This window comes from Corynebacterium kroppenstedtii, assembly GCF_016894245.1.
Lineage (GTDB): Bacteria > Actinomycetota > Actinomycetes > Mycobacteriales > Mycobacteriaceae > Corynebacterium.
In genome coordinates this window covers 2,364,534-2,422,204 of the sequence record NZ_CP069792.1, presented here as the reverse complement: position 1 = coordinate 2,422,204, position 57,671 = coordinate 2,364,534, and the positions used below count along the sequence as shown (strand labels likewise).

Annotated in this window: 50 protein-coding genes, 3 tRNA genes and 1 other RNA gene (1 of these 54 only partly in view); 31 read left to right on the top strand and 23 right to left on the bottom strand. The window is 56.2% G+C overall.

From position 1 onward, the window contains the following. Nucleotides 1-360 carry the end of a glycine--tRNA ligase gene (locus tag I6J23_RS10360; RefSeq protein ID WP_204583079.1) on the top strand. 1,023 nt of this gene lie to the left of the window's left edge, so 360 of the gene's 1,383 nt are visible here — the last part of the coding sequence; its start codon lies off the left edge, out of view; the stop codon is at nt 358-360. Then, the gene (locus I6J23_RS10355) at nt 361-1,056 is read left to right on the top strand and encodes a hypothetical protein (protein WP_204581992.1); all 696 of its coding nucleotides are present in this window, start codon (nt 361-363) and stop codon (nt 1,054-1,056) included. A 68-nt stretch (nt 1,057-1,124) separates the two neighbouring features. Here the strand turns inward: I6J23_RS10355 and I6J23_RS10350 are convergent, their stop codons facing one another. Next, on the bottom strand, nt 1,125-3,419 hold the full coding sequence (locus I6J23_RS10350; protein WP_204581991.1) for a TPM domain-containing protein: 2,295 nt from the start codon (nt 3,417-3,419) through the stop codon (nt 1,125-1,127). 98 nt (nt 3,420-3,517) lie between these two features. On the opposite strand from I6J23_RS10350, the gene I6J23_RS10345 reads away from it, so the two are divergent. Both I6J23_RS10345 and I6J23_RS10340 read left to right on the top strand, forming a co-directional pair. After that, a complete protein-coding gene (locus I6J23_RS10345; RefSeq protein WP_204581990.1) occupies nt 3,518-4,168 on the top strand; it encodes a YdcF family protein in 651 nt (216 codons plus the stop codon). A 60-nt stretch (nt 4,169-4,228) separates the two neighbouring features. Next, nucleotides 4,229-5,539: a deoxyguanosinetriphosphate triphosphohydrolase gene (locus I6J23_RS10340; protein ID WP_204583078.1), complete on the top strand. Its 1,311-nt coding sequence runs from the start codon at nt 4,229-4,231 to the stop codon at nt 5,537-5,539. A 7-nt stretch (nt 5,540-5,546) separates the two neighbouring features. On the opposite strand, the gene I6J23_RS10335 is transcribed toward I6J23_RS10340, so the two are convergent. After that, complete coding sequence (locus I6J23_RS10335) at nt 5,547-6,107, bottom strand: ribonuclease domain-containing protein (RefSeq protein ID WP_204581989.1); 561 nt, start codon at nt 6,105-6,107, stop codon at nt 5,547-5,549. A 75-nt stretch (nt 6,108-6,182) separates the two neighbouring features. Between I6J23_RS10335 and dnaG the strand changes: the two genes are divergently transcribed. Then, complete coding sequence (dnaG, locus tag I6J23_RS10330; RefSeq protein WP_204581988.1) at nt 6,183-8,120, top strand: DNA primase; 1,938 nt, start codon at nt 6,183-6,185, stop codon at nt 8,118-8,120. A gap of 82 nt (nt 8,121-8,202) precedes the next feature. On the opposite strand, the gene I6J23_RS10325 is transcribed toward dnaG, so the two are convergent. After that, on the bottom strand, nt 8,203-8,460 hold the full coding sequence (locus I6J23_RS10325) for a hypothetical protein (protein WP_204583077.1): 258 nt from the start codon (nt 8,458-8,460) through the stop codon (nt 8,203-8,205). Nucleotides 8,461-8,499: 39 nt separating this feature from the next. Then, nucleotides 8,500-9,372, bottom strand: a complete 873-nt coding sequence (locus I6J23_RS10320; protein ID WP_236881636.1) for an aldo/keto reductase — start codon at nt 9,370-9,372, stop codon at nt 8,500-8,502. A gap of 357 nt (nt 9,373-9,729) precedes the next feature. On the opposite strand from I6J23_RS10320, the gene I6J23_RS10315 reads away from it, so the two are divergent. Beyond that, nucleotides 9,730-12,186, top strand: a complete 2,457-nt coding sequence (locus I6J23_RS10315; RefSeq protein WP_239454916.1) for an MFS transporter — start codon at nt 9,730-9,732, stop codon at nt 12,184-12,186. A gap of 156 nt (nt 12,187-12,342) precedes the next feature. After that, on the top strand, nt 12,343-13,467 hold the full coding sequence (locus I6J23_RS10310) for a hypothetical protein (protein ID WP_204581987.1): 1,125 nt from the start codon (nt 12,343-12,345) through the stop codon (nt 13,465-13,467). Nucleotides 13,468-13,987: 520 nt separating this feature from the next. Here the strand turns inward: I6J23_RS10310 and I6J23_RS10305 are convergent. Both I6J23_RS10305 and I6J23_RS10300 read right to left on the bottom strand, forming a co-directional pair. After that, nucleotides 13,988-14,395, bottom strand: coding sequence for a hypothetical protein (locus tag I6J23_RS10305; protein ID WP_204581986.1), 408 nt, complete (start codon nt 14,393-14,395; stop codon nt 13,988-13,990). Between the two features lie 156 nt (nt 14,396-14,551). After that, nucleotides 14,552-15,259, bottom strand: a complete 708-nt coding sequence (locus I6J23_RS10300) for a hypothetical protein (RefSeq protein WP_204581985.1) — start codon at nt 15,257-15,259, stop codon at nt 14,552-14,554. A 210-nt stretch (nt 15,260-15,469) separates the two neighbouring features. On the opposite strand from I6J23_RS10300, the gene I6J23_RS10295 reads away from it, so the two are divergent. The 5 genes from I6J23_RS10295 (at nt 15,470) to I6J23_RS10275 (ending at nt 17,950) form a co-directional block, all read left to right on the top strand. After that, nucleotides 15,470-15,542, top strand: a tRNA-Asn gene (locus I6J23_RS10295). A gap of 148 nt (nt 15,543-15,690) precedes the next feature. Next, a tRNA-Ile gene (locus I6J23_RS10290) sits at nt 15,691-15,764 on the top strand. Nucleotides 15,765-15,834: 70 nt separating this feature from the next. Continuing rightward, nucleotides 15,835-16,593, top strand: coding sequence for a trimeric intracellular cation channel family protein (locus tag I6J23_RS10285; RefSeq protein ID WP_204581984.1), 759 nt, complete (start codon nt 15,835-15,837; stop codon nt 16,591-16,593). Further along, on the top strand, nt 16,517-17,311 hold the full coding sequence (locus I6J23_RS10280; protein WP_204581983.1) for a serine hydrolase domain-containing protein: 795 nt from the start codon (nt 16,517-16,519) through the stop codon (nt 17,309-17,311). The genes I6J23_RS10285 and I6J23_RS10280 overlap by 77 nt, the downstream gene beginning before the upstream one ends. A gap of 117 nt (nt 17,312-17,428) precedes the next feature. Further along, nucleotides 17,429-17,950: a DUF3145 family protein gene (locus I6J23_RS10275; protein WP_204581982.1), complete on the top strand. Its 522-nt coding sequence runs from the start codon at nt 17,429-17,431 to the stop codon at nt 17,948-17,950. A 45-nt stretch (nt 17,951-17,995) separates the two neighbouring features. On the opposite strand, the gene I6J23_RS10270 is transcribed toward I6J23_RS10275, so the two are convergent. Both I6J23_RS10270 and aceE read right to left on the bottom strand, forming a co-directional pair. Further along, on the bottom strand, nt 17,996-18,223 hold the full coding sequence (locus I6J23_RS10270; RefSeq protein WP_204581981.1) for a phosphopantetheine-binding protein: 228 nt from the start codon (nt 18,221-18,223) through the stop codon (nt 17,996-17,998). Between the two features lie 100 nt (nt 18,224-18,323). Next, on the bottom strand, nt 18,324-21,044 hold the full coding sequence (gene aceE, locus I6J23_RS10265) for a pyruvate dehydrogenase (acetyl-transferring), homodimeric type (protein WP_204581980.1): 2,721 nt from the start codon (nt 21,042-21,044) through the stop codon (nt 18,324-18,326). A 303-nt stretch (nt 21,045-21,347) separates the two neighbouring features. On the opposite strand from aceE, the gene I6J23_RS10260 reads away from it, so the two are divergent. The 5 genes from I6J23_RS10260 (at nt 21,348) to I6J23_RS10240 (ending at nt 25,243) form a co-directional block, all read left to right on the top strand. Further along, complete coding sequence (locus tag I6J23_RS10260) at nt 21,348-21,728, top strand: DUF3052 domain-containing protein (protein WP_239455069.1); 381 nt, start codon at nt 21,348-21,350, stop codon at nt 21,726-21,728. Between the two features lie 201 nt (nt 21,729-21,929). After that, a tRNA-Val gene (locus tag I6J23_RS10255) sits at nt 21,930-22,002 on the top strand. Between the two features lie 198 nt (nt 22,003-22,200). Next, nucleotides 22,201-23,199 (top strand): hypothetical protein, encoded by a 999-nt coding sequence (locus tag I6J23_RS10250; RefSeq protein WP_204581978.1) that lies wholly within the window; start codon nt 22,201-22,203, stop codon nt 23,197-23,199. A 32-nt stretch (nt 23,200-23,231) separates the two neighbouring features. After that, nucleotides 23,232-24,221: a hypothetical protein gene (locus I6J23_RS10245; protein ID WP_204581977.1), complete on the top strand. Its 990-nt coding sequence runs from the start codon at nt 23,232-23,234 to the stop codon at nt 24,219-24,221. 29 nt (nt 24,222-24,250) lie between these two features. Then, nucleotides 24,251-25,243 (top strand): CobD/CbiB family cobalamin biosynthesis protein, encoded by a 993-nt coding sequence (locus I6J23_RS10240; RefSeq protein ID WP_204581976.1) that lies wholly within the window; start codon nt 24,251-24,253, stop codon nt 25,241-25,243. Between the two features lie 39 nt (nt 25,244-25,282). Here the strand turns inward: I6J23_RS10240 and I6J23_RS10235 are convergent, their stop codons facing one another. Together I6J23_RS10235 and I6J23_RS10230 are read right to left on the bottom strand one after the other, a co-directional pair. After that, complete coding sequence (locus I6J23_RS10235; RefSeq protein ID WP_204581975.1) at nt 25,283-26,473, bottom strand: SURF1 family cytochrome oxidase biogenesis protein; 1,191 nt, start codon at nt 26,471-26,473, stop codon at nt 25,283-25,285. A gap of 2 nt (nt 26,474-26,475) precedes the next feature. Continuing rightward, nucleotides 26,476-26,973 (bottom strand): low molecular weight protein-tyrosine-phosphatase, encoded by a 498-nt coding sequence (locus I6J23_RS10230; protein WP_204581974.1) that lies wholly within the window; start codon nt 26,971-26,973, stop codon nt 26,476-26,478. Between the two features lie 171 nt (nt 26,974-27,144). Here I6J23_RS10230 and cobC point away from each other — a divergent pair, with 171 nt between their 5' ends. From cobC to rnpB, 5 genes are all read left to right on the top strand, one after another. Further along, on the top strand, nt 27,145-28,284 hold the full coding sequence (gene cobC / locus I6J23_RS10225; protein ID WP_204583074.1) for an Rv2231c family pyridoxal phosphate-dependent protein CobC: 1,140 nt from the start codon (nt 27,145-27,147) through the stop codon (nt 28,282-28,284). 106 nt (nt 28,285-28,390) lie between these two features. Then, nucleotides 28,391-29,509, top strand: a complete 1,119-nt coding sequence (locus I6J23_RS10220) for a Nif3-like dinuclear metal center hexameric protein (protein WP_204581973.1) — start codon at nt 28,391-28,393, stop codon at nt 29,507-29,509. A 186-nt stretch (nt 29,510-29,695) separates the two neighbouring features. Beyond that, a complete protein-coding gene (locus tag I6J23_RS10215) occupies nt 29,696-30,445 on the top strand; it encodes a zinc ribbon domain-containing protein (protein WP_204581972.1) in 750 nt (249 codons plus the stop codon). Further along, a complete protein-coding gene (locus I6J23_RS10210; protein WP_204581971.1) occupies nt 30,445-31,122 on the top strand; it encodes a histidine phosphatase family protein in 678 nt (225 codons plus the stop codon). Before I6J23_RS10215 ends, I6J23_RS10210 begins: the two co-directional genes overlap by 1 nt. A 127-nt stretch (nt 31,123-31,249) precedes the next feature. Continuing rightward, nucleotides 31,250-31,709, top strand: an RNA gene (gene rnpB, locus I6J23_RS10205) — RNase P RNA component class A. On the opposite strand, the gene I6J23_RS10200 is transcribed toward rnpB, so the two are convergent. After that, nucleotides 31,703-33,022 (bottom strand): hypothetical protein, encoded by a 1,320-nt coding sequence (locus I6J23_RS10200; protein ID WP_204581970.1) that lies wholly within the window; start codon nt 33,020-33,022, stop codon nt 31,703-31,705. The genes rnpB and I6J23_RS10200 overlap by 7 nt on opposite strands. Nucleotides 33,023-33,308: 286 nt before the next feature. Here I6J23_RS10200 and I6J23_RS10195 point away from each other — a divergent pair, with 286 nt between their 5' ends. Then, nucleotides 33,309-33,503 (top strand): hypothetical protein, encoded by a 195-nt coding sequence (locus I6J23_RS10195; protein ID WP_204581969.1) that lies wholly within the window; start codon nt 33,309-33,311, stop codon nt 33,501-33,503. Here the strand turns inward: I6J23_RS10195 and I6J23_RS10190 are convergent. Together I6J23_RS10190 and panB are read right to left on the bottom strand one after the other, a co-directional pair. Then, nucleotides 33,500-34,264, bottom strand: coding sequence for a CYTH domain-containing protein (locus tag I6J23_RS10190; RefSeq protein WP_204581968.1), 765 nt, complete (start codon nt 34,262-34,264; stop codon nt 33,500-33,502). The genes I6J23_RS10195 and I6J23_RS10190 overlap by 4 nt on opposite strands. A gap of 28 nt (nt 34,265-34,292) precedes the next feature. Next, nucleotides 34,293-35,150: a 3-methyl-2-oxobutanoate hydroxymethyltransferase gene (gene panB / locus I6J23_RS10185; protein ID WP_204581967.1), complete on the bottom strand. Its 858-nt coding sequence runs from the start codon at nt 35,148-35,150 to the stop codon at nt 34,293-34,295. A gap of 290 nt (nt 35,151-35,440) precedes the next feature. On the opposite strand from panB, the gene glnA (I6J23_RS10180) reads away from it, so the two are divergent. From glnA (I6J23_RS10180) to I6J23_RS10170, 3 genes are all read left to right on the top strand, one after another. Next, on the top strand, nt 35,441-36,778 hold the full coding sequence (gene glnA, locus I6J23_RS10180; protein ID WP_204581966.1) for a type I glutamate--ammonia ligase: 1,338 nt from the start codon (nt 35,441-35,443) through the stop codon (nt 36,776-36,778). Between the two features lie 36 nt (nt 36,779-36,814). Next, a complete protein-coding gene (locus tag I6J23_RS10175; protein WP_204581965.1) occupies nt 36,815-40,165 on the top strand; it encodes a bifunctional [glutamine synthetase] adenylyltransferase/[glutamine synthetase]-adenylyl-L-tyrosine phosphorylase in 3,351 nt (1,116 codons plus the stop codon). Nucleotides 40,166-40,311: 146 nt separating this feature from the next. Then, entirely contained in the window at nt 40,312-40,923 is a 612-nt protein-coding gene (locus I6J23_RS10170; RefSeq protein ID WP_204581964.1) for a GtrA family protein, read from the top strand. Here I6J23_RS10170 and I6J23_RS10165 read toward each other — a convergent pair. Beyond that, complete coding sequence (locus I6J23_RS10165) at nt 40,920-41,435, bottom strand: MarR family winged helix-turn-helix transcriptional regulator (RefSeq protein ID WP_204581963.1); 516 nt, start codon at nt 41,433-41,435, stop codon at nt 40,920-40,922. The genes I6J23_RS10170 and I6J23_RS10165 overlap by 4 nt on opposite strands. A gap of 349 nt (nt 41,436-41,784) precedes the next feature. Here I6J23_RS10165 and I6J23_RS10160 point away from each other — a divergent pair, with 349 nt between their 5' ends. Together I6J23_RS10160 and thrC are read left to right on the top strand one after the other, a co-directional pair. After that, nucleotides 41,785-43,542: a pyruvate dehydrogenase gene (locus tag I6J23_RS10160; RefSeq protein WP_204581962.1), complete on the top strand. Its 1,758-nt coding sequence runs from the start codon at nt 41,785-41,787 to the stop codon at nt 43,540-43,542. Nucleotides 43,543-43,629: 87 nt separating this feature from the next. Further along, entirely contained in the window at nt 43,630-45,078 is a 1,449-nt protein-coding gene (thrC, locus tag I6J23_RS10155) for a threonine synthase (RefSeq protein WP_204581961.1), read from the top strand. Nucleotides 45,079-45,314: 236 nt separating this feature from the next. Here the strand turns inward: thrC and glnA (I6J23_RS10150) are convergent, their stop codons facing one another. Next, nucleotides 45,315-46,751, bottom strand: a complete 1,437-nt coding sequence (gene glnA, locus I6J23_RS10150) for a type I glutamate--ammonia ligase (protein ID WP_204581960.1) — start codon at nt 46,749-46,751, stop codon at nt 45,315-45,317. Nucleotides 46,752-46,994: 243 nt separating this feature from the next. Between glnA (I6J23_RS10150) and I6J23_RS10145 the strand changes: the two genes are divergently transcribed. After that, entirely contained in the window at nt 46,995-47,540 is a 546-nt protein-coding gene (locus tag I6J23_RS10145; protein WP_204581959.1) for an RDD family protein, read from the top strand. Nucleotides 47,541-47,543: 3 nt separating this feature from the next. On the opposite strand, the gene I6J23_RS10140 is transcribed toward I6J23_RS10145, so the two are convergent. The 4 genes from I6J23_RS10140 to sucB form a co-directional block, all read right to left on the bottom strand. Further along, nucleotides 47,544-48,314 carry a DUF4191 domain-containing protein gene (locus I6J23_RS10140; protein ID WP_204581958.1) on the bottom strand — a complete coding sequence of 257 codons (771 nt, stop codon included), beginning with the start codon at nt 48,312-48,314 and terminating at the stop codon, nt 47,544-47,546. A gap of 47 nt (nt 48,315-48,361) precedes the next feature. Next, the gene (gene lipA / locus I6J23_RS10135) at nt 48,362-49,405 is read right to left on the bottom strand and encodes a lipoyl synthase (protein ID WP_204581957.1); all 1,044 of its coding nucleotides are present in this window, start codon (nt 49,403-49,405) and stop codon (nt 48,362-48,364) included. Nucleotides 49,406-49,444: 39 nt separating this feature from the next. Beyond that, a complete protein-coding gene (gene lipB, locus I6J23_RS10130) occupies nt 49,445-50,212 on the bottom strand; it encodes a lipoyl(octanoyl) transferase LipB (protein WP_204581956.1) in 768 nt (255 codons plus the stop codon). Nucleotides 50,213-50,333: 121 nt separating this feature from the next. Then, a complete protein-coding gene (gene sucB / locus I6J23_RS10125; RefSeq protein WP_204581955.1) occupies nt 50,334-52,136 on the bottom strand; it encodes a 2-oxoglutarate dehydrogenase, E2 component, dihydrolipoamide succinyltransferase in 1,803 nt (600 codons plus the stop codon). Nucleotides 52,137-52,339: 203 nt separating this feature from the next. Between sucB and I6J23_RS10120 the strand changes: the two genes are divergently transcribed. Beyond that, nucleotides 52,340-53,443 carry a branched-chain amino acid aminotransferase gene (locus I6J23_RS10120; protein WP_204581954.1) on the top strand — a complete coding sequence of 368 codons (1,104 nt, stop codon included), beginning with the start codon at nt 52,340-52,342 and terminating at the stop codon, nt 53,441-53,443. Between the two features lie 83 nt (nt 53,444-53,526). Here the strand turns inward: I6J23_RS10120 and I6J23_RS10115 are convergent, their stop codons facing one another. From I6J23_RS10115 to I6J23_RS10100, 4 genes are all read right to left on the bottom strand, one after another. Then, nucleotides 53,527-54,405, bottom strand: coding sequence for an adenosylcobinamide-GDP ribazoletransferase (locus I6J23_RS10115; protein WP_204581953.1), 879 nt, complete (start codon nt 54,403-54,405; stop codon nt 53,527-53,529). Continuing rightward, a complete protein-coding gene (gene cobT, locus I6J23_RS10110) occupies nt 54,405-55,484 on the bottom strand; it encodes a nicotinate-nucleotide--dimethylbenzimidazole phosphoribosyltransferase (RefSeq protein WP_204581952.1) in 1,080 nt (359 codons plus the stop codon). The genes I6J23_RS10115 and cobT overlap by 1 nt, the downstream gene beginning before the upstream one ends. Nucleotides 55,485-55,581: 97 nt before the next feature. Next, nucleotides 55,582-56,208: a bifunctional adenosylcobinamide kinase/adenosylcobinamide-phosphate guanylyltransferase gene (locus I6J23_RS10105; RefSeq protein WP_204581951.1), complete on the bottom strand. Its 627-nt coding sequence runs from the start codon at nt 56,206-56,208 to the stop codon at nt 55,582-55,584. Nucleotides 56,209-56,259: 51 nt separating this feature from the next. Further along, nucleotides 56,260-57,075 (bottom strand): DUF3043 domain-containing protein, encoded by an 816-nt coding sequence (locus I6J23_RS10100; protein WP_204583073.1) that lies wholly within the window; start codon nt 57,073-57,075, stop codon nt 56,260-56,262. Between the two features lie 220 nt (nt 57,076-57,295). Between I6J23_RS10100 and erpA the strand changes: the two genes are divergently transcribed. After that, a complete protein-coding gene (gene erpA / locus I6J23_RS10095; RefSeq protein ID WP_012731354.1) occupies nt 57,296-57,640 on the top strand; it encodes an iron-sulfur cluster insertion protein ErpA in 345 nt (114 codons plus the stop codon). The last annotated feature ends 31 nt before the right edge of the window (nt 57,641-57,671 follow it).

Genomic DNA, 57,671 nt, shown 5'->3' with positions numbered 1-57,671 from the left:
GAAGCTCCGAACGCCAAGGGCGGTGTGGATAAGCGCACGGTGCTGCGTCTGGATCGTCGCCTGGCCCCGGTGAAAGTGGCGGTTCTCCCGCTGTCGAAGAAAGACACGTTGACACCGACGGCGGAGAAAGTGGCGCAGGATCTGCGCGGTTTATGGAATGTTGATTATGACATTTCAGGTGCGATTGGCCGCCGCTATCGTCGCCAAGATGAGATCGGTACGCCGTTCTGCGTGACCGTCGATTTCGACACGCTGGATGATCACGCGGTGACCGTCCGCGAGCGCGACACGATGGAGCAGGAGCGCGTCAGCATTGATAAGTTGCAGGGTTACCTGGCTGAGCGGTTGGCAGGGTGCTAAATGAAACTATCCTGGGGTCCTCGTAAAGAAGACGGTGGCGTTGCCCATCTTGACCTTTTCCGTGACGACGAATTAATTGCGCAGTTTTCGCAGTCGAGGGAACTGACATCGGCGCGAGTGAAGCCATCCGGCGCTGTGGCGGGAGGAGCTCACCAGCCATCCCCTCAATCGAGTGCGAACCCAGAGTCGTGGCCCGAGTGGACATTTGTCCCACACACGAAGGGGAGATTATCCGCATCAGGACCAGATGGGCAGAATTTCCATGCTGATCCGCAATCACAGCGCGAAGGGAAAGAAGGGCAGATCGGGCGTGCGAAGCGCGTTGCTCTCGACATGGGCATCGCCGAGGCGTCATCGTCCGATCAGGCCTCGGCCAGTGCTGGCGTATCCGAATCTAGTAATACGTCGGAGGGCGTACCCGCGGTTAATATCGTCAACTGCGGCAAACTGGACTTCGTATTTGAGACGCCCGATGAGACCAAATTAGGGCAGTTCACCGGCGGTAATCGTGGTGTCCGGCACGTGGTTGTTGAGCTAGAGCCTGGTCAGGAGGCTGCCATGACAACCGAGCAGCAAGTATTTCTAGCGTGGGTTGCCAGGATGCAGTTGGAGTCACGGTTAGTTGCGAGCACCTGGATGTGGACGGTGCTGTTGATTGTGCTTTTGCCGTTTATGTTGTTGGTGTTCTTGCTATAGCAACATTCGGGCAGCTTTTGGTCGGGGTTAATCGGGGGAGCGGTGGCCACCGAGAATCGCCGGGCGCGTTAGAATGCTCCGTCGAATCCACTGCCTCCGTCGCTGAAGCCACCGTCGCCGAATCCGCCGAAGCCACCAAAGTCGTCGCCGAACCCATCGCCGAATCCGCCGCCGTAGTTTCCGTACCCTCCGTAGTGGCCACCGCCGTGGAAGAGGGATGAGATCAACATTCCGGCGATGAAGGCGCCACCGTTGCCGCCTCCGCCGAAGTAACTCTGATTGCGTCGGGTGAAGTCGTCGATGTCATTTCGGGCTGCTTGTTCGGCTCGCCTGCCTAATTCGCCAGCGTGGCGCGCCTCTGAGATCGCACGCCGCGTGTCAGTGGTCCGCAGAGACTGGGCGTGGCTTAATTGTCGTTGCGCGTCAGAGAGCAGAGTCCGTGCCTGTGAGCCGACAGCCTGACCGCGGGTCGAGATCAAGCTATCCGTTGCCTCAATTTGTGCGACGGCATCATCGCGGGTTCGGTCGAACACACGAAGTGCCCGGTTGCGGTCGCGATCGGAGTCACGCGCTTGTTCAAGCAGCGCGTCGAGTTTTTCATCCGCCTCCAGCAACCGTTTGTACATCGCCAGAGGGTCATCACCGGGACGTGTTAGCTCTTTGTCCTGAGCGCTGGTTGATCCGCTTTCGGTGTCATCCTTATCTGTCGTAGCGGGCGCCGTTGTCGACGCGCCCTGTAACGTCGATGACGTGCTCTTCGGCGCCTCGATAGCGCGCGCTTCTTCGACTGCATCCCACGCTTCGGTCGCAATGGCGTCCATCTCGTCGAAGTCGAACTGTGACCCTTGAGTGCTTGCCCGCGCGCGAAGTTTTCCAGCCTCGGTGAGTTCGTCAGTGATCTCGTCAATGAGGGAGCGAATATTGCTTCGGGCCTCGGCGATGCGCTCGTCGGCCTGCTCGATATCTGTGAGGAGGTCGTCGGCTTGGCCGGTGGTCATTTCTGCGGTGCGGATATACTCCACGAGCCCGCCCTGTTCACCAGCGGGCTGGTGGGTGAGGGCCCGGCCGTTATCGACGGCTCGCTCGGCGTTATCCAGGTGCTCGGTGGCAATATCGACATTGTCAGCGATGGATGCCAAGGCATCGGACGCGTACTTTGTGCGCAGCTCGCTCAGCGTTGATGACGCTTGGGGAAGCCGGGCACGAAGAGACACAATGCGTTGGGTAAGTTCGTCGAGCCGTCGGTCTGAATCGATGAGCAGTCCGCGAAGGCGAGCGAACTCGTCCGATTGCTTATCAAGGCCACGGTCAGCTTGCCCACATGAGCTCACGATATCTACAAGCATGGCCTTGCGCTCTTCTTCGGAACGCACCGTTCCTGAATCAATTTTGCTGCGCAGCTGGAACGCCCTTTCCAGGGTCCGCTTTGAGTGATCCATGGCTCGCATGAAGGGCCGTGCCCGGTCTTCTCCGAATTCCGCAATGGCCAGCCGGAGTTCATCATCGGCTGTTCGAATCGACGCGTCCGTACTCGTGAGTTCTTCCTGTGCGCGTTCTTCGAGCACGGAATACGGCAATTCGTTGAGCGACGTCGTGTCATCCGGATTAATGGTTTGAGCATCTTTGACCATCGTTTCCTGCTGCTTCTTGGTGCGCCGCCGGTTCATGTACCACACACCACCCCCTGCTGCGATGATGGCGATAGCACCACCACCCAGCCAAAAGAGCGCCGCCGAATTATCATTCGCGTCCTTCGCGGCGTCGATCTTGTCGGTGATGACGGTATTCCAGTCCGGATTATCCTCAGCGAGGGGTTCCTTGGCGGCCTCATACGTTTTCTTTGTCACAGAATTACCGACGTTGCGCCCCCCGTACACCCCTTGCGTGCGCTTAGTGACGTCAAAAGCCACGATAAGCACATTGGACTGCGGGTTTTCTTGGTAGCGGTCGTGCGCCCATTCTTTCCCAGACATAGTGCCGAAGCTGTTGACGATGTAGACAGTCATGGCGATGTCATCGTCGACTTGTAGCTTCTTGATTTTGTCGGTCAGGTCTTTCTTCTGGCTGTCGGTGAGAGCTCCGACGCTGTCATTGATGCGTTCGCGTGTGGCCACACTGGAACCGCTAGTGTCAGTGTTTGACCCTGTGGAGCCACTTTGGGCGACGACGCTGGTCTGCGCGGTATGTGCCGCCTGAGCTGAGGCTGCGGGCAGGGGTGCGCTGCTCAGGAGTACCCCTCCCGTGAGTGTGAGCGCAGCTGCAGTTGCAGTGAGCCGCACACCACGTCTGTGCGTGGCCTTCGCCGAATGGGCGCCTGGTGTGGTGTGCTCAGTGGTGTCGTGGTCGTTCCGGATGACTGCCATGATCTAAAGAATAGAGAAAACTGTGGAGTGTTTGCCTACACGCGTGTGTATGGGTGTAGGTTAGCGGGCTGTACCTGACGGTCGTGGATGGAGGACGTGTGGGGCGTTGGTTGGGCCGGACTCTCTGGCGTGTGGTGGTTGGTGCCGTATTGATCACCGCTGTGTTGGTCTGTGGCACAGCGTTGAGGATTTGGCAGTTTGCCCGTCATGATGACGACACTCCCTCTGATGTGATCGTGGTGATGGGGGCGGCACAGTATAACGGGACGCCGAGTGAATGGTTTGCTGCGCGCCTAGACAAAGCTGCCACCATGTATCAGGAGGGCACTGCTCCCGTGATCGCGACCTTGGGTGGTAAGCAGGAGGGGGACCAATACACCGAGGCTGAGGCTGGCAAGAAGTACCTAGAGGGGCTGGGTGTGCCGTCGTCGGCAATTGTTCCCATTAGCGATGGCTCGGATACGTTGACATCGGCGCGGGCACTTGCGGCCTATTCGCACAATGAGAATCGTCATTGGTCTTCGGCCGTGGTGGTGACCGATCCGTGGCACGCGTTGCGTGCGCGCACGATGGTTCGGGATCAAGGGTTTACGACGCATTCTGTGTCGACTCGTCACGGGCCGTCGGTGTGGTCGCGCGACGCGCAGTTTTCGGGGATTCTGCATGAGACCGGTGGTTTGATTTTTTATCAGGCGACGCATCGGTCCAATGTGATCTCGGAGCAGAATGTTGAGGATTTGTTGAGGTAGGCGCGCCTCTAATTTTTTGCGGCGTGTAGTGCGACAATAGCGGGTATGAGATTGCGGATGGTGTACCCGTATTCAGAGCAGGATCATGAGCGTCGTGTGGTGGAGGGGCCGAAGGGGGCCCAACTGGCGGGTTCGACGCCGGAAATGCGGGACGATTTCGATCGGGATCGTGCCCGGGTGCTGCATTCCGCTGCGTTGCGTCGGTTAGCGGATAAGACGCAGGTGGTCACTCCGCAGACGGGGGATACGCCGCGGACCCGTTTGACCCACAGTCTTGAGGTGGCTCAGATCAGTCGGGGTATTGCGGCCGGGCTGGGGGTGGATACTGATTTAGCCGAGTTAGCGGGGCTTAGTCATGACATTGGCCATCCGCCCTATGGTCACAACGGGGAGCGGGCTTTGGATGAGCTAGCGCAGGATTGTGGAGGGTTTGAGGGGAATGCTCAGACATTGCGTATTTTGAGCCGTCTGGAAGCGAAAGTATGCGATGTTCGCGACGGTCATCCGGTGAGTGTTGGGTTGAATTTGACGCGTGCGTCGTTGGATGCGACGTGTAAGTATCCGTGGACGGCATCGAGCCCTCAAGGGGTGGCGAGGAAGAAGTATTCGGCCTATGACGAGGATGCTCCATTGTTGGAGTGGATCCGTCGTGGTGCTCCCGAGGGCAGGAAGTGCCTGGAAGCCCAGATTATGGATGTCAGCGACGACATCGCGTACTCGGTACATGACGTGGAGGACGCCGTGTTGTCCGGCCGCGTCAGCCTCAACGTGTTGTGGGATTTGGTTGAGATTGCGGAGTTGGCGGATGAGGGTGCGGGGGTTTTTGGTGGCGATCCCGATGAGCTCGTCGATGCTGCTGATCGGTTGCGCCAGCTGCCGGTGATTGCCGAAGCTGCCGATTATGACGGAACATTGGCCGCGTCGGTGTCTTTGAAGGCGATGACATCGCAGCTGGTGGGCCGCTATATTTCTGCGACGGTCGCTGCTACTCGACGTGAGATAACGAACGGGAACGAGTCGGCGTGGACAGAGGAGATGGCGGCGGGGAGGTTTTCCAACGATTTGGTTGTGCCACCCGATATTGTGGCAGAAATCACGTTGTTGAAGTCGGTGGCGGTGCTCTATGTGATGGATCAGTCTTTGCATCAGAAGAATCAGGAGCGTCAGCGTGATCGGCTATTCCGTGTGAAGGATTACCTGTATGCCGGTGCGCCGACAAGCTTGGATCCTCTGTATCAGGGCTGGTGGCGTGACGCCTCGACGGATGCTGAGCGGTTGCGCGTCGTTGTTGACCAGTTGGCTTCGATGACGGAATCGCGGCTTGAGCGATTGGATAGATCGGCTCGGGATTGGTCAGCAGGGTGGAGTTAACGCGGAGTCAGTTTTCTTGCATCTCACAGAATGATGAGTAGTGGTCGCTGGTGTAGTACCACACATCGGGGTGCGTGGCGGTCGAACCACCCGTAATGATCCTGGCAGGCCCACGACTGTGATCCGTTTTATCCTCGTCGACGGTGTATTCGCGGTAGTAGTTACTCTTCTTATGGGGGAGTGTGTTCTCGTAATTTCCGAAGTGGGATCCATCCTTCTGCGGGTAATCAAATGGACCACCGGACTTAATATCGTCGACGACCACGCGCGCCTGATCAGGCAACTGTTTCGCGTTGCACGCTGGGATACCGTGTGAGGAACCCTTTTGCGACGAGTCGTTTGATCCTCGACTATGCGACGAGCCACTACTCGACGACCCGCTCGATGACTCACTGCTTTGTGTTCCATTGTGGCTGGGGTTGTTGACAGAGTCCCATCCCCATAGGCCGACTGCACCTGCCACTACAGCACCAAGAATCGACGTCAACGTACGAAGGGACAACACGTGACGCCCTCGTCGAGCGTTCTGTGATCCGCCTTGTGTGTTCTTCTGAGGTGCATCCGGCATGGTCGATATTGTGTCATAATCTGGCGAAGGTCACGGCACTCCTCGGGCTTGACATGACGACGTAGCATAGTTGCCATGGCCAGAGGACGAATCCCGGAGAGTGACATTGATGCGATCCGTGAGCGCACGCCCATTGAGGAGGTCGTGGGCGAATATGTGCAGCTGAAGCCCGCCGGCTCAGATTCGCTCAAGGGGCTATCGCCCTTTAAGGACGAAAAGACCCCCAGTTTTCATGTCCGCCCGAACAAGGGCTATTACCACTGCTTTTCGACGGGGAAGGGTGGCGACGTTTTCAGCTTCCTCATGGAAATGGAGCAGGTGTCGTTTCCCGAGGCTGTGGAGCAGTGTGCGGAGCGTATTGGCTACACCATTAACTATCAGGGTGGCGGACCGGGGCGTCGGGAGGAGCCTGGGACTCGTCAGCGGCTCGTCGCGATTAACAAAGCCACCCAGGAGTTTTACCGTGAACACCTGGACACTGATGAAGCCGCGCCGGCACGGCAATTCTTACTTGATCGTGGGTTCTCTCAGGAACATGCGGAGCAATTCGGGTGCGGCTACGCGCCAGGCGGATGGGATACGTTGACAAAGTTCCTGCTTCGCAAGGGCTTCGATGTCAAAGAGTTGGAGGCCGCTGGGGTAACTTCTCAGGGACGTCGTGGGCCGATCGACCGTTTTCATCGACGCCTAACGTGGCCGATTCGTAACACTGCGAATGATGTGATTGGTTTCGGCGCTCGCAAACTCTTCGACGACGACAAGCTGGGGAAATATATGAACACCCCAGAGACCTTGTTGTACAAGAAGTCGAAGGTACTGTTCGGGATTGACCAGGCGAAGAAGAACATTGCCGAGCGCCACCAGGCGGTCATTGTTGAGGGCTACACCGATGTGATGGCTATGCATGCCGCTGGGGTGACCACAGCCGTCGCCGCGTGTGGAACAGCATTTGGGGCGGAACACTTGCAGATGGTGCGGCGTCTCATGTTGGATGATTCCCATTTTCGCGGCGAGATGATTTATACCTTTGACGGTGATGAAGCCGGGCAGAAAGCCGCTATGCGCGCCTTCGAGGGAAATCAAGAGTTTCTGGGTAAAAGTTTCGTCTCGGTCGCGCCGAATGGTCAGGACCCATGCGACTTGCGCTTGTCCGGCGGTGATGCCGCAGTTCGGGATTTGGTGATGTCCCGGATTCCGATGGTGGAGTTTGTCGTGCGTACGACGCTTGCCTCGTTTGACCTTCACACACCGGAAGGGCGTTTACAGGCCATGGAAGCTGTTGCGCCCGCGGTCGCGAGCGTCAAAGACACCACGTTGCAGAAGGCGTACGCCCGGAAGCTGTCTGGGTGGCTTGGTTGGGATGACGTGAGCGACGTCGAAGCGGCTGTGCGACGAGCTGCCCGCAAGCCACAGGCGTCGGGAATGAAGCGTGGACGGGCACGACAGCAGCGGAATACCTGGAGTGTGAAATCCGCGGCCGCGAAGGGCCCACAGGATTCTCACCAGCCGCGCTTTACCAGACCGAATCCACGCAATGGTGAACTCGCTGGCGAACGCGAAGCCCTCAAGATCGCCCTGCAAGAACCAGCTGTCGCCGCTGAACTGTTTGATGTTCTTCCCGCCGAGAGCTTCCGGCACCCGACCTATCGGGAAGTATCCGAAGGGATCCGTCGCGCCGGGGGGTGTGCCGCAGCCGCGGATGTCGAGTCCGGCGGGAACTCGTGGGTGACGAAGGTTATTGAGAATCTTCCGCAGCCGATGGGGGAGTCGATGGTGACTGAGCTCATGGTGGAGCCTATCCACTATGAGGGTGAAAACATGGAGTGGTTCGTGCGGAGCACGATGGTCCGTCTTCAGGCAGTGTGGGTGGGCAACCAGATTGCCGAACTCAAGTCGACGCTGGAACGGCTGCGGCCTAGCGACGATGAGTACAACAACTTGTTTGGCGATTTGGTGGCACTAGAGCAATATAGGACCGGTTTAATTAAGCAGGCGACGCAGCGGCCTCTATGAGGCCAGCTGGACGCATCTGTTGCGACCGTATTTCGTACACGCCCCACCCTGTGTTACCTGCGCGGTGTGTCCCGCCGTCGTGTCAGTCCTCGTCGGGGACGTAGATGGTGGTGTCCTCGTCGTGGTGCCGGGTTCTGATGTTCCGCGCCCGGAGTTCACGCATCCGCGGTTCTGGGTCAAGAGCGTTGGCTAATGCTTTCCTCCCCGCGTGGACGGCCGATTTGGCGACGGGGGAGTTGATCGCTGCCTCATAGCCTCGTCGAATCTGGTCGTAACGCTTCCGACCTGCCTTCGTGCCCATGACGTAGCCCGCTGTGGCACCGGCGATGAACGTAGTCAAACGCATGTGTTTTCTTTCGTGTGGTGTCTTCGGTTGGAATTAGAACTCTTCGTACTCGTCGGGGTCTTGGTCCTTCTCACGGCCGTCGGGCTTCGTGAGAGCATTGATCGCCTCGATCTCATCGCTCGTCAGCGTGACATGTAGGGAATCGAGGTTTTCTTTTTGACGTTTTTCCGACGCGGATTTCGGAATGGCGAGGCTCCCGATTGCCCGATGCCATGCAAGAACAACCTGGCCGACGGAAGCGTCATGGTTCTTCGCGATGGAAACAATGGTGTCTTCTTCAAAGACGGCGCCTCGGGCGAGGGGGCTCCACGCCTCTGTGATGATTCCGTGTTCCGCGTCATAGGCGCGGGTTTCAGCCTGGTTGAAGTACGGGTGTAGCTCGACTTGGTTAATGACGGGAAGTTCGCCGGTTTCCCGTTCGAGGGTGTCCAGGTGCTCCGGTGTGAAGTTGCATACACCGATGTTGCGGATAAGTCCGCGGTCCCGGGCTTCCATTAATGCTTTCCACGCCTCAACGTATTTGCCCTGCTTCGGATTTGGCCAGTGGATGAGGTACAGGTCGATGTAATCCAGCCCAGTGCGATATAGGGATTCCTCAATGGCGCTCAGTGCCTGGTCATGTTCGTGGTATCGGCCGGGAAGTTTACTGGTCACGGTGACGTCGCCGCGCGAGACAATTCCTTTATCAATGGCCGCGCGAATCCCCGCGCCGATGGTGCCTTCATTTTCGTAGTTGTAGGCAGAGTCGATGAGCCGATAGCCCATCGTGAGCGCAGTCTCAGTGGACTGCGCACCGCTTTTTCCCCAGAGCCGGTACGTACCAAATCCCAGCGCAGGAAGGGTGTACCGCTCGGTGGACAGAGTTGGAATTGATTGTTGGTTATTTGTCGCGGAGGAATCGGTCATAGGGCTAGTGTAACCACGCTCGCTGATGACCGGCCATGGGATAGCGGGGGATTCCGTGCCACAGCCGAGTCTCTCTCGGGCTACCGTCCGCTCGGAAGCCTTGCCATAGTCGGCACGATGTTTGTTTAACACGTTGTCCGGTTATTTATGGGGAACAAGGAGCAGCTAGTGTTGATAGCGAACTTAAATGCGTTTCTGTTCTACGTTTTCCGTGTCGCCACGTGCGAACCCGCGGTGGTTGCTCTTCTTTAGTGGCGACGCTTGCCTCGTGGCCATGAGGGTGGCGGGGTAGCAGTGTGTTGTGGTCGCGCTGTGTTTGCGTAGAGCTGGGACGGCTTTACCCGCTGGGAGGACTTCGTGGACTCTAAGGAGCCATCGTCTGCGTCGGACAGCCGCTTTGCTGGCCGAGCTGGTAGTGCGGACAGTGCGTATGACCCGCTGAAGGGTGATCCGTCAGGCGTGGATGACGTGTCGACGCCGGAAGAACGTAACGCGTCGGAAGAACGTAACGCGCCGGCGTTTCCGTTTCTCACGTTCGATCCAAGTTTAAAGGAATTGACCTCGTCGGGTGGTCGCCATCGGCGCCGTGAAGTCGATGTTCTCCGCCCCGAAGACGAGGTTTCTTTCATGGGGCATCCGCTGACTGGTGGCGGACAACGCCCGTGGCAGGATGAGTCGGTGCCCTCGGGCGCGGGGTACCCAGGGTTTCCCTCATCGCCGGCGGATGCGTCGGGCTATGGCGGCGAAATCCTTGAAGGCGAAGTTGTCGGCAGCGACGAGGCGGCAGGCGACGCGCCGGGCCGAGAGGATAACACTCCAGATGGCCAGGACCTATATACCCATCCCTCGGAAGATACGTTCGAACGTCCTGGAGTTGGGGGCGCGGACGCCCGCCCCGATGACCTTGTGAGCGGAGGCGTCGATAGTGATGACGTGTCTGTCGCCGACGTAACAGGGCCACAGTCCTCTGCAGTGAAGACAAAGCCTGCCGCAGCAAAGACAATAAACCCCTCCACGGCGAAGGCTAAATCCTCCGCAGCGAAAACGAAGCAGGCCGAATCGGGGAAGAAACCGACTGGTCGTCGTTACCCTCATGCGAAGTTTTGGTCCACGGTAGCGGGGTCTGTTGCCTCGCTCATGATGACGCTTGATATGACGATCGTCCTGGTGGCATTGCCGGACATTGGCGAAAGCCTCAAGTTGTCGTTGTCGGGCTCGCAGTGGATCGTCAACGCGTACACTCTGGCTTTCGCGGCGTTGTTGTTGGGCGTTGGTAGCCTGTCTGACCTCGTAGGACGCCGAGGCATCTTCATCGTGGGGCAGCTGATATTTGTCGCGGCGTCGGTCGGATGTATGACGGCCGATGCTGAAAATTGGATGATTGTGGCTCGCGCCATCCAGGGGGCTGGGGGTGCCATGGTCTTCGGATCCAGTTTGCCCCTTCTTTCCGATGTTTTCGGCCCTGGTGAGGAGAAACAGCGAACGAGTGCGGTGGCTGTTTTCATGGCGGCTGGTGCCGCTGCAGTGGCATTGGGACCACTTGTCGGTGGTGCCATTATTGAATTCTTTGACTGGCGGTGGATCTTCGCGATCAACATTCCAATTGGATTACTGATCATTGGTGGAACGTTGTTCGGCGTGCCGAAGGATGCACAGCAGTGGCGTCAGCAGGCTTTGGAAGAGAGAAAAGCGCATCTGTTGGCTGAGGGGTATGCCGAGGAGGTAGAGAAGCTCGAAAACCGGGAGGTTGAGGAGTCGGTTCCGCCGATCTCATGGTTAACCCTGATTGTCGCGTCTGTGTTCCTCTTTGCTTTGAATTACGCTCTCCTTACCGGCCCTGATGATGGGTGGACCGATGGCAAAGTCTTTATAGGCTTTGGTGTAAGCCTGGCGGGGTTAGTTATTTTGGTGTGGATGCAATTGGCCAAGGGGGACAAGGCCATGATCGATGTCCGCATGTTTACTATCCCCTCCTTTTCTGCGGTGACCATCGTTGCGTTCGCGGCCCGATTGTTTAGTTTCGGGATGATGCCGTACATCATTCTCTGGCTGTCGGGAGCAGTCGGTTTAACCTCTTTAGAGGTTGGTTACGTGACGACGGCACTAGCTATCCCGATTATTCTGTTCTCACCTGTGGCGATACAGCTGGGTAAGAGGATCAAAGTTTCTGCCATTCAGGCCTTGGGAATGATCATCATTGCAGCTGGCCTGCTCCTTGGCTTGAAGTTGAACTCTAACTCCGGCTGGGTTGACATCATTCCGATGTACATCGTGGTCGGCATTGGTACCGGATTGATGCTTCCGCACTTGATGGACGTTGCGGTCTCTGTTGTTGCTCCGCGTAAAACAGGTACCGCTACCGGTATTGCCAACACAGCTTTTCCCTTGGGGACTAGTTTCGGCGTGGCTATTTATGGTGCGATTATTACAGCGGCAACGTCCTCAGGGTTGAAAGCGGTGTCCTTTCCGACGGCATCGGTGATGAACACGCAAGCGGGTGCAGCACAGCAGATGCCACCGGGAGCCTCAGCGCCCGTGCCTCAGTTGCCACCGGGAGCGGTATTGTCGCCGGATAAATCGACTATCACGATGGATGCTCCGCAAAAGATTGTAGATTTAGCGTCGAGTGGGCAATTCTCGATTATTCGCCAGCATGCCCCAATGTTTGTCGACAAAGCTCTGGAATCCTACATCAACGGGTTACATAACGTGCTGATTATTGCCGCGGTTCTGGCTGCTGTCGGTGCTCTTGTCGCACTGATCTTTATTCGCGATAAAGATCGTTATGAAATTCGAATCCAAAAGGAGTTCTGAAGAACCACGTCACATTCTGCCAGACGTAGGGATTTAGCAAGCTTTATCAGACACGAACCTCCTTTTTAGGGTAATTTTCGTTACATTTCAATAACGAATCTGGAAATTATCTTTTTATGATTGTGGCCGTGATCTGATGTTGGTATACCTAGTCATATGGTTGATAGTGATATAATCCTGACCCCCGGTGAGCAACGTGTCTTTTCTCGTAAATTCCGATCAAGCCTGCTTTTGTTTTGGCTTCCCACAACGATGATTGTGACAAATCATCGTGTAGTGGTTAGGGACCATAAAACATTTTTAGGATTTATTCCTCTCGGTGGTCGGGAAGAATCAATTCCATTGAGTTCTATTTCTGAAGTTACCGCTTCGTGGAAAATTTATTTCCCACAGTTTTTACTCTTTGGGTTTATATGGTTCATCGAGACGGGTCTATATTATTTGTCCGTTGATCCGACTGAGTCTTTTGTTTTAACCGGAGCAGGTGCTGGGGTTTGGGCCCTTGTTTATTGGGTATCTATTGTACTAATTATTAATTCCTTACGATCAGGAATATATTTTATTGAAAATTACGGAGAAAAGACTTGTTTTACTATCACTCCAATACAGAAGTCTTTACTAAAAGAATTTAGTGATCGACTTACCGATTACATTCATCCTCATCCCGATGGAACAGGCTTCGGGCAGTCGCAATTCGACGGAGGGCAGCCGCAGGGATTTAACGCTCCTCAGGGGTTTGATGGTCAGCCTCAGCAGTTTGGCAACCAGCAGCGGGGATTTAATTCCTCGCAGGGTTTCGGTGGTCAGCCTCAGCAGTTTGGCAACCAGCAGCGGGGATTTAATTCCTCGCAGGGTTTCGGTGGTCAGCAACAGGGCTTTGGTGGTCAGCCTCAGCAGTTCGGCAACCAGCAGCGGGGATTTAATTCCTCGCAGGGTTTCGGTGGTCAGCAACAGGGCTTCGGCGGCTCGCAACAAGGTTTCTCGACAAGCAACCAGAGTGCGCAGAACTCGAATGGTTCTCAGTCGTTCAATGCTGGGCAGTCTTTCGGTGGAAACCGAGGTGAACAGAGTGCCAACCAGCAGGCCGGATCTGGTCAATTCAGTAACCCTAACCAATGGGGACAATCTTCACCACAAAGTAGTTCGAGCACGAGTTCTAGCCATTCCGTTTCAGAGGAATCTGAATCGACTCTTACGAATGAACACCCCGAAGATGGTGACTCGAATCTCAGTTCGAGGTATACCAACGAATCTGAAAAGAAGGATTCATCCCACGACTAGTTGATTATTTAAGGGGGACTATCGGTACATTGTGCGGTGTTCTTGGCTAATCGGTGTAATTCGGTGAAGAGTGTCTAATGAGCGACGCCAGATTTTGGCGCCGCTCATGATCTATTTAATATGGTCGCAGCGGCCGTGGGTTGAACTGAAAAACTAAACGTGCAGTTGCATTGCCTAGTTGATACGCCACGGTTCGAGTTGGTTAGTATTTCGCGAAAAAGCTAGCCTTTCCGCGAATTGTCGGTTTAGACCAAGATGTGGCCACCTTCAATTCTAAGAACTAGGCGCTAGAGCGCCTATATTGTTTCCACCCTCAGCTGCGAGGTGAAAATCTCACACCAATTTTATGAGGTGAAAACGTAGCCAGGCTCAGTGTAATTTCATTAACGAGAACTCTTTATACCTGTTTTCTTTAATTCCGCATCTTAGTGAGGCATTACACTTCTCGTAAACAGAAAACATGCATGTTGACGAGCCTGAAGAGTATTCTCAGTGTTCCGAGTCAAAGCGTGAATAGAGATCACTTTTTCTTTCCCTTCCAATCTTCCCCGAGAAACCGGATAATGAGCGTACCTCCTTTAAACTTATACTCGACAACATTCTCGCTACCAGCATTGTCTTTTTCTGCTTCGGTGAAAGCTTCGGAGCCGTTATAGTTATGTGCTTCTAGTGCTCGCTTAGGGCGATTTACCCTACCCGTTGCTGTATCGTCTTCGTTGACATCGCCGTACCTATCAACACTTCGAAGAGTGAAGTTTTGGTCGCTGACGTCGAGGATCATCGAACTAGCATCTATTGTGTCCTCGAGGTCGTCAGGGGTTTCAAACTCCCACTTCCCATTTGAGAGCTTGTCGTTTGATGAACACCCGGAGAGAGCTATTATGCCTGCCAGGGAAACACTGACGAGGGGGAGAATCCTTTTCCGCATTTGAACTACATGTCCTTCAGTAGAAGCCTGATAGCGTAGTGTTCGCGATTTTGGACTTCGACCACTTGCCGTTAAAAAATCTTATTAATCTTTCTTAACAGATTTGCGACAAAGCTAGCGGCACCTAACCGAACCTATGCTACGTGAGTTTTAGGTCTAACGTGGTTGGTTATTTTCCGGGTTGTTTGAGTAATTTCCCTGCGTCTGTTGCGGCTGGTTGTATCCGTTAGCAACTCCAGGATTCTGATAATTGGATGGGTTCTGTTGCTGGTTCCTTCCCTGTCCCGGCACGCTGAACTGTGACTGCGGGGCTTGGTTTTGTGGGTTGTAACCGACGTACTCGTTGAAACCATTGGAGAAGTTAGTCACTTCTGTATGCGCCAGAGCGGAGACATCGACTTCATCCTGACCGTCAAAGTTATCGATGACTACAAGCCGCGACCGATACGAATTAGCGACCAGAGCGAGTGATATAAGCATGCAGATCACCGAGAGAGTCATAATCAGCGGACTGACTTTTCCCTCCGGGTAATCACTGTAGTATTCGTCGATTCCTGGCTTCTTCGCATGAAAAGAGCTGATAAACCAGATCAAGCTAAGGGCAAAAAGGAACGCCGACGTAATTAAGTAGGTGAGATCAAACGTTTTCTTCGTCTCGGTATGAGATACCGATTTCAACTCGATGTTATTGAGTCGATTACCGGTGGGGATTAAACCGAACAGTAAACGGGGCCGGTTAATAGCAATGCGCTGATCGGTAACCGCTAACGTGGTTTTCTGCCAGAAGGTAATCAGCCTCGATGGAACCTTAGTAAGGTGGACGCCATTTTCGTTGGGGCGCAAAGAAACGTTGAGATCAGACATACTCTATTCTTATCACTTTTGCTAACTTCGTTCTATGGCTTTAGGGTACGGTACCCGCATTATGGTGGGCGTCGTATGGATGGATGAGGCGGCAACTTTATGGAACCGTGCTTAGCGGTTTGCGTGAATAAGCGCAGCTCAATCCAGTGATTTGCCTCTGCTGTGGTCTCTCTGTACAGTTCTATCTCGTTGCGGACGTCATCCGCAGATTCCCCCATAGCTCAATTGGCAGAGCATTCGACTGTTAATCGAAGGGTTACTGGTTCGAGTCCAGTTGGGGGAGCTTTTTCACATCCACGGGTCTGTGCTTGTCATGACCCGTGTTTTTATTTTTACCCGTGACCTGGTTAGTTCATTGTGTCGCTAATGTAGGGCAGGAAAACGGGTGAAGCGATAGCGGTATTCTCCAGATCGTTTGCTATCATCCTCACGGGGCTATAGCTCAGTAGGTTAGAGCCACGGACTCATAATCCGTTGGTCGCGGGTTCGAGCCCCGCTGGCCCCACATCATCCCTTGTCTATTCTCGTAGGCAAGGGATTTTTCGCATTCACATGGTTCAGATTGGTGAAAGACCATGGACATTGTCTCCGTCTACCGCATTATCGACTTAACCGGTGTCTTCATCAACGGCATCCTGGGAGGCGCCATTGCGCGTCGTCGAAAATTCGACGCTATCGGATTCGGCCTCCTCGCGATCTTATCGGGCCTCGGTGGCGGTTTACTCCGAGATACGCTCCTGCAAAATGGCCTCCCTGCTGCATTAAAGGAGCCCATCTACCTCGGCGTCGCATTATCAGGCGGACTCGTCGCCATGACAGTGTCGCTAGAGCGAGAACAATGGAACAGACTTCTCAAAGTTGGTGATGGCATCGTTCTTGGCGTTTGGGCAGTAACCGGAACAATAAAAGCCCTCAATGCCGGGTTATTGTGGCCCTCTGCAATGCTCCTTGGCATGATCACAGCAGTCGGCGGCGGGATGATCCGCGATATCACCATCGGCGTTGTTCCCGCCATTTTTGGCGGTAACACCCTCTATGCCACGTCGGCACTTCTCGGTAGCGGAATGATGGTGCTCTTCAATAGCTTCCAACTCCAAACCGTGGGCATGGTGGTCTCGGCGTCGTTTGCTTCCATCTTGTCCATCGTCGCCTATTTCAAAGGGTGGGGGCTGCCCAATAACCCCGATTGGGCACCAGTCACCATGACAGCAGGTCAACTCCGACGGCTCATGCTCACGCGCGCTATGGTTGAACCTGATGAACGATTGGCCCGTAAACAACGCCGCAAGCTCCGTCGACGGAAAGATGACGGGGGACCCCACCCGAGTGTTTGAGCTCGCTAGCGTCACCAAACTCCTGACTTCCCGCGCTGTGCTGGTCGCCGTGGAAGAGGGAGTTTGCGACCTGACAACACCGGTAGGCCCAGCGACGGTGGCGCACCTGCTCGCCCACGCTAGCGGCGTAGGGTTCGCCACGGTCGAACCTGAAAAAGCCCCAGAAACTCGGCGCATCTACTCCTCGGCTGGCTACGAGATCCTCGCGGACTACATCGAAAAAGAAACCGAGATCCCCTTCCCAGAGTATTTACAAGAAGCGGTATGCCAGCCGCTGGGAATGTCGCAGACCGAACTCTATGGATCAGCTGGCCACGGTGCGCGATCCACACTGCGCGACATGGACTTATTCGCCCAGGAAATGATGAAACCACAATTGGTGGCGGAACCCCACTATGAAGTGTGGTATCCAGACCTAGCCGGCGTCGTCCCCGGCTACGGGATGTTCAAACCGTGCCCGTGGGCTCTGGGGCCTGAAGTGAAGGGTAAGAAGGGGCTCCCACGCGAACGCGGAGGATCGGGCCGCGAACACTGGACCGGCACAGTATTGCCTCCGCACACCGTCGGGCATTTTGGGCAAAGCGGAACATTCCTGTGGACCGTCCCAGGTGAGCATTATGCAGTAGTCCTTACGGACCGAGACTTTGGCGATTGGGCTAAGCCATTGTGGAGCACATGGAATGATGAAAAAGCTCGGGAATTCGGATACGGCACGTAACTCATGGGCCATGAGCGGGTCTTTAGTGGGGGGAGAGGGGCACAAACGAGGACTTCACCGCCTGGCACCAACATTCACACTAGTTAACATGCGCAACATGCGTTATGACCTGCACTTATGTTGCAAACCCACACGGGGGATAAAGCGCTACTTGAGGTTGCGGCGTCGGGAATGTGTTCCGGAATATGGGGGAAAGCAAGCCGTCGGAGCTGGAGGGGAAGCCAGCTCACCGCGCTTCTTGGTGACAACCTAAGGAGAACGGTGATGATCTACGTCAACAACGGTGGGGCCGAATTGGTGCGTCAACTTTTGCGGACCGGAGAGCCCTTTTGCGTTATTGAATACGGAAAAAGCATGTGGAGGTTTACGCCGAGCCTAGGGCTGCATGTTGCAGATATTGATGAATTAGGGAACATTGTTCTGACAGAGCATCGCCTTCGCGCCATTCTCGCCGAGGCAACAACTCGTCAGGGCATCGACGCTGCCATCCGTAGCGCTTTAGGTGAAGCCTGGGATTACGCTCCAGAACTAGTGCCCGCTGTCAACGATGACGGTGTAGACGATAGCGCCAATAACGCAAACCCGGTTAACGTGGGTTCAGACCGTGGCCACGACGCAAAGCTAGTGCGTCAAACATGACAACCTCGTGACGTCGTTGCGGTTATGATTCCGTGATGGTGATGGTTAGGAATCGTGCTCCATAAAGTCGACCATATCCCTAATCGACGTGAACGAATCGATCTGCTTTTGGTCGACCCGCCGCCCCGAATGTTCCTCAATGCCCACGCCAATGTCGATCAGAGACAGGGAATCAAGGCTGAGACTATCCACGGTGGAGTCGAGAGTGATGTCGTCAGGGTCAACGTGTCCATATTTCGCCACAATGCTTTTGACCTCATGAAAAACGTCCACGAGGCCAGGCTACCAGGCAAGGAGCCTGACGCTGTGTCTCGTGGACTGTTAAAAGCGCGTGTCGTGGGATCGACCCGGTGGTTAGAGCCGACCCGAGGTGTTATGCCTTAGTGGGGTCGTCGATGTGTAGATCCTTCGCGGCTTGATCAGCCACCGAGACCTCAATCTTCCCTTCCCGGGCCAACCCAGCTAAGACAGCGACGACAATCGATTCCGCATCGGTATTGAAGTACCGGCGCGCAGCTGCACGAGTGTCAGAGAACCCGAACCCGTCACAGCCGAGCACGGTGTAATCGCCCGGCACCCACTTGCGGATCGTTTCACCAATTGTCGTATCGAAATCGGACGCAGCAACAAATGGCCCGCGGGCCCCGCTCAGCTGCTTTTCCAAGAATGCCTTGCCCACGTCCTTCGATGGGTGGCGCAGTTGCTCGCGATCATGGCGAACACCGTCGCGAGCTAATTCCGTCCATGACGTCACCGAGTAGATAGCCGCATCGACGTCGAACTTGTCGGCAAGGATATCGCGAGCTTTCAGAGCAGCCTGCATACCGATACCCGACGCCATGATGGTCGCATCTTTACCATCCTTGTATTGGTAAATGCCCTTGTGAACGCCCTCGACGTCGAGGTTCTCCGGCTCAGTGGGCTGGTGGATGGGCTCGTTGTAGCACGTGAGGTAGTAGATGACGTTTTCACCAGGGCAATCCCCGTACATGCGATCAATTCCGCGAGGAATAATATGCGCCAACTCGTAGGAGAATGCGCAGTCATAGGAGACAACAGACGGGTTCGTTGTTGCGAGCGTCAAGCTGTTGCCGTCCATGTGCTGGAGACCCTCGCCTGTCAAGGTTGTTCGTCCAGCTGTGGCTCCAATGAGGAATCCACGTGCCATTTGGTCTCCGGCTGCCCAGATGGAATCACCAGTACGTTGGAAACCGAACATGGAGTAGAAGATGTACAGCGGAATCATGGGTTCGCCATGAGTGGCGTACGACGTACCCGCCGCCTGGAACTCTGCAACCGATCCGGCCTCATCGATGCCCTCATGCATCATCTGTCCGTCGGTAGACTCGGTGTACGACAGCATCAAGTCGTGATCCACAGCCGTGTACCGCTGACCATGCGGGTTGTAAATCTTGTTCGTCGGGAACCATGAATCCAAACCGAATGTACGAGCCTCATCCGGAACAATCGGCACCACGCGGCGCTTAATTTCCTTGTCACGCATCAGCGCTTTCATGATGCGGACAATGGCCATCGTGGTAGCCACTTCCTGCTTGCCGGAATCCTTACGCATCTGCTTGAGCTTGTCCACACCAGGAACGGAGAGCGGCGTGAACGTGTTGCGTCGCTCCGGCAAGAAACCACCCAGCTCTTTCCTACGCTCCAGCATGTACTTGATCTCAGGAGCATCGGGACCGGGGTTGTAATACGGAGGCAGCTTGGGATCCTTCTCTAATTCCTCATCAGAGATCGGAATATCCTGCTTCGTCCGGAAGAGCTTGAGGTCGTCGAGGGTCAGCTTCTTCATCTGGTGGGTCGCGTTGCGCCCCTCGAAGTTGTGGCCCAGACCATAGCCTTTAATCGTGTGGGCCAGAATGACGGTCGGCCGGTCCTTCGTCGCCAGAGCACGCTGGTAGGCGGCAAAAATCTTGCGGTAGTCGTGACCGCCGCGGCGAAGATGCCAAATGTCCTCATCAGACATATTTTCGACGAGTTTCGCGGTGCGAGGATCGCGACCGAAGAAGTGCTCGCGGATGTATGCCCCGTCGTTGGCCTTGAACGTCTGGAAATCCCCGTCATGCGTGTTGTTCATGAGGTCAACCAGGGCGCCCTCTTTGTCGGCGGCGAAGAGCTTGTCCCACTCACGCCCCCACACGACCTTGATGACGGACCAGCCGGCACCGCGGAAGAAGGATTCCAATTCCTGGATAATCTTCGTGTTGCCGCGGACAGGGCCGTCGAGACGCTGCAAGTTACAGTTCACGACGAATGTGAGGTTATCCAGGTTGTTGAGCGATGCGATCTGCAGGAGGCCGCGTGATTCTGGCTCATCCATCTCGCCATCGCCGAGGAACGCCCATACGTGTTGCTGCGAGGTGTCCTTAATGCCACGGTTGAGGAGATAGCGGTTGAACCGCGCCTGGAAGATCGCCTCCATGGGGCCGAGGCCCATCGAGACTGTGGGGAATTCCCAGAAGTTGGGCATTCCGTGCGGGTGAGGATAGGAGGGGAGGCCACGGTGTTCGCGGGAGACTTCCTGGCGGAAGCCATCCATGTCCTCTTCGCTTAGTCGGCCCTCTAGGAATGCTCGGGCATACATCCCGGGCGACGCATGTCCTTGGAAAAATACTTGGTCCCCGCCGCCTGGATGGTCCTTGCCCTTGAAGAAGTGGTTAAACCCAACTTCGTAGAGAGGAGCAGCGCCCGCATACGTGGAAATGTGTCCTCCGACTCCAATGCCGGGGCGCTGGGCACGGTGAACCATGATCGCCGCATTCCACCGAATCCACCGACGATAGCGCTTCTCTATCTCCTCGTCGCCGGGGAACTCGGGCTCCATCGTCGTCGGAATAGTGTTGACATAGTCGGTCGATGTGAGGGAAGGGAGGGAAACGCGTTTCGCCGTCGCACGCTCAATCATGCGCAACATGATGTAGCGAGCGCGATCACTATCTGCGTTCTCCAGCATCCCGTCTAGGGACTCAAGCCATTCACGAGTTTCTTCGGGGTCGCTGTCATTGAGGTAGGACGCGACACCATCACGAATGAGGGCGAAATTGCTGTCTCGCGATGAATCGGGCGAGGTATCAGTCATCGACGTGTACTCCTGAACTTGTGGAATGTGGCCAAAACTCTTGGACAATGGCCAAAATCTTTATCTGAATCGATTCTACGCAGCGGCACTCTTTCCAGCAGAAATCAATCAATTTGGGTGGGGGTGGCCCCTTTATGTACGCCGGGAGTGTCATTCTGGGGGATTATGGGGGACTCCATGGGAGAGTCGATGAGATAATTTCACATAAAAACGGTAACCTCGCTAATAATTCAATCCATATTGTCAAGGAGGCACCAAACCGTGGGCGAGGCGGCCACGCGCGACAAAGACTTTGCTGATCGCATGGGCGTGACAAAAGGAAATATCATCCTGGAACTCGGGTGGGATGACGACTGCGATTCAGCAGTAAGCGAATCGCTTGAAGATGTCATAGGCGAACCTCTCTTGGATGACCCCGATACCGACGAAATTGTCGACGTTGTCTTGTTATGGTGGCGAGACGACGACGGAGACCTCGTTGATGGACTCGTGGATGCCACACGGGCACTAGCGGAAGACGGCCAAATCTGGTTGGTGACCCCAGGGGCAGGACAAGAAGGCACCGTTCCACCGGGGGATATCGCTGAAAATGCCCAATTGGCCGGGCTGGTGCAGACCTCCGCCTTGCGGTTGGGGGACTGGCAAGGGTCCTGCTTGGTTCAACGTGGGGCGCGTCGGAACTAAAGTAGGCACTGGTCTCAAGCAGTAAGGCCATCGAGTTTCCTGCTGCTTAAACCCCTATTCACGTGTCGACTTTCTGAGTTTGCGTCCCCCTTTTATAGGCGTAGAAAGTCCGATTTTCAGCGGTTTTCTCTTTCTACTGCGGCATATGCTAGCTTTGTCTACGGCCTAAGAGCAGCAATGCCGTGAGCCAGAAATGAATAAGCGCCTTTAGCTCAGCTGGAAGAGCAGCTGGTTTACACCCAGCAGGTCGGCGGTTCGAACCCGTCAGGGCGCACACTACAATAACGACCTCTATTCGCACAGCGGATAGAGGTTTTTGTCGTATGGCTCCTGTTTTACCCTCAGGCTGGGGTAGGAAAGCTGGCTGACACATGTACCGGACTCTATGTCGCTGTGGTCATCTGGGTACACTGCTTGTGGCCAACTGCCTCCCATTGCTCACGCGCTGACTGTTTATAAAGGGGTATTCTCCATGAATCACGAGCCCGGTCGACGTTTGGAGAATTCGACTTCAGGAACTAATGGCGAATGGGGATCCCTCTATCCCCCTCAAAACAATGACCCTAAGCCGCCAAAAAAGCGGAACCTTATGCCTATTGGCATAACAGTCGTCATAACTGTTGCCCTCGTCATTGGGGCTTCAATCATATGGATTGCGTTGAATAATGCCCATAAGAACAGCGGCCAAGACGAATCTGTCGCAGCAGCTAGCAGTGGAACACTGGAAAGTCAGTCAGAGTCACCGCCGAAGGTGAGCACCGCGAACCCCTCAACACCGTCCGCGTCTGATGGCGACAAAAAAGCTTCGCCCGACCGTTGTGATGAATCCAACTTGCTCAAAGACATACCGCACCTGGCGGATGAGCATGAAATAATTTATTGCTCGGGTGACTGGTTACTGTTCGGCGTACCTCGAACTGACGATGTGCGTTACTATCACTGGGCTAATGGTCACTGGTCCAAGTATGAACGAGACGGAGTTGCCGGAATTAGTGGATATGACTGTTTTTCTAGTTCAAGGTTAGACGCTGATCATGTTCCATCGGAGATACGATCTCGATTCTTAGAATGTACCCCGGATGAGACCACGAAGAGCAATAAGTCATCGTCGTCCGACAATGCTGATTCCAGTGGTTATATTTCGTCGGTAAATGTTTCTGGCCGGACTGTGCGTGCCTCGTCGCCGTCCTGTGACGGAAGAAATATCGTTATCAAGGATTCAATCGTTGATATAAACAAAGACGCAACAGCCGGAGATATTTCACGAGCACTCGCGGCCAACCCTGGTTCTGAATTTATGACTCCAGGACATTGTTCGTCATTACGTGGACAGCTCAATGGCGATGATATTTATCCTGTATATGAAGATTTCGGCTCCGATAGAAGCGCCATGTGCGAAGAAGCGAAGTCGAGAAGTAACTGGTATCCACGAACCCTCAACGATCGTGGTGACTTTAGCTCCCCGTGCTAGTCACATTGTGACAGCCCACCAAGGATGAAACGATGAGTGGAAACAATCAATGGAATGCCGGAAACGATCAGTGGGGTGTTGACGGTGGTGCCTCGAATCAGCAGGCATCTCAACAGGTTCCCGACCAGCCGAAAAAACGCTCACGTGCCATCCCCATTTTGTGGACTCTTCTGGCTCTGGTTGTGATCGCCGCGGTCGTTGTTATTACGGTGCAATTCATTAACAACCGTGCCAATAACAACACTTCTGCCGACGGTGGTGGGGCGTCGACAGAGTCTACGACCGCGCCGGCTGAAGATAGCCAAGAAACTAGCTCTACAGAAGAGGCTGACGATAGCGACAACGAGAGCGGCCCCTCTGTGAGCGAGCGGTGCACCATTGAGTACATGCATGAAACTGGTGTCGTCCCCGCTGAGCTTGACGATGTTGAAAAGTGTGACGGCACGTGGGCGGGAGCAATTCAGCACGGTTCGGATTGGCTTATCCCTCTGCATTGGACGGGGTCTAAATGGGAGGAATACTACCCGGATGAAGAAAATATCTATTCACCAATAGGTGGCCCGTGCTACAGCGATGAAAAAATGCAGCGCGATGGTGTTCCCGAAAATACGCAACGCCTGTTTGGCCGGTGTACGCCTGCGTCAGAAGCGAAAAAGCACCCGAACAATAATAATAGCGACGGAACCATCACCTCGGTGTCGGTTAACGGAAGCACTCGCTCCATTCGCAATGTCACCTGCAACGGTAATTATGTCTTGATCGTGCAATCCGTCACTGATCAACCGGGCGGGGACACCAAAGGTAAATTGCGGTCAGCGTTGGCTAGCAACTCTGACGCTTATTACACCTACCCCGGTGCCTGCCCATCATTGCGGAAAAAGGATTCGAACGGCAATCTGGTCTATCCCGTGTTAGTCGACTATGGGAACGATCTCGATGCTGTATGTGATGCCGCTTCCAAGACGAGTGGTGCTTTTCCCCGCCGGCTCAACAATGACGATAGTTATTCATCGCCATGCTAAGCCGTGGTGCACAATGGTACCGCACGAAGATGAGCCACGCGCGACGTAGTGACAGTAGCTGCAGCAGCGGATCGAAGTTCTTTCATCCTCAGTTCCTCCATCTCACCCCGGAACAGTATGGGCTAGTAGGAGGTTTTCTTGCCGACGCTATCGTCGGCGACCCAGCCTCCTATCACCCCGTCGCATTATTTGGACGCGCAGCGCAAGCCCTGGAGGAGAGAATTTATGCCGATTCCCGTCCCCGTGGCGTTGCGTTCGAAGCGGTGTCAATTGGCATCCCCGTACTTGCCACCACGGCGCTCGCCGGCCCTCGTCGCACCACACGGCACGCGATCGTGCTTGGCGTCGTCACATTCTTTAGCCTCGGCGGGACAAGTCTTGCCCGGACGGGTGGCCGAGTTGCCACGGCATTAGAGCAGTACCAATCCGGCATGACTACTATCGACGAGCCCCGCCAGTGGGTTCCTTGGTTGTGTTCCCGCGACCCGAACTCGCTCGAGGCCGATGGCATTGCCCGCGCTGCGGTAGAGTCTCTAGCTGAAAATACGTCTGATGCCAGCGTCGGAACCCTGATCTGGGGAGCGCTGGCGGGAGCTCCTGGAGTGGTGGCGCACCGGTGCATTAACACCCTCGATGCGATGGTGGGCTACAAGAGCGACCGATACATGAACTTCGGTTGGGCCGCTGCCAAGCTGGATGACCTGGCAAATTGGCCGATCGCGCGAGTGACAGCGCTCATCCACTCCGCCGTTGGCGGGCGGCGGTCGATCAAGGCGTGGCGGAAACAAAACCATCCCAGCCCTAACGCGGGAGTTGTGGAATCCACCGCCGCCGGTGCTTTGGGTGTGCAACTGGGCGGCGCCACGCAGTATTCCTATGGAGTTGAAATGCGCCCAGTCATGGGGGAGGGGCCTGCACCAACTATTGCCGACGTCAGACGCGCGGTCACGCTGTCACGCGGTGTTCAATACGCAGCTTTGGGTATCGCGCTTCTCCTTGTGCGGTGCACGGACCGGCGGTAAACCAGTCTTGAATAGGCGATGACAAGTAGCGCCTTTTAATCAGAAGCGCTCTTGGTCCTTCTTAAGACGTTGAGCGAAGGCGTTACGGCGTTTAGTTCCTCCGTAACGGGTATCGTACAAATCCTGCTGATAGGTCGGCTCTGGTTGTGAGTCGCGACCAGCCCTGTCCTCGTGGGCGCTGTCCTCGTCGGCGGTGTCATCGTCGGAGCTGGATGGTTTGTTCTGACGTCGCCGATCGGGAGGCGCGTCCTTCGACGGTGTTTCTCGGCTTTCCTCTGGGTCCACGCGCTTAAGGGAGCCGGCATCCTTCTGAGAATACGCACCCTCATCTGGTTCAGCATCGTCGTTGGATATCGCCGCGCTCTCCCCGGCATTGCGGTCGTCGTCAGCTGCCTCGTCGGTTGTCGGCGTGTCATTTGAGGTGATGTCTTCGTCACCCAGTGCACCGTATTCTTGCTCTTCTTCGCGGGCTTTGCGGCGTTCCCGAATCTCAGCCCACGCAAAGTAGCCCAGCCCGAGGGGAGCTAAAATTCCGAACGTAATCCACTGGATGCCATACGACAGGTAGGGACCAGAATCCAGTTGGGGAAGTGGGATAGCATTGAGCGTCCCAGGCTGATTGTCTTCGAGCTGGACATATCCGTGAACAAACTTTTCTTGGGGTATTTCTTTCTCGTACCAGGATGACGATAAGTTCGTGATCTCTGTGTAGCCATCGTCATGAGTTGTTTTCAGCTGCTCAGGAGCAGGTTCGTCCAAACGAACATAGCCTTGGATCGCCACCCTACCGCTGGGTGGAGGAGAAAACGACGGAATCCTGCTACCGGATTCGGGCCTAACATAGCCCCGGTTCACCATGATGACCGTGCCATCATCGGTACGGAACGGCGTCAAAATCTGGTATGCAGCATCAGAATTGACTGGGCGATTGCGCAGCACCAGCTCCTCGTCGGCCAGAAAAGAACCTTGGAATCTGACGCGTTTCCATTCGTTAGATTCGTCGATGGTACCGGTCGGAGCCGATGCTGTCTTCGTAATAACCTTCGACAGAGGCACGGGGTCCGCGTGGAACGCTTTTTCCAACCTGTGATTGGTTGCCTGCGTTCGCGAATTCTTCCCGAGTTGCCACGGCGCTAGAACTGTGAACGCCACATAGGCGAACGCGATCACCAGGATTGCGGTAATTACCCATCCTGGTTTGAGGAATGTTCGCCAACCCCGTTGAGCCATTCTTATCGGTCCGATCGATCCTCTAATTCACGTGTCACCCACGACAATAGCCCCGGCAGAGCAGACTCGATGGAGTGATAAACGTCAGTGAAATCCTCTTTCGTCCCGTAATAGGGATCCTGCAACGGTTCATGGCGTCCACCGGCGGGATCGAAGGAGCGAAGGAAACGAATCTTGTGTGATGGGGCACCATCATTTCTGAGCGCACGGCGATGCCCGTCGTCCATGACGATGAACAGGTTGGCGTCGGCGAATTGCGGGCCATATTGTTTTGCGCGATGCTCAGTCCCATCGAGCCCATGTTCACGGAGGGTTTCGACAGCACGATGGTCAGCGCCTTGTCCCACGTGCCAGCCACCCAGGCCGCACGATTCCACGCGCACTTGGTTGAGGAGTCCTTCGCGCTCGAGGGCATCACGCGCCATCACGTCAGCCATTGCCGAACGGCAAATGTTACCCGTGCATACGAAGACAATTTTTAAGGTTTCGGTACCTGTCACAGGTGATCCTTTCGTGGTGGTGTTGACGCCAACAATGGGAATATCCAAGGTACAGGCAGAGCCTATTGCCGACGCGACTATCTATCGTAGTGGTGGTGTGGGGCTCGCTGAAGTGTGGCATGGCATGAGCCGGGTAGCGGCCTGGGTACTGTGGTCACTGTGAATGACGTGATGAAGATTCATGGGGATCAAGCCGCGCGGGGTGCGGACCTTGATTTCGCGGTGAATGTTCGGCACCCTGCGCCACCGCCCTGGCTGCAGGAGGCTCTGGCGCATCGCTTGAGTGATCTCGGTGCGTACCCGTGGGAAGAGCAGGAAACGCGCGAGGTCATCGCTGATTTTCATGGGTGCGATCCGTCAGAAATCATGCTTCTTAACGGTGTGGCTGAGGGCTTTTCTTTGCTCCCCCAGATCCTTGACGGAGGTCGAGCTATCGCAGCAGAAGGTGCCGCTAGCCGACGGGTAGGGAGCATTCGCGCGGCTGTTGTGCATCCTTCGTTTACCGAGCCCGATATCGCACTGACCAGCGCCAATATTCCGGTCACGCGTGTTATTCGGTGGTCTCTTGCCGACGGTGACTGGCCCGGTGTGATTCCTACCGATGCGAATCTCGTGGTGATTGGTAATCCGACGAATCCAACGGGTGTTCTTCATCGTCGGGAGGATATTGAGCGGGTTGTGAGCCCCGGACGGATCGTTCTGGTGGATGAGGCGTTCATGGATATGGCCACGCTAGGGCCTAGTGATGACCTCGACAGTGCGCGTTCTGAGAGCCTGGATGAGTGTCCCGAGTCGCTTGTTCCGAACCGGCCGGCCGGGGTAGTGGTGGCCAGGTCGTTGACGAAGACTTTCTCGGTGGCGGGGCTTCGGTGCGGGTATGTCGTCGGTGACGTGGACGTGATAGAGAATCTTAGCCATGGGCGGCCGCCCTGGGCGGTGGGAACGTTGGCATTGGAAGCGATGTGTCAAGCGGTCAGCCCCCGTGGCATTGAGTGGTCTCGTCACGATAAAGAAGTGATGGTGCACAATCGGGTGGCGATGGTGGAAGCCTTAACCGTCGCGGGCTGGAGCGTCTATCCCTCCGCAGCGCCGTTCATGCTGGCCATTCCCCCGGAGCGGTATGGCCCGGCATCGCTGGAATCGACGCGTCATCTCACCCAGGAGCTTGCGGCACGGGGGATCGCGGTCCGGCGGACGGACACCTTCCCCGGACTCGACGGCACCGCGCTTCGGCTAGCTGTTCGGCCTCCGGGTGAGGTGGCGCAACTGATTGACGCTGTGCAGTACATTCAAAGGAGTCATCGGGTGTAGGTGTGTCACCGTCGGGAATAAGTACCTCGCCGTCAAAAACCAATCGAGCACATCCACGACGTGTTAACGACTCAGACATGTCCTAGCCTCATGTCACAATAGGAATATGACTACAGTCGCTGTTTTTCGTCAGACTATGGACGCTGCATTTCCCCCGGCCCTGGCAGAAGAGTGGGATCGTGTGGGCCTCATTTGCGGGGATCCGTCCGCGAATGTATCTCGCGTCGCGGTCGCGCTGGAGGCCACGGATACCGTCGTCGATCAAGCCATCGGACAAGGCGCGGATATGCTCATTGTCCATCACCCTCTGTTGTTGAGGGGCACACATTCCGTCGCGACAGACGATCCGAAGGGTCGGTTACTCCACCGGCTGATTAAACATGATTGTGCGTTATTTGCCGCTCACACCAATGCCGACGCCGCTCGGGGTGGTGTCAATGATATTTTGGCAGATCTTGTGGGCGTGACAGAGACGACACCGCTCAACCCCATTAAGACGACATTGCACAAGTGGGGCGTGATGGTCCCCGCCGACGATGTTGAGAAGGTGAAAGACGCGGTATTCGCCGCGGGTGCGGGGAAGATAGGCCAGTACTCCCACTGCAGTTTCGAGAGTGAGGGCAAGGGCCAATTCTTGCCGGAGGACGGTTCCCACCCGGCATTGGGCAGCGTCGGAACGGTGGAGCATGTCACCGAGGTGAGAGTGGAATTTGTTGCCCGCCCGAACATTGACGACGACATTATCGACGCTATTGTTCGCGCCCATCCGTACGAAGAGCCCGCTTTTGATTGCGTAACCATGACTGGTGGTGTGCTTGGCGGGATCGGACGCGTCGGGAAACTCACCAGCCCAACAACCCTGAAGGAGTTCACTCAACGAGTGGCGGATGCGCTTCCAGAAACCGTGGAGGGCGTCCGAGCAGCTGGCGATCCTGATACGCGCATCGAAACAGTGGCGTTGTGTTCGGGAGCGGGTGACAGTTTCTTGGACCAAGCGCGGGCAGCGGGTGCTGATGCGTATGTGACCTCGGATCTCCGCCACCATCCTGCCGATGAGCATCTCCGTCGCGGAAAACCTGTTCTGGTGGACACAGCGCATTGGGCCAGCGAGTTTCCGTGGTGTGGTTCTGTTGCCACCATGATGCGTGAGCAGTTGGGTGTGCCCGCCGAGGTGATCGAGGTGAGGACGGATCCTTGGACAGTCCACGCCTCAAAAAAGTCGTAGAACAAAAAGCAGTAGAACGAGTCCGTACAACGCAGTGGGGTGGCGTCGAGCACCACACGAAAGGGCCGTTTGCTGGTTTACTAGACATCAGTGTTCCAGATCAGTGGGTATAGAACTAGTTTTAGAGATATAACTGCTAGTGCTGGCGCACCTAGCGCTTCAGCCGTTGAGATGGAGGAGGACAGCATGAAATGCTCAGTGCGGGATCAAAAGAGGCTTCTTGATATGTCCCGGCTCCACAACGACATTGAGGTGTTGGAAGCGCGGGCAGTCAATCTGCCAGAAAAACAACGGCTTGATAAGGTTCTAAGACAAAAAGCTTTGGCGCGGTCTCGCACTGTCACGGCATCGGTCACGCTCTCAGAAATGGATGCTGAATTATTCAAGCTCAATAGTGATATTGCCAAGCTTCGGCGACGCGAGGCCGACGATCGCCAACGGCTCACCGTGTCCATGGATCGGGAACGGCGCCGGGACCTTAACCATGACATTAACGCTGCCCAGCGGATTCGAGCACGGTTAGAATCTCGGCGCGATGATGTCGAAGCTCAGCGCGACCAGCACCTCAAAAGGTCGGATGACCCGGACCAGCCCGCGGAAACAATTGATTCAGGTGATTCCGTTGCAGCCGCTCGTCGCGCGCTGGATGATTCAATCATGGCGGTGCGCCGACGGATAGAAGAAAAACATCGGAAAATTCAGGTTATTAAAAATGAGTTGCCCGACGAGATCGTTGAGGCCTACGACATACAGCGGGAGGACCACGGAATCGGAGCCGCCCAGCTGATAGATCGCGTATGCCAGGGGTGCCACATGTCACTGGATAATGCCACGTTAACGGCTTTTCGCCAGGCCCCCGCCGATGAACTACTCCAATGCCCGGAGTGCAATACGTACCTCATTCGGTACAACCCGGAATTGGAAGGAGTTGCCTAATGGCTGCTTGGCTACCGGGATCATCCGAGACACAGCGCTGCCGTTTAGTGTTGCTCCGGCATGGACAAACGCCCTACTCCACGGAAGGCCGGTACGCAGGTCGCGCCGACATACCCCTTACCGATGAAGGACACCGCCAAGCTCGTCGAGCAGGCCGATGGCTACGAGACGCCAACTTAACCGCCGCGGTGACGTCACCCGCTTTGCGTTGCCGTCAAACCCTCGATGACCTCACAGAAGAGTTAGCCCCGGGAGCGGGCCAGCCCACGGACTTGCCTGTCGACGTCGTCGATAACCTCATCGAACTCGATTTTGGTAAATGGGATGGGCGGACGTTCAAAGACGTCCACGATGAATCTGCCGAAACGCAAGAGAAGTGGTTCACGGACTGGACCATGCCTGTACCGGGGGGAGAAAGTGTGCAGGCAGTAGATCAGCGGGTTCACAGGGCGGTGATAGAACTTGTGGACCAGCACTGGGGAGACAATCTGCTACTTGTCAGCCACGTGACCCCCATCAAGTCGGTTTTGCGTCGCGCCTTGTGTGCTGACTCTGACTTCTTTGTTCGACTTCACCTTGATACGTCGTCAATCAGCATTGTTGATTTTTATAGCGACGGCCCCATTTGCGTGCAGGCCATCAACTCCACCGCGCACCTTGTTGACGGATCGGTGTAAATCAGTGCGCGCATGAAAGAGCTGATCGCATGGTGCAGTCGCTCACACCGCATAGCCACTTGTGAGATAGCCCGGGCGAACAGGTTAGTCCTGCCTGTGATGATGGAGTAGAGTGAAGCCTCGCGATTGAGCCGGCCGGGTAATCGCGGGGGCGGAATCGACAGCACACCAGGGCCTCTGCTCGCAGAGCTCGTGGCTGATGCTGCGCAGACCGTCGTCGAGGAAAGTCCGGACTCCACAGAGCACGGATGTTGCTAACAGCAACCCAGGGTGACCTGAGGGCACGTGCAACAGAAAGTAGACCGCCTGCAGGCGAAATATCTGCAGGTAAGGGTGAAAGGGTGCGGTAAGAGCGCACCAGCACGACAGGTGACTGTGGTGGCTAGGTAAACCCTTCCGGGAGCAAGGCATGATGGCGCACCAGGGCAATGGGGCGCCGGCGCGGGCGTTTGAGGGCTGCTCGTCCAAGTCCGCGGGTAAGCCGCGTGAGGCTGCCAGCGATGGTAGCCCAAGATAGATGATTACCTCCCATGCCAGGGGAGACCCCGCATGGCAGACAAAATCCGGCTTATAGGCCGGCTCATTCGTTTCCTTTCTGTGCGGACTGCATGTGTGCTGGCTTGGCGAAAGACAGTTCTGTGGCTGTTATCCCGGCGGTTCGCGACTTGTCACTTCGTGGTTCGCTACTCTGATCTCCGCCGCCAGCCGGTGACCGAGCCCCCTTCCGCTCCGACGTGACCAACGCGAGTACCGACGTGGACGCGCCGGGAATAGGCCGTGCGGAAACAATCCTCCGACCGGGGACCTCCCTGAGAAAGCCTGAGGCAGCCGGCGTTGTGATGCCACTCAGTATTCGTCGCTGGGTAGGTGTTGCGGCAGAAACCAGCTCGATGAGCTCGCGAGTAGACGTCGTGAGCGCCGAGGCCACCCGTGTAGTGCGACGCGATTTCACATCCATCCCCGCGTGGCGTGCACGCAAACTGTCCCGCCCGCATAGCTGCAGCCACCGACGAGCCTCTAACACGGATGGGTAGTCCGCCGACTGCTGATCGGCAGTACTGTTGCGCCGGGAAATATCAAGCCACTCCAGGATTCGCTGCGGAGCAGAGGGCAAGTCCCGTAGTGTTTCGACGCCGAAGGTGGAACATGCGCGCCACAGGAAAGCATCATTGCGCTGAGCTTTCGAGGCCCAGGCCTGCGTGTGGTCACGATCCTCGCCGGTCGGCGTAGCGGAGAGCATTACCGGATGGAGAGATTCCCGTTCGTCGGTGAAGGGCAGCGCGGTGACGGCGTCGTCGAACTGTGTGAGGTGAGTGAGCATTCCGGGCTTACTGCGGAAAATGACAGATGGTCGCCACCACGATGTGGGGGAGTGCGCAGACTGCCGGAGTGCCTTCGCCGTGAGCGCGGCCAGTGCGGGCGGATACGGTGGATCGTCCTTGCCGGAGAGTGCCGTTGCTAGTGCCATGGTTATCGCGGCGGTGGCTGCAGCGTGTTCACCGAAACCTTCCTCGGGTGGAACAGAAGACATGATCGTTACACAAAGGAGTGGTGGCCGTCTAAGCCCACTTTGCTGGTGTGCCACAGTATCGACTACAGCGCGTACCACGTCGTCGGCATCGGCAATGCGATGAGGGCCGGCCGAATGAACACCGAAGTACATACCAGCTTCAGATTTATTTAACTGGCCGCGGGGGCCTTGAGGTGTATTCGCCGTGACACTGAGCGCGACGTAGACCGACGGTTCGATTGTTTGCGCGATGGTGGTTCCCCCAATGGGCGCGACATATTCGCCCAACCACGCGAATGTTCCGGGTGCAGAAACAATCCATGTCGGATTGACACCCCACGCCTGAGTATGCGCATCGGTAAGCAAGGCAGTGGAGGGTGAACCGGACATGAAATCCTTTCTGCTGAGAGGCTTTTACTGAAAGACTCAGGCCTACGAACAATGGTAGGTAGATAATGATCTACCGCGGGCGACGTACGTGAGAGTGAAATAAACTTGTTATGCGCCTGTGAAAAAAATGCGATTTTTGCGCGGTGAAGGCCGTTATTCCGCTGGGAAATCACAGAATGTGGCTCCGGTGCGTGGGGCTTCGCTGGCGCTCAGATGTATAGCATTGTTCATAGTATTCGACGCTTAGCGTTCCCGGTTTCCACATACTGCAGAAAGGGCACTCATCATGGCCACCGATGATCAAAAGTGGTACTTCAATTCGGAGACTAAGGAAGTCTCGCAGGGGAAAAAGTCGAGTTGGCTCAACCGCATGGGCCCCTATGACTCCAAAGAAGAGGCCGAACACGCGCTTGAACGAGCTCACGAGCGCAATGAAGAGGCCGACGAAGCCGATGAAGAGTGGGGAGACGACACGGACTAGTTGGGCATGGTGTCGCCCATAGCCATGACGAGTTTGGACGGGCTGGACGATTTCTTCGCTCCAGCTGCTAAAGCACGCTCAGAGAGTCGGTCCAAAAAGTCATCAGCAAAGCCATGAATATCGCCCTGGTCGGCACCACCGTGGTGATCGTCGAGAATATCTGGGCTTAGTTCGATTTCCCATTCTCGCCAGTGCTGGGCTTGTCCGCCTTCGAGGAGCCCTCGCGATGACACATGGTCATCACAGAATTCAGCCCCCTTGCATGATTCAGCGCCTCCACGTGGGCTGGATCTTTTACTCTCGATGGTCGGTTGGTGTGAGCCGGGGGAGTCCACCATCAGATCGGTCACGTGACGCTCATTGTCAACTTGTGCGATGGCAATAAAGCCCATTGGGCGATCGTCCGAGGGAGCAAGAGCAGGCAATGCTACACGGAGTGCCTCAAGAAGGGTGCGAGGCGGATGGACATGGTGGGGATCCGTCGCGTCCCCCGCGTCCAATGGTGCATGGACTTCACGACGTCCGCGTGTTCCCAGAAGCTTGAGATGCCATCCTTCGTCGGGGCCTCCGCTGCGACGTCGCAACGTGATCTTATTTCTGGTCAAGCTGAGGTCAGGCGTGTCATAGTACGTCGCCGAGAGTGTAAAGCGTTGTTCGGACCCAACCTCAGTAACCCCCTCGACTGAGGAAAAATCAGGTACCGGGGTGGCATCGTCTACAGAAAATTTGACTTCGACTTCCAGCTGATCAGTAGAACCCATGACGTTAAGTGTAGGTGCGTGCCACGGTTTAAGCCTTCGGGTTATCCGAGAAGGCGTGGTGAGCATCGGGGAAAGTAGCGTCGGCAACCCGGTCGCGGTACCGTCGAGCAGCGTCGTGCAGTTCCTGGCCGATCTGCCCGAATTCCTCGACAAACGAGGGTGTGCGCCGACCTGCTGGCATTGCCGCCATGTCTTGCCACACGAGTACTTGGGCGTCTGTTCCAGCGCCAGCACCAATGCCGACAGTGGGGATGGGAAGTTCCTCCGTGATCTCCCGAGCAATCCCTTCTGGCACCATTTCAAGAACGACGGCAGACGCGCCGGCCTCACACACGGCCCTCGCATCGCGGCTAAGTTGTTTAGCCCCACCGCCACGCCCTTGCACACGGAAACCCCCCAGCGATGACACTGATTGGGGCGTAAAACCAATGTGTGCCATCACAGCAATCCCGGCTTGAGTAATCGCCCGAATCCGTGGTGCGATTCTCTCTCCGCCCTCGATTTTCACCATGTCGGCACCCGAGCCATGGATCATTCGTACAGCATTAGCGACGGCATACTCATCCGATTGCTCGTAGGCGCCGAAAGGTAGATCTGCAACAACGAGTGCGTGGGGAGCGCCCCTGACCACAGCGCCAGCCAGAGGGATGAGTTCTTCCATCGTGATCGCCGTCGTCGATGAATACCCATAAACGACGTTGGCCGCGGAATCACCGACGAGAAGCACGGGGATTTCGGCATCATCAAAAATTCGAGCCGTTGTGAAATCATAGGCAGTCAGCATTGCCCAACGTGTGCCCTCCCGTTTGAATTGATCGAGGTGATGAATTCGAGTCTTCCGCCTGGGCTTTTCTGACTGTCGTGGAGCATCAGGGTGGACAGACATGGGCTAGTTCCTCTCTCGAACAAACTGGGTTTTCTCGGGTTTTCTCTGGGTATATCTATCGGCGTGACTACCGTATGCACCGAGGTGTGGGGCTAACCCCCACGCATCAAACATAATCGACACCAATAATCGACGAGCCGATGTGCCACCTTCAGGCGCTGATCCGGGAACTCTGACGCGTGGCTGTTCGTACTCTAAATCGCTGCCCACCGCATTCCGAACGCAATTTATTTACACGCGCTCTATGGCTAACACCCGCTCATGTCACACCCACCGACTACCCTGTAGGTATGAATCGGCAACAAGAATTTGTCCTCCGAACCCTTGACGAACGCGATATCCGCTTTGTACGCCTCTGGTTCACCGATGTGCAGGGATACTTAAAATCCGTGGCCATCGCCCCCGCCGAACTCGAAGGCGCATTCGCCGAAGGCATCGGATTCGACGGGTCAGCCATCGAGGGCTTCTCCCGTGTCTCGGAATCCGACACCATAGCCCGACCAGACCCATCCACATTTCAAATGCTGCCCTTCCCGCATGACGGGCAACTCACGTCCGCACGGATGTTTTGCGACATCACCTTGCCGGACGGCCAGCCCTCGTACGCTGACCCCCGCCAAGTCCTGCGTCGGCAATTAAACAGAGCAGCCGACGACGGATTTACCTCCTATGTTCATCCCGAAATTGAGTTTTTCCTCGTGAGAAGCCTCATGACGGAAGGCAAAGAGCCTATCCCGACCGATAATGGCGGGTACTTCGACCAGGCTGTTCATGATGAAGCCCCAGGGTTCCGCCGCGATGCCATCACGGCCCTCGAGTCCATGGGCATTTCCGTCGAGTTTTCGCATCATGAAAACGCGCCGGGCCAGCAAGAAATCGACCTCCGCTATGACGATGTGTTGTCCATGGCAGATAACATCATGACCTTCCGTTTCCTCATTAAGCAGGTTGCTTTACAAAGCGGGGTGCGGGCGACGTTCATGCCGAAACCGTTTGCTAATAGGGCGGGCTCCGCAATGCACACTCACATGTCCCTCTTTGAGGGTGACACGAATGCGTTCCATGATCCCGATGACGAATTCAATCTGTCTGCCACAGCACGGTCTTTTGTCGCCGGAATCTTAGAGCACGCCAACGAGATTTCAGCCGTGACCAACCAGTGGGTCAACTCGTACAAGCGCGTGGTGTTCGGGGATGAGGCGCCGACCTCTGCAACATGGGGCCTGTCTAACCGATCAGCGTTGGTTCGTGTACCCCGATACACCTCCACAAAAGCCTCGTCACGTCGCGTCGAAGTCAGAAGCCCAGACTGCGCATGTAACCCCTACCTGGCATTTTCTGTGCTCCTTGCAGCCGGGTTGAAAGGCGTGCGGGAGGGCTATGATCTCCCGCCCCAGGCTGAAGACGATATATCGTCCTTGACACGCAGAGAACGCCGCGCGCTAGGCTACCGCGACCTTCCGACATCATTAGAAGAAGCCCTCCGCGAGATGGAGCGCTCAGAACTTGTTGCGGATACGCTCGGGGAGCACGTCTTCGAGTATTTCCTCCGCAACAAATGGCAAGAATGGCATGATTATCAAAGCCAGGTCACACCATGGGAGTTGGACACCACGCTGGACTACTAAAGCAAGGTCTGATCCGACACGAAAGCACGTAATCCCATGACTTTCTTCCCTGCGCCCCACCGACCCCCCGAACCACGACTCCGGACGGCACGCGGAACACGATCTGCCGTGCCATCACCGTCCACATTGGGTTTGACCAGCCCTCACGCTGCTTCTGACCTCGAAAAACTGGGGTGGGATAATCAGGATTCGCTCGGTCTCTTGTACCTCCTGGCTAATGTTGGCGACCCGGAATTGGCCCTCAACACCCTTTATCGGCTTAATGAAAGCCTCAAGCCGGGCTCCGACGAGGCCAATGCATTTCTTGACGCAATGCGGGGTAACGAGGTCGTGCGGTCCCGTGTGCTTGCACTGGTGGGGGGGTCCGCAGCGCTCGGAGATCACCTTGTTGCGAACCCTCACCTGTGGACATCGTTCGCTGACCCCATCCCACACAGGGAGGAAATGATGGCAGCGATGCTGTCGTCGGTCGAAGCGGAACCCATTGCGGAGCCGGGAACCGAGGCCTCGGATTCGGTGGAGAGGAAAGAAGCGGGGGTCTCAAGTAGCACGGCACCGTCGCAACCACGTGAGGGATCTGCTCAAGGAGGATCTGTCCGAGAAGGATCGGTTGATTCGCGGATTTCTCAAGCTGGGATGTATCGCGCAGGAATAACCGGTACGGCGGCGTATACCCAGCTCAAGATGACGTACCGAACGCTGCTCATGCGCATTGCCGCCTCAGATTTGGCGAGCACCATACCGTCCGGGGTTTTCCAGCAATCGCAGCCAAACGTTGGTAACCGGCGTAGCTCAGCGCGAGGAAACAGTTCACCGTCACTTGGAGAGAAGGATGGCAGTGAGTGGACGTCCTCGGCTTCGCCGAATGAAAAACGTGCTATGGCTCACCCCATAGGGTTCGTGGAGGTCTCAGCGGCATTATCCGATCTTGCCGACGCGGCGCTGACAGCGGCACTCGCGGTAGCCGTCGCCACGGTGTACCCCGACGACAACGCCGTGGATGCGCGGTTGGCAGTCATCGCGATGGGTAAATGTGGTGCACGTGAACTGAACTACATCTCCGACGTCGACGTCATCTTCGTAGGTGAGGCCGCGGATGCGAAAACGACCCGTGTGGCCAGCGAGTTCATCAAAGTCGGCTCCCGCTGTTTTTTTGAGGTGGATGCGGCTCTTCGCCCCGAAGGCAAAAGTGGTGCACTCGTGCGCACGCTCGATAGTCACCTGAGCTATTACGAACGATGGGCTGATACCTGGGAGTTCCAGGCCCAGCTCAAGGCCCGCCCCATGACCGGTGCCATGGATTTAGGCAAAGCCTATGTCCAAGCCATACAGCCACACGTGTGGCAGGCCTCCCAGCGCGACTCATTTGTTGACGACACCCAACATATGCGGCGCAGGGTCATCGACAACATCCCCAAGGAGCAACAAGAGCGCGAGCTCAAACTCGGCGTAGGTGGCCTGAGGGATGTTGAATTCGCAGTACAGATGCTGCAGATGGTCCACGGGCGGATCGACCCCGATTTACGAGTCCGATCCACAATCAGTGCTCTTCGGGCCCTTATTCGCGGAGGATACGTCGGTCGGGAGGATGGCTCACAGCTCATCGCCTGCTATGAATTTGTGCGTTTACTGGAACACCGGCTTCAGCTGCAGAGGATAAAACGCACACATATGCTGCCCGAGCCCGATGACGAAGACGCGCTCCGATGGCTAGCGCGTTCGTGTGGCATCGGCCCAACTTCCTCCATGACGAGCATCGAATCGCTGAAGAAGCTCCTCGGGCGGGCATCGCGCCAAATCCACAGTCTGCACAACAAACTCTTCTTCCGGCCACTGCTCAATGCCGTCGCTCTTATCGACGACGAAACCGCGCGACTGTCTCCCGACGCCGCCCGCCGGCAGCTGGCTGTACTGGGATATCAATTCCCGGATCGCGCGTATGAGCACCTCAAAGCGCTAGCGTCGGGGACAACCCGTAAAGATCGCATCCAAGCGATGCTGCTCCCGACGCTCATGGAGTGGTTGGGCGACACCTCTGACCCCGATGCGGGACTCTTGGCATACCGCAAACTCTCCGACGTGCTGTATCACGATCCGTGGTTCCTCAGGATGCTCCGGGACGAGGGGATCGTCGGCCGTCGCCTCATGCACATTTTGGGAACGTCACCCTATGCCACTGACTTAATCCTGGCCGCCCCGAACGTCATCAAACTTCTTGGCGACGGCGCCAACGGCCCAAAGCTCACGGACGTCAGTGCGTCCACCGTGACGCGGTCCCTCGTTACCACAGCGAGCAGGCACAAAGACCCGGATAAAGCGATAGCCGCGGCCCGGTCGCTACGTCGTAAAGAACTAGCCCGCATCGCATGCGCCGATTTGCTAGGAATGATGTCCCTGGCCGATGTCTGCCACAGCTTGTCCCTAGTGTGGGACGCGGTGCTGGAAGCAGCCCTCTACGCGGAGATCCACGGGTGGACGGCCACTCATCCCGACGAACCAATCCCGGCGACGATGACGGTCATTGGCATGGGGCGCCTCGGTGGGGGCGAGCTGGGCTACGGATCGGATGCCGACGTGCTGTTCGTCTGCGAGCCCGCCCACGATGAGGTTAGCGAGGCAGACGCAGTGAAATGGGCAATTGGCATCGGCGACGCTGTGCGGCGTCGGCTAGCGAAGCCTTCCCAGGATCCCCGTTTGGATGTCGATCTCGATCTCCGCCCCGAGGGGCGTAATGGCCCGACCGTGCGGACGCTGAATTCGTATCGCGCGTATTACGAGCGATGGGGTGAAACCTGGGAAGTGCAGGCGCTTTTGCGTGCAACGTGGATCGCTGGCGATGAGGACTTAGGCCGTCGTTTCCTCCATATGATTGATAAGTTCCGCTATCCGGAAGGCGGCGTAAGTGAAGCGACGGTCAGGGAAGTCCGTCGCATGAAAGCACGTGTTGACGAAGAGCGGCTCCCCCGTGGAGCTAACAGAAACACCCACACGAAACTGGGGCGTGGCGCATTAACCGACATTGAATGGACAGTGCAGTTGCTGACCCTCCAACACGCGCATGAGTATCCAGAACTTCACAACACGTCCACAATGGCGACCCTTCGTGCTATCCAAAACGTAGGGCTTCTTGAGCCCGAGGATTGTGAAACTCTGCGTACCGCGTGGCAAACAGCGACGAAAGCCCGCAACGCCCTTGTTTTGGTGCGTGGAAAGCGGACGGATCAACTACCCGAGCCGGGCGCCGCGCTGGCGCATACAGCTGGTGCCGCAGGGTGGGAACCAGAGCACTACCAGGAGTTTTTAGACAACTACTTGAAAGTTACGCGCCAAGCTAGGAAAGTAATTGATCGGGTCTTTTGGGGGGAGGATGAGTTTATGCATCGCTGAGTCCCCGTCAGGGGAATCGCCGTAAGAGCGACATATGTCACGGCGTGGAGTTGTCGACAGATGTCGCGAATTCGTTAGAGTATCCATGTCTGGCCGGGCGTGGCCGGTGTACGCAGGACATGAGTGACAAATAGTACGGAGTTAATGTGGGCGAGCGATCATCGATCGTGATTTCCCGATACGGGAACACACTTATCCAGTTCATTAAATTTGGGCTGGTCGGCGGCTCGGGAGTCATCGTGAACATGGTGGCTCTGGTAATCGCAAACAAGCTCTTCGGCTGGGGGTTTGATGTCACACCACATGACACCGTGCTCAACCTCCTAGGAACTCGTTTCCACCTGCGGTGGTATCACATTTTCGCAACCATCGCGTTCGTCGTGGCGAATACCTGGAATTTCCAAATTAACCGCTGGTGGACGTTCAAGTCTCATGGCCACGGCCGATGGTTGCGTGAATTCCTGGCCTTCTTCGCTGTCGGTCTGCTGAGCTGGGGCGTATCGCAAATCGTGATGACCCTACTGATGAACCCGACATCCCCGCTAGAACTTTCACCCCGAATTTTCGACAGCTCCACCGGGCTACGAAACCAACTGTATTGGGCCAACTTGATTGGCATCGTTGTGGCCATGCCCGTGAACTTTGTTGTCAACAAACTGTGGACATTCAAGGCTGTCCGCGTATCCCGCGTGCCCGACAAGTATGAATTGTTGACAGAACAGCAACTGCGTGACCGGGAGCTATCCCGCAAGGGTTAAGTTCGTGTGGTCTCCGCTGGCGGGCATGCGCACGTCGGTATGTCGGGATTGTTGGTGTGGATAGCGTTAAGAAGCCGATCGAAAACGGTCGAGAGATAGTCGACGTCGCCATCCTCTAATTGTGTGAAAAGGTTTCTGCGCACAGTGTCGACGTGACCGGGCGCGACGTGCTCAATAGCCTTTCGGCCCTTATCGGTGACGGAAACGACAGAGGCACGCCCGTCATGGGGGTCGTCGTTACGGATAACGAGACCACGTTTCTGCATTCTGCTGACTTGATGTGACAGTCGGCTGCGCTCCCACAGCATACGGTCGGCCAGGAGGGTGACACGGAGTTCTCCGTCGGGGGCTTCGCTTAAATTGACGAGGACCTCAAAGTCTGCCAGGGACAGATCACCCTCGTTATGTAATTGCCGGGCGATCACCGTGTTGAGTTCATCATGAAACCGTAAGAATGATCGCCAGACGTGTTGTTGCTGCGGGCTCAGCCAGATCGCGGAAGAATCGGACATGGTGTCATCATACGGTGTAGTAGGTGGCGCCCGCTGTGTAAGTCTGGGCTAGGGTCTGCGTGATGTCTCTCGGTGAAAGTCACATTGAAGATGGCCATGTTAGGTAGGTCTCAATTGAATGTTATTAACGCAGGTAGATAGGTAAAATGCACCTTTGTTAGTTGATGTATCATAAACGGCAGTGTGTATGCGCGATGAAGCGCGTTGCTCTCTGTGTGGCAAGGGGAGTAGACACGGTATCGCGAACGGTTTACCCGGGCTGATCTTTCGATACATCCTCCATAGTGACCTGTGGAGACCTCAAGCTTGTGGTACCTCAAAAGTGTTAAGAACCTTAGGAAGGTAATTAATGGCACGTAATGTCGCAGAACAGCTAGTAGATGCTCTGGAAAAGCAGGGTGTTAGCAGAGTGTTCGGCTTGGTGGGCGACAGTCTTAACCCGATTGTTGACGCTATCCGGCAAAGTTCAATTGAGTGGGTTCACTGCTATAACGAGGAGTCTGCTGCTTTCGCTGCGGGAGCACACTCTGTCGTTACCGGCGAACTCTCCGTTTGTGCTGGATCGTGTGGTCCGGGTAATACACACATGATTCAGGGGCTGTATGACGCTCACCGCAACGGTGGGAAGGTATTGGCCCTCGCTAGCCAGATTCCGTCGAAAGAAATCGGTTCCGGCTTCTTCCAAGAAACGCACCCCGAGAAGCTTTTTGAAGAATGCTCCGGGTACTGCGAACTGGTGAACTCAGCTGCTCAGGCGGGCCGCTGTATCCACGCCGCTATCCAGTCGACGTTGGCTGGTCACGGTGTGTCCGTGGTGTCTTTCCCCGGTGACATCTCCATGCAGGAGGCCGTTGAGACTCCGTCGCTGGAAGGCAACTTCTCGGTTCAGAATGGGGAAGTGCACCCCAGCCGGAAGCAGCTCCGTGACCTTGCCGATGCAATTAATAAGGCTGACAAGGTGACGATGTTCGGTGGTATCGGTTGTGCCGGTGCTCGGGATGAGCTCTTCGCCGTTGCGGAGAAAATTAAGTCCCCTCTCGGCCACTCCTATGCCGGCAAGGAAGTCTTGCACTATGACAACCCATACGACGTCGGTATGTCCGGCCTCCTCGGTTACGGTGCATGTACTGCAGCATTCGACAACGCTGATCTTTTGATCTTGGTCGGTACCGACTTCCCTTATACAGACTTCTTGCCGACGACGCCCACCGCGCAGATCGACATCAACGGTGCTCATATTGGCCGACGTACCCACGTCGAGTACCCAGTCGTTGGTGATGTGAAGTCCACCATGGCGGAGCTACTCCCGTTGTTGGAAGAAAAGACCGACCGCAGCTTCCTCGATTCGATGTTGAAGAAGCAGCAGCGGAACCTGAAGCACGTTATCTCCGCATACACCAAGAACGTGTCCAAGCACACGCCGATCCACCCCGAATTCTTGGCGTACAACCTAGACGATCTGGCCGACGACGACGCCATCTTCACAGCCGACACCGGTATGTGCAATGTGTGGCATGCGCGCTACATCATGGCCGGCCCCAACCGTCGGCTGTTAGCGTCTTACCGCCACGGAACGATGGCGAATGCCTTGCCGCAGGCGATCGGCGCACAGGCTGCCGATCGTAAACGCCAGGTCATTTCGATGTCCGGCGATGGTGGTCTCTCCATGCTGATGGGTGAGCTGCTGACGGTGCAGCTTCACCAACTGCCCATCAAGATGGTGGTCTTCAACAACTCCACGCTGGGCATGGTCAAGCTCGAGATGATGGTTCAGGGTATCCCCGATTTCGGAACTGATCACGCGAAGTTCAATTACGCTGATATTGCTCGCGCGGTAGGAATCAAGGCGTACCGTGTGGAAGACCCGAAGGACGTCCGCTCGACGCTTCAAGAGGCGCTGGCCCACCCCGGTCCGGTGTTGATTGATGTCCAGACCGATCCGAACGCGCTGTCGATTCCGCCGGACATCTCCCTGGAGCAGGTGAGCGGCTTTACCAAGGCTGCTGTCCGCACTGTACTTGACGGCGGTGTCGGCAAGATGATTAACATCGCGAACTCGAACCTGCGTAATATTCCTCGTCCCTCCGGATTTAAGGGAATTGGTTAGTAACGGAATTGGCTAATTTTCGTGTAACTTCCTGATGAATCTACATCGGGGCATTGTTTAACGCCACAGTCGGCTAGGCTGGATCGGGTGAAGTACATCTCCACCCGTGATCCACATCAGTCGCCTGTGGCGTTTTCCGATATTCTGCTCCGCGGTCTTGCACCCGATGGGGGTCTTTATGTCCCCGAGTCTTACCCGCAGTGGAGTTCATCTGACTTATCTCGATTCCGGTCACTTCTTCATGACCAGGGATATCCAGCGTTAGCTGCGGAGATTATTTCCTATTTTGTCGATGATATTCCGCGCGATGATATTGAGCAGATGGCTCAGCGGGCTTACCGTGCCCCCCGCTTCGCGGACCCGGATATTGTGCCGGTCAGTGAGTTGGAGGATGGCCTTTTCATCGGACATTTGTCTGAAGGCCCGACCGCTGCGTTTAAAGACATGGCGATGCAGCTTCTGGGTGAGCTCTTTGAATATGAATTGTCTCGACGCTCCAGCACCTTAAATATTGTGGGTGCAACCTCGGGGGATACAGGTTCGTCGGCGGAATATGCGATGCGTGGCCGTCGCGGAATTCGTGTGTTTATGTTGACCCCGCGCGGGAGGATGACACCATTCCAGCAAGCGCAAATGTTTAGCTTGGATGATCCCAACATCTTTAATATTGCTTTAGATGGTGTATTCGACGATTGCCAGGATGTGGTGAAAGAAATTTCATCAGATGCTGATTTCAAAGCCGAATTCCATATCGGAGCCGTCAATTCAATTAACTGGGCTAGGTTAATGGCGCAAGTCGTCTACTATGTGGCGTGTTGGATTCGCACCACAGAGACGAATGAGAGCCAAGTCAGCTTCTGTGTGCCCACGGGTAATTTCGGCGACATCTGCGCCGGACATATTGCGCGGAGCATGGGTCTGCCCATCGACCAACTCATTGTCGCAACAAATGAGAACGATGTTTTAGATGAGTTCTTCCGCATTGGTAGTTACCGCGTGAGGTCCGCGCGCGAGACCTTAGCGACGTCGAGCCCATCGATGGATATCTCTCGTGCGTCCAACTTCGAGCGCTTTATTTTCGACCTCCTGGGACGCGACGTTGCCCGTACCGCAGACCTGTTCGGCAAGAGAGTGCGCGAGGGCGGGTTTGACCTTTCAGACGATCCGGCTTTCCCGTCGGTCGCAGAAAAATTTGGTTTCCGCTCCGGGAAGTCGACCCATGCTGATCGCTTAGCGACGATCAAACGCGTGCACGATGAGTATGGCGTCGATATTGATCCGCACACCGCTGATGGTGTGACCGTAGCGTGGCAGCAGCGAGAGGAGGTGCATACGTCGATCGTCTGCCTGGAGACAGCGCTGCCGGTGAAGTTTGCCGACACAATGCGGGAGGCTTTAGGCGAGGAACCGGAAACGCCAGAGCGTTTTGCCGACATCATGCAGGGTGGCCGCCATGTGGCTGATTTGCCGAATGACGCGACGGCGGTGAAGGATTTCATTCGCAAGTCCATAGCTCAGTCAGATGTGACGAGTTAGTGGCACTGGCTGGCCCGGCTGGGGTTACACGGTTGGCGTCATGAGGAACCTCACGATCCCCGGGAGGACATAGAAAACCCGTTGCCCTCGGGTATCAACGAGGGCAACGGGTTTTTCACGTGCTAGCTGGCTTTGTCCTTGCCGTCACGCCGCCGGCAGTGTCGTCAAACCAGCGGGGGCTTGTACGCCGGCAGTGTGACAAGCAACAGCGCACATGCGCCTGAACGCGTGGCCGTTTAGCAGTCGTAGTACATTTCGAACTCTTGCGGGGTTGGACGCAAGCGGACTGGCGAGATTTCGTTGTCGAACTTGTACTTGAGGTACGTATCCAGTAGATCCTCGGTGAAGACGTCGCCCTCGGTGAGGAAGTCGTGATCCTTCTCCAGGGAGGCCAGAGCTGCCTCGAGGCTGGTTGGAGCCTGCGGGATGTCAGCGGCCTCCTCGGGCGGAAGCTCGTAGAGGTCTTTGTCCACCGGAGCATGTGGCTCGATGCGGTTCTTGATGCCGTCCAAGCCGGCCATCATCATCGCCGCGAAACCGAAGTAGGGGTTACCCGTCGGGTCTGGTGCACGGAATTCGACGCGCTTGGCTTTCGGGTTGGATCCGGAGATCGGAATACGGATCGCTGCCGAACGGTTACGCTGCGAGTACACCAGGTTGATGGGGGCCTCGAAGCCAGGAACCAGGCGGTGGTAGGAGTTCAGCGTCGGGTTGGTGAACGCCAACACTGAACCAGCGTGCTTCAGGATGCCGCCGATGTAGTAGCGGGCGGTGTCAGACAGTCCGCCGTAGCCAGCCTCGTCGTAGAACAGCGGCGAGTTGTCCTTCCAGAGCGACTGGTGAGCGTGCATGCCCGAACCGTTGTCGCCAGCGAGAGGCTTCGCCATGAAGGTGGCGGACTTGCCTTCCTGCCATGCGGTGTTCTTGATGATGTACTTAAATGTCTGCAGGTCATCAGCAGCGTGGAGCAGCGTGTTGAACTTGTAGTTGATTTCCTGCTGTCCACCGGTACCGACCTCGTGGTGAGCGCGCTCAAGCTCGAAGCCCGCGTTGATCAGGTTGCGGGACATGTCGTCGCGGAGATCCTGGAAGTGATCGTACGGAGCGACGGGGAAGTAGCCTCCCTTGATGCGGGTCTTGTAGCCAAGGTTCTCAGATCCGTCACGTTCCTCTTCTGCACCTCGGTTCCACCAGCCCTCGACGGAATCGACTTCGTAGAAAGCGTTGTTGGTGTCTGTACTGTACCGGACGGAATCGAAGATATAGAATTCAGCTTCAGCACCAAAGAAGCAGGTGTCAGCGATGCCGGTGGAGGCTAGGTACTCTTCCGCCTTGCGGGCAACGTTACGTGGGTCACGCGAGAAGGCTTCGCCAGTCAGCGGATCGTGGACGAAGAACTTCATGTTCAGCGTCTTAGCTTTGCGGAACGGATCCAGCTGGGCCGTTGCTAAGTCTGGCATGAGGGCCATGTCGGATTCGTCAATAGTGGTGAATCCTCGGACGGATGAACCATCGAAAGCGAGTCCCTCGTTAATGACGTCCTCATCGAAAGCATCGGCTGGAATGGTGAAGTGCTGTTCGACGCCGGGGACATCCGTAAACCGAATGTCGACGAACTCGACGTCGTTATCTTTGATGTATGTGGTGACATCTTCAGCATTAGTGAAAGCCACTGTGACTCCTCGCAGATTTCTCTCGGTCGGTCGGGAATATCTGTAAGTGACCGAGCATTACTTTCCACTTTAAAGTAAAGGTGTTGCTCCGGGGATAAAGATATGTTTCGTTAATGTTACGTCCTGGGTAGACGCGATCTCCTCCACAAAAGTGGGGGTGGTGACACAGAGGCGGCGTTGGCAACTGCGAACTTACGACGAGCTAGATGCCGCTGAGAATACATGGCAGGTAAAGTGCGTCCTATGGCAAAGGATCGGGCACGCGAGCGGAAGAATAGTCAGAGATCAGAACGCACTAGTTGGCTTGAGGGACCGCAAATCCCCGGTGAGAACGATGGGCTTGTTCAGTCGCGGTGGCCCGGTGAGAAGCTGGGGCTGACCAAGTCAGGCTCGGGGTCTCAAGCGTCGATTATGCGACGGTGCGGGGGAGTGCTTCTGGATTGGCTCGTTTCCATGGCCATTACCGGAATCCTGTTTTACATCGTCGGACCCGCCGCGAGCGACGGAAACCAAACCGAATTGGTTTGGGGCAATTTTGCTGCGACGACGAACCTCATAGTCTATGTCGTTGTAGGGATCGTCTCCGTATGGCTTTTCGCGCGAACTCCAGGCCAGCTGATGCTAGGGATGGGAGTTGCCCGAGTAGATCAGCAGAATGCCCGAGTCGGCTTGTGGCGTGCGGTCGTTCGCACCCTCCTGACAATCTTCATCCTCCCGGCAGCAATCTGTGACTCAGACCTACGGGGTATGCATGACCGTGCGACGGGAACTGTGGTGATTAGGGCTTAGCGCTTAGTGCTTGTTACGCTGCGCAGCCCGACGCGCCCGGCGGTTCATTCCCTTTTGCACCTTGGCTTGATTCGGAATCGGACCCTTCGGCATCCCCATATTTCCGCGGACATTGTCCAAGGACTCGATGCGGCTAGCCAACGAGTCCACTTCTTGTTTCTTAATGTTCCGTGGCAGCCTCATCAAATAACGTTGCAGTTTCTTGATGGGGACTTCGTCCTCACCCTCGCCCGACACCACTTCGTAGATGGGGGTATCACCGACAATGCGGGCAAGGCGCCGGCGCTCCTTATCCATCATTGGCTTGATCCGCTGTTTTTCCCCCTCACCGACGAGGACAACACCGGGTGTGCCGACAACACGGTGAACAAGGTCCATGTGGTTGTTGACTTGGACGCCCTGCTTAGTGACCCATTTCATGCCGACACCATCGCGCATGTTGTCCAGCGCCCAGCCCGCAGCACCGGCCTGTCCAGATGCGCGATCATAGACCGACCGTTGTAAGCGTCGGCTGAAAACAAGCATCGCAAGCGTGGCGCCAAGAATAAGGCCGATAATTAACCACAACCACTTGTTGCCCCACACGAAACCGAGCAGGAAAAGTAGAACAGCAGGCAGCAGGAGAGCCAGCAGCATGTAGGGGATGAGCTTATTGTCCTGCTTGCGCTGGATGTTGAAAGCCTGCCACATCTGGCCGCGTGTTTGTTTACGCTGCGCGCGTTTAGCGGAGCGTTGGGCCTTCTTTTCTTCCTTTGCGCGGTCGTTCTTCGCCATACGTTCAGGATAGGCGATGGGTGTCCGGTCGGTGGAATCAGTGAGCGTTAGCGTGCGCCAACTGGTGTCTCGCGGCTGGCCCCGTACTTGGACAGCAGAGTGGAGGCCTCCTGAGAAGCAGTATCGTCGATACCCTCGCCCAGGTGCCGCAGATTAGCGGGTAGCTCTTCGCCGCGCGCCTTAATCGCCTGTGCGTACAGCCGGCCCGCGCGGTAGGACGAGCGCACCAACGGACCAGCCATAACACCAGCGAACCCGAGATCGTGCCCATAATTGCGGTACATGACGAATTCCTCGGGTTTGACCCACCTGTCGATGGGGTGGTGCAGGTTGGACGGGCGGAGGTATTGGGTAACCGTCAGGATGTCGCACCCAGCATCGCGAAGATCACGCATCGCGGATTTGACCTCGTCAACCGTCTCACCCATTCCGAGGATCAAATTCGATTTGGTGACCAAGCCGAAATCACGTGCTTGACGGATGACATCCAGGCTCCGTTCATAGCGGAAAGCAGGGCGGATGCGCTTAAAAATGCGGGGCACTGTCTCCAAGTTATGGGCAAATACTTCCGGCTGAGCCTCAAATACGGTTTGAAGAAGGTCGGGTTTGCCCGAAAAATCGGGGGTAAGGTTCTCGACGCCGGTGTTGGGGTTGAGTTTGTGGATTTGCCGGACAACCTCGGCGTATAACCAAGCACCCTCGTCGGGGAGGTCGTCTCTGGTGACCCCGGTAATGGTGGAGTAACGCAACCCAATTTCGCGGACATTTTCTGCGACGCGACGAGGTTCGTCTTCATCGAGTGGCTCAGGGCGGCCGGATTTGATGTCGCAGAAGTCACAGCGACGGGAACACGTATCGCCACCAATGAGGAAGGTGGCCTCACGATCTTCCCAGCACTCGTGAATGTTGGGGCAACCAGCCTCTTGACAAACGGTGTGAAGACCAGCGCCTTTGACGCGTTTCTTCATGTCGCGGAATTCGGGGCCCATGGTCGCGGTCGTCCGGATCCACCGCGGTTTTGCTTCAATGGGGGTCTGGGCGTTCCGTGCTTCGATGCGGAGAAGTCGTCGTCCGTTCGGTGCAACTGCCATGTCTTCTACCTTATTTTTGAGTGTGTCGTCGTACACATCTTACTGAACTTTGATGCGCTTATGTCCATCGTCGGGAATTGTGCTGGTAGTGAGCGGTTGTGTCCCATCCAGTGCCGCGATAAGAGAGTCCCGCATGAGGCCGACGATGTCATGGGGGCGGATATCATGTCCGAGTTCTTCTGTCAGAGTCGTCACCCCGGCATCGCTGATGCCGCACGGCACGATGTGGTTGAAAGGCTCTAGCGAATTATCGCAGTTGAGAGCGAAGCCGTGCATGGTGACACCCCGCGTAACTCGCAGTCCGATGGCCGCTATTTTCCGCTCAGGGCGCAGTTCTCCCCGCACGACGTCGGTGGGGAGCCATACCCCTGACCGCCCCTCAACGCGCCCAGCGTTGGTCACACCGAGTGTGTGGCACGTCGTGATGAGTGCTTCTTCCAGGCGTCGCACATAATCGACGACATCGAGCGGTTGGGCTAACCGAATGATCGGGTACCCGACCAGCTGCCCTGGCCCGTGCCAGGTGATGCGCCCACCCCGGTCGATGCGGATGAGCGGTGTGTCGTCATTGTCAGGGAGGTCTTCGGGTTGTGTTCGTTTCCCCGCTGTGTACGTCGCGGGGTGCTCGAGGAACAACAACTTGTCGACGCCACGGTCGGGTTCGTCACGTGTGGCCCCAGCCGCATCGGCTCGTTGTTGAGCGTATTCGGCCTGTCGATGCCACATTTCCATATAGTCAACTTGTTCGAGCCATTCGACGTCATAGTCGGTGTCAACAGCTCGAATGGATCCTTGTTGGTAACCCATGTTGTCGATCGTACGCGTGTGGCCGGCCCACAAAGAGGCCGGCCACATGATGACGCTGACGTACTGGTCACACGATGTCACGCAGAGCTTCAGCGGAAACGTGTGTCGCACTAATCAGAAGCTAAAGATCAAGATCACCCTTGAAATTAGCTGTTTCGAGGCGATCACGGACGGTAGTCATGAACCGCCCTGCGTCTGCCCCGTCGACAATCTGGTGATCGTAGGTGAGAGGCAGCAACACCATCTGACGGATGGCAATCGCTTCTGAACCATCGGATGTAGGAACGACGGAGGGTCGCTTCACAATCGCACCGGTACCCATCATGGCTGCCTGCGGTGGTACCAAGATCGGAGTATCGGTCAGTGCACCTTCTGAACCAATGTTGGTGATGGTGAAGGTGCCACCGGTGAGATCATTGGGCTTCAGTTTGTTAGTCCGTGCCCGGTCGGCGATATCAGCGATTGCTGCAGCCAGTTCCGGCAGTGTCATGTCCTGAGCGTCATGAATGACCGGTGAGAGCAGGCCAGCTTCCGTATCGACGGCGATCCCCAGGTTGACCTTGTCATGGTAGGTCATTTCCTTGGTCTCAGCGTTGTAGGACGCATTAACATTCGGGTGGGAAATGAGTGCTTCGACAACGGCCTCCGCGAAGAAGGGGAGGTAGGTGAGGTTGACTCCGTACTTCTCCTTGAATGCTGGCTTCGACGCCTTGCGCAGGGCAGCGACATCGGTCATATCGACCTCGTGAACCTGCGTTAATTGCGCGGACGAATGTAGGGATTCCAGCGTCTTCGATGCAGTCAGCGAGCGAATACGGTTGACCTTTTGGGTCGTACCGATCAACTCTGCCTTCTTAGGATCGACGCGCTTAGTAGACCACGCTGCACGCGGGCCATCCTGCGCGGGCTCCTTGTCCGCACGTGCGCCTGTTGACGACGTGTCTGGTGTGGCATTCGCCTTCTCGGCTGCGGCAAGAACGTCCTGCTTGCGGATCCGTCCACCTACTCCGGAGCCTTCAACCGTGGTGAGATCAACGCCGTGCTTGTCCGCCAGCTTTCGTACCAGTGGGGTCACGTAAGGGAGCTTTCCACCGGTATTCACCTTTGTTGACGGGCGAGTAGCGGGCTCCTCCCTATCGGGTGCGCTGGAGGACGATGCCTTGGGTGATGCCGTCTCGGAGCTGGTGGCAGAGTCCGAGGTGTCCTTGGTCTCGTCAGCCTTCTCGCTCTTCGAGGGCTCAGCCTCGGCCTTCTCCTCAGGTTTGGTTTCCTCTGACTTTTTGTTGTCGGAGGAGCCGGCTGCTGCGTTGGCGTCGCCGATCCGTGCGATGACGGATCCAACGTCGACGGTGTCGTCTTCTTCAGCGAGAACTTCGACAAGAGTTCCGGCAACAGGGGAGGGGATTTCGGTGTCAACCTTGTCGGTGGAAACCTCTAACAGCGGTTCGTCTACGTCGACTTCGTCGCCGACGCTCTTGAGCCACTGGGTGATGGTTCCCTCGGTGACGGATTCGCCGAGCTCGGGCATCTCAACGTCGGTAGCCTCACCCGAACCGCTCGAACCAGAGCTAGAGGACTTCTGCGACTGCTCGTCCTCCGAAGAGCTCTTCGCCTCAGCACCAGAATCACCAGCGTCAGAATCGGACGACTCCGACGCACCGTTATCGTCGCTACCGGTGTCGTCGCCTTCTTCACCGATCTCTGCTATGACCTCGCCGACCTCGACAGTGTCGTCTTCGTCGGCAATAATTTTTGTCAACACACCAGCAACGGGTGAAGGAATCTCGGTGTCAACCTTATCGGTCGAAACCTCCAGGAGTGGTTCATCGACAGCGACGGTGTCACCTACTTGCTTGAGCCACGTGGTGACCGTGCCTTCGGTGACGGATTCGCCGAGTTCGGGCATCTCAACAGAGAACGCCATGGTGGAAGTCTCCTCTAAAATAAGCGATAGTTAAGAAGTCAACGCAGATCTTTGACGCTGATCGTTGAAACGTGTCATGAGGATCTGATTACGGCATGACTTTACGTGCTCCCACAATACCGTGGCTTGTCGTCAGACGCGTCTTGGCCGTTAAAATCTGGCTAAAGTTACCTGGATATGGGGGAGGGTCTACAGTAGGGAACATGGCTGATAAGACTTTCACCGTAGAAAAAAATCCTCACCCGACATCCCCCGAGGCTATCGCTAAGGTACTCGCGAACCCAGGCTTCGGAGCGAACTTTACCGACCACATGGTGATTATTGATTGGGATGGGGAGCAAGGATGGCATGATCCCCGCGTTGTCCCGTACGGCCCGATCACTTTGGATCCGGCAACAACGCTGTTCCACTACGGCCAAGAGATCTTCGAGGGGCTCAAAGCATACCGTCAGCCCGATGGTTCTATAGCCACATTCCGTCCAGACCAAAATTGCCGACGGATGCAGAACTCAGCCAAGCGGCTGGCGATGCCCGGACTGCCGGAAGAATTATTTATGGAATCGCTCCATCAGTTGGTGGAGATCGACGCAGACTGGGTGCCTGAAGCGGGAAGCGAAGCAGCGCTGTATTTGCGCCCGTTTATGATCGCGACGGAGAAGGGCCTGGGGGTTCATCCGTCGTCAACGTACCGTTTTTACTTGATCGCATCGCCGGCGGGGTCGTACTTCAGCGGCGGCATCAAACCGGTCACAGTCTGGCTGTGTGAGGATTACGTCCGTGCATGCCCAGGTGGCACAGGAGCCGCAAAGTTTGCGGGTAACTACGCAGCCTCTTTAGCTGCCCAGTCGCAAGCAGAGGAGAAGGGCTGCGACCAGGTTGTCTGGTTGGACGCCATCGAGCGCAACTATGTCGAGGAAATGGGAGGAATGAACCTCGCCTTCATCTATGGCACGGGTGACGACGCGAAGCTGGTTACTCCCGCATTATCCGGTTCCTTGCTACCAGGCGTGACTCGCGACTCGTTATTGAAGTTGGCTGAAGACCGCGGAATGGCCGTGGAAGAACGGAAGATCTCGACGACAGAGTGGCGTGAAGCCGCACAGTCCGGGGAAATGAGCGAGGCTTTCGCCTGCGGTACTGCCGCCGTTATCACCCCCGTGGGAACAGTGAAGTCTAACGAAGGAGAATTCACTATCAACGGTGGGCAAGCAGGTCCGATTTCGATGGAGCTGCGCGAAACCTTGACGGGCATCCAGCATGGCTCTGTTCAAGACGCCCACGGTTGGCGATACACGCTGGTGAAATAGAAAAGAATCGCGCAATTAGCGTTAGCCCCGCCCACGTGTGAGTGAGCGGGGCTTTATGCATATTGATTAGGAAGTCAGGCTGATTAGACAGTCAGGCTGAAGAGAACGACGGTTGCTGCGGTCGCGATTTCGATCGTCGCCCCGAGGCAATCTCCGGCCAGGCCGTCGAACCGCCGGCTGCAATGACGTGCCCACGGTATCGCTAAGGCGATGACCGCCAGTGCCATAAGTGTCCAGAGAACTCCTCCGCCGAAGAATGCGGCGATGGCTGCAACGACAGCCCATGTGGTTGTACCGATTCTCGGCACGGTTCCGATGACGAGCGCGCCGAAACCCGAGGGATTTGCTGGGCGGTATCCCTCTGAGCAGAGGATCAAGGCGCTGATTCGCGCGACCGTCGGCACGAGAATAAGCCCGACGACGGCGGACGTAGGGAAGTGCGACAGAGGGAAGTGGCCGGCATCGCTGAGATGAGTTATTCCAGCTCCCTGCATAATCGCGTGGACACCGATGATTTGTGCCGCCAAGGAAAATACGATCGCGGCAACGCCCATCGGGCCGGCGTTGGTATCGGCAAGAATAGCCCGAGCTTTCGGCGGTGGGGCATAGCTGCCCAGTGCGTCAGCAACATCGCTTAAGCCGTCGATATGCATGAGCCGGGTGCCGAACTCCCACAGGGCAACGATTCCGAATGCAACCACCCAGAGATCCAAGGTATGACCGAAGTTCACCTGTACCAGCCAGGTCAGCGTGACCATGCACCCCGCAACGAGCCCGTGGAAGACACCTACTAATGGCATCGCTACCATCGCCCGACGGCCGGTCGTGCGGTCAAAAACGCGGGAACCATGGAGAGGCAACACCGTTAGCCAACTAAATGCTGTCGATATCCCTTCGGAGATAGCGTGGCCACGAGTGGAGTTATCGGGCTGTTCATTGGAAAAACGGGCTTTGCCAGACATTATTTCTCCGCGTGGGAGGCTTCAGCGCGGGACGCTTCAACCTGCGAGGCCGTTGACACCCCAGCTTCGTCGAAGGTCGCCATGTCACGGATGATATCCACGGCCGCTTTGACGATCATAAGCGCAACGACTGCCCCCGACCCTTCGCCTAGACGCATCCCCAAGTCGACGACCGGGGACAGATCTAGCTCGCGCAGCGCAATGTCCTGGGAGGGCTCAACGCTCCGGTGGCCGGCAACCCACCATTGCTTCGCCCCTGGTGCAAGCTTTTCAGCGACGAGAGCCGCTGCACACGCAACGATCCCGTCAAGAATGACCGGCGTGCGGCGCACAGCTGACTGTGCGAGGAAGCCGACCATCGCTGTTATATCCGGCGAACTGATGAACTGGAGAACGCTGGCTGGTTCATCATGAATATTGTGGACGCGATACATCGCATCCCGAATCGCCGCAGTTTTACGTTTCCAGCCGTCATCGTCAATTCCGGTGCCGCGCCCAACCACAACGACGGGCTCAGTATTGGTTAAGGCACCAATCAGCGCTGCTGCGGGCGTCGTATTCCCAATGCCTAAATCGCCGGCAATAAGCAAATCAACCCCGGAGTCAATTTCTTGATCAGCAGCGTCGATCCCCACCTGAAGTGCGCGTCGGTACTCATCGCGGTTCATGGCGTCTTCCCGGTCAATAGATCCGCTGCCGTCCCGGACATGGGTATCGGCTTCAGATCCGCTGTTGAGGCTGACGTCAATGACGCGGACTGAGGTACCTGCGCGTTCCGCGAGGACGGACACCGCCGCGCCCCCGGACTCGATATTCGACGCCATCTGCACGCTGACATCCGTGGGATAAGCACTGACCCCGTGCGAGGCTATTCCGTGATCGCCAGCGAAGACCACCGTCGTGACGTCGTTAAGCGGTTTGGGTGGACACTGCCCCTGGCAAGCAGAAATCCAGCAGCCCAAGTCTTCTAATCGCCCCAGCGAGCCTGCCGGTTTGGTCAGTTCTGCCTGCCGCTGACGAGCCCGGGCATACACATGCTCGTCAGGAGGCGAGATGAGGGGAAAAGAGGAATCGCTCACTGTTGCTTCTCTCTAGTTATAGTCGGTGTTAAGCATGGCCATCGGAAGGTTCAGGATAAAAGGTTGGGTGCTGTATCGGTGGCTCATATGACCGTCCTTAACGCGATCGTGGTGCATGTGGCCCTTTGAGGTCGAGAGCACACCCAGCGACCACAAGAACAACTCGATCGCATACCGATGCAACATCAGCATTGAGCCGTCCGAGCTCGTCCCGGAAGACGCCGCCAGATGGATAACTGGGAACAATGCCCATTCCAACCTCAGGGCTAACAACAACAAGATTAGGGCCATCTGCCGGAACGCGACGTAAAGCGGTTATCAGTCGGTCGCGTCGGGCACCGATGGCGTGTAATCCTTTGTTCCAGTCGTCCGTCCCGAACTCCGCATCCCACATGCCTACCTCAGCAAGTTCGTGGGTCAACCACGTGCCAAGATCGTCGACAAGGATCGTAGTCTGACGGGCGGCTGCCTGGTCGGATGATTCAGTGAGGACGTCGACGAGGTCCCGTGAATCCTCGGTGTGCCACCAAGATGGGCGGCGTGCACGATGACGCTCGATCCGGCAAGCGAAGTCGGCGTCGAAGGTGGAACCCCATGGCCGTGCGGTCGCGACATAAGTGACATGGACATCGTCGGGAGACGCCGCGGAGTCGGGGGGTGTCACCAGGTGCTCCGCCCACTCAGATTTACCTGATCGGGCTCCACCAAGAACTAAAGTTTTCATCTCTGTGCAGTGCTTAGGATCCTGTGCAGTGCGTACTTCGTAGAAATGGCGTTAAATGCTATCGCCGATGTTGACTTGGGGGCGTGGAGTACGGAACCGTCGGATCATCGACGCGCGGGAGAAGGCATAGAAGCCCATCGACCAGGTCGATAGAGAAGTATCCGGGTGACGTTCCCGAACAAAACGAGATACCCGGCGACCTGACAGAACACCGTCGAGGACGATCAGGATGAGCAGAATCATCCCCACCATGGAAAGCAGATTATTGAGTAGATAACTGCGGGTCGCGGTCGTGATGAACATCAGAATAAGAAGCACGACGACGATGGGCATGAACGTATTAGCAAAGAGACGGCGGGAATCAACCCAGTTACGGATCAACCGTCGCTCGGGGCCGCGGTCCCTGTCCATGAGGTAGCGTTCATCGCCACTCATCATGCGTTCGCGATTCCGCTCACGTTCCCGTGCACGTTCGTCGCGCTGCTTGCGCTTGAGCTCTTTGTACTCTTCCTTGCTCATTGAGTTTTTCAGCTCTTTGCGCTGTTTCCGCGCTTCCGCAGGAGTTTCAGGCGCCTTATAGGCCGTTTTGCGCACACCTCTTTGGCGTTCGACGTCATTGCGTTTAGGTGTGGCGTGACCTTTTGGCGGTGTATACCCCTTGGGGGTGGAACGATCGTGCGATTGGTTACCCTCATCGGAGGAGTTCACCTCTGCTGCATTGCTGCTGGATGAGTCAGACTCGCTACCACCGGCGGTGACGCTGACTGATCCCTTAGGCTTACGGTTCCACCGTGATGACTTTGTCGTCGATGTTTCTGACGCAGAGTCATCGTTCGACTGATTTTCTTTCGACGTTGTCCATGGCATCTTCACGCGATCAAGGATATAAGAAAAGAGGTTCGAGTCTGAGAATAAGGCGAGGGTAGGTGTGACCACGGTGTCAGATGAGCGGGATGAGGAGGACTCTTATGCCGTGTGAAATAAAATAGCTGTACAGTGCGTTCTGCTGTGATGTGGAGTACGGTAGTGTCCACTAATTATTTGAGATAGCTTCAGAGAGCATCCTGTTTCGTGTTAGGAGAAGTGCATGACTGCACCGGAGAAGACAACTGGCGTTATTTTGACTGATGCCGCTGCAGCTAAGGCAAAGTCTCTGCTGAGCCAAGAACAGAACGACGAGTTAGCCCTGCGTATCGCAGTGCAACCAGGCGGTTGTGCTGGCTTGCGCTACCAGCTCTTCTTCGACGATCGGACCTTAGATGGTGACCTCGTTGACGACTATGACGGCGTAAACCTTGTCGTTGATCGCATGAGCGCACCGTATTTGACTGGTGCGACGATCGACTTCGCGGACACCATCGAACAGCAGGGCTTCACCATTGATAATCCCAACGCTAAAGGATCCTGTGCGTGCGGAGACTCGTTCAACTGATACCAGCCACTGATACAGTTCGCTCGTAGTT

Excerpts from the sequence above, each read along its gene's own strand:
- I6J23_RS10355 (WP_204581992.1), top strand. The coding sequence starts at position 361 with ATGAAACTATCCTGGGGTCCTCGTAAAGAAGACGGTGGCGTTGCCCAT.
- I6J23_RS10350 (WP_204581991.1), bottom strand. The coding sequence starts at position 3,419 with ATGGCAGTCATCCGGAACGACCACGACACCACTGAGCACACCACACCA.
- I6J23_RS10335 (WP_204581989.1), bottom strand. The coding sequence starts at position 6,107 with ATGCCGGATGCACCTCAGAAGAACACACAAGGCGGATCACAGAACGCT.
- dnaG (WP_204581988.1), top strand. The coding sequence starts at position 6,183 with ATGGCCAGAGGACGAATCCCGGAGAGTGACATTGATGCGATCCGTGAG.
- I6J23_RS10320 (WP_236881636.1), bottom strand. The coding sequence starts at position 9,372 with ATGACCGATTCCTCCGCGACAAATAACCAACAATCAATTCCAACTCTG.
- I6J23_RS10310 (WP_204581987.1), top strand. The coding sequence starts at position 12,343 with ATGGTTGATAGTGATATAATCCTGACCCCCGGTGAGCAACGTGTCTTT.
- I6J23_RS10305 (WP_204581986.1), bottom strand. The coding sequence starts at position 14,395 with ATGCGGAAAAGGATTCTCCCCCTCGTCAGTGTTTCCCTGGCAGGCATA.
- I6J23_RS10300 (WP_204581985.1), bottom strand. The coding sequence starts at position 15,259 with ATGTCTGATCTCAACGTTTCTTTGCGCCCCAACGAAAATGGCGTCCAC.
- I6J23_RS10285 (WP_204581984.1), top strand. The coding sequence starts at position 15,835 with ATGGACATTGTCTCCGTCTACCGCATTATCGACTTAACCGGTGTCTTC.
- I6J23_RS10280 (WP_204581983.1), top strand. The coding sequence starts at position 16,517 with ATGAACGATTGGCCCGTAAACAACGCCGCAAGCTCCGTCGACGGAAAG.
- I6J23_RS10275 (WP_204581982.1), top strand. The coding sequence starts at position 17,429 with ATGTTGCAAACCCACACGGGGGATAAAGCGCTACTTGAGGTTGCGGCG.
- aceE (WP_204581980.1), bottom strand. The coding sequence starts at position 21,044 with ATGACTGATACCTCGCCCGATTCATCGCGAGACAGCAATTTCGCCCTC.
- I6J23_RS10260 (WP_239455069.1), top strand. The coding sequence starts at position 21,348 with ATGGGCGTGACAAAAGGAAATATCATCCTGGAACTCGGGTGGGATGAC.
- I6J23_RS10250 (WP_204581978.1), top strand. The coding sequence starts at position 22,201 with ATGAATCACGAGCCCGGTCGACGTTTGGAGAATTCGACTTCAGGAACT.
- I6J23_RS10245 (WP_204581977.1), top strand. The coding sequence starts at position 23,232 with ATGAGTGGAAACAATCAATGGAATGCCGGAAACGATCAGTGGGGTGTT.
- I6J23_RS10240 (WP_204581976.1), top strand. The coding sequence starts at position 24,251 with ATGAGCCACGCGCGACGTAGTGACAGTAGCTGCAGCAGCGGATCGAAG.
- I6J23_RS10235 (WP_204581975.1), bottom strand. The coding sequence starts at position 26,473 with ATGGCTCAACGGGGTTGGCGAACATTCCTCAAACCAGGATGGGTAATT.
- cobC (WP_204583074.1), top strand. The coding sequence starts at position 27,145 with ATGAAGATTCATGGGGATCAAGCCGCGCGGGGTGCGGACCTTGATTTC.
- I6J23_RS10220 (WP_204581973.1), top strand. The coding sequence starts at position 28,391 with ATGACTACAGTCGCTGTTTTTCGTCAGACTATGGACGCTGCATTTCCC.
- I6J23_RS10215 (WP_204581972.1), top strand. The coding sequence starts at position 29,696 with ATGAAATGCTCAGTGCGGGATCAAAAGAGGCTTCTTGATATGTCCCGG.
- I6J23_RS10210 (WP_204581971.1), top strand. The coding sequence starts at position 30,445 with ATGGCTGCTTGGCTACCGGGATCATCCGAGACACAGCGCTGCCGTTTA.
- I6J23_RS10200 (WP_204581970.1), bottom strand. The coding sequence starts at position 33,022 with ATGTCCGGTTCACCCTCCACTGCCTTGCTTACCGATGCGCATACTCAG.
- I6J23_RS10195 (WP_204581969.1), top strand. The coding sequence starts at position 33,309 with ATGGCCACCGATGATCAAAAGTGGTACTTCAATTCGGAGACTAAGGAA.
- I6J23_RS10190 (WP_204581968.1), bottom strand. The coding sequence starts at position 34,264 with ATGGGTTCTACTGATCAGCTGGAAGTCGAAGTCAAATTTTCTGTAGAC.
- panB (WP_204581967.1), bottom strand. The coding sequence starts at position 35,150 with ATGTCTGTCCACCCTGATGCTCCACGACAGTCAGAAAAGCCCAGGCGG.
- glnA (WP_204581966.1), top strand. The coding sequence starts at position 35,441 with ATGAATCGGCAACAAGAATTTGTCCTCCGAACCCTTGACGAACGCGAT.
- I6J23_RS10175 (WP_204581965.1), top strand. The coding sequence starts at position 36,815 with ATGACTTTCTTCCCTGCGCCCCACCGACCCCCCGAACCACGACTCCGG.
- I6J23_RS10165 (WP_204581963.1), bottom strand. The coding sequence starts at position 41,435 with ATGTCCGATTCTTCCGCGATCTGGCTGAGCCCGCAGCAACAACACGTC.
- I6J23_RS10160 (WP_204581962.1), top strand. The coding sequence starts at position 41,785 with ATGGCACGTAATGTCGCAGAACAGCTAGTAGATGCTCTGGAAAAGCAG.
- I6J23_RS10145 (WP_204581959.1), top strand. The coding sequence starts at position 46,995 with ATGGCAAAGGATCGGGCACGCGAGCGGAAGAATAGTCAGAGATCAGAA.
- I6J23_RS10140 (WP_204581958.1), bottom strand. The coding sequence starts at position 48,314 with ATGGCGAAGAACGACCGCGCAAAGGAAGAAAAGAAGGCCCAACGCTCC.
- lipA (WP_204581957.1), bottom strand. The coding sequence starts at position 49,405 with ATGGCAGTTGCACCGAACGGACGACGACTTCTCCGCATCGAAGCACGG.
- lipB (WP_204581956.1), bottom strand. The coding sequence starts at position 50,212 with ATGGGTTACCAACAAGGATCCATTCGAGCTGTTGACACCGACTATGAC.
- sucB (WP_204581955.1), bottom strand. The coding sequence starts at position 52,136 with ATGGCGTTCTCTGTTGAGATGCCCGAACTCGGCGAATCCGTCACCGAA.
- I6J23_RS10120 (WP_204581954.1), top strand. The coding sequence starts at position 52,340 with ATGGCTGATAAGACTTTCACCGTAGAAAAAAATCCTCACCCGACATCC.
- I6J23_RS10115 (WP_204581953.1), bottom strand. The coding sequence starts at position 54,405 with ATGTCTGGCAAAGCCCGTTTTTCCAATGAACAGCCCGATAACTCCACT.
- I6J23_RS10105 (WP_204581951.1), bottom strand. The coding sequence starts at position 56,208 with ATGAAAACTTTAGTTCTTGGTGGAGCCCGATCAGGTAAATCTGAGTGG.
- I6J23_RS10100 (WP_204583073.1), bottom strand. The coding sequence starts at position 57,075 with ATGCCATGGACAACGTCGAAAGAAAATCAGTCGAACGATGACTCTGCG.
- erpA (WP_012731354.1), top strand. The coding sequence starts at position 57,296 with ATGACTGCACCGGAGAAGACAACTGGCGTTATTTTGACTGATGCCGCT.